The organism is Nocardia sp. NPDC050712 (assembly GCF_040654295.1).
GTDB lineage: Bacteria > Actinomycetota > Actinomycetes > Mycobacteriales > Mycobacteriaceae > Nocardia.
This window is the reverse complement of sequence record NZ_JBFAHT010000002.1, coordinates 1-57,671: the sequence shown is the minus strand read 5'-3', so window position 1 is coordinate 57,671 and position 57,671 is coordinate 1. Positions and strand designations below refer to the sequence as shown.

Below are 57,671 nucleotides of genomic sequence, written 5' to 3'. Positions count from 1 at the left end.
CTCCACCGCGAGCACGGTCATGTTCGGGTTCAGCTTGTTCGAGAAGACCACGAACGCGCCGCCGTGATACCGGGAGATCACGCAGAACACGATCGGCCCCTGGAAATTCACGACCGCACGGCCGATCTCGGCGCCGTACTCCAGCTGCAACTTGCGCAGGGACTCCGGGGAACCGTCGAAGCCCGACAGGTTCGCCAGCACCACCAGCGGGCGATTTCCGCTGGCCGCGTTGATGGCCCGGGCCGCCTTCTTCGACGACTGCGGGAACAGCGTGCCCGCGGTGTAGGTATCCGGGCCGTCGGTGGACGGGAAACCGCGCCGCGCGATACCGCGCGACTCGATCCCGAGCAGGCACACCGGGATGCCGCCGAGGTGCGCGTCCTGCACCACCGAGGTATCGGCATCGGCCATGCCCGCCCAGCGCTCCAGCACCGGATGGTCCTGGTCGGACACCGCGCGCATCACCGTGCGGATGTCGAAGGGCTTCTTGCGATCGGGATTGGCCGCCGCGGAGAAGATCTCGCCGACCGTGCCGAAATCGCTGCCGCCCACGATGTGCGGGAAGTCCGACACGTCGCGATCGACCGGGTCGACGCTGCGCGCACGACGCGGCGACCGCTCGTCCGGTGCGATGTAGGTGTGGTCGTAGTGCGCCATCAGCACATCGCGCGCGGCCAGCAGGTTCGGCGCCCAGTACTGCGCCTGCCCGTTCGGCCCCATCACCCGGTCGTAACCACCGATGCCGAAGTTGTCCTCCGCCGAGACGCCGCCGGAGAAGTCCAGCGCCTGCTTGCCGGTGAGCACCATCGCCGAATCCGGGGTCATCACCAGGATGCCCTTGGTGTGCATGAGCATCGTGGCCTCGGCGTTCCAGTACGGCTGCGCGCCGACGTTGATGCCCGCGACCACGATATTGATCTCGCCGCCGTCCTGGGTGAACTCGACGATCCGCTTGAGCGCGGCCGCCACCCAGTCCATGTTCTCGGTGCCCGAGGACATCGAGATCCGGGCCCCGGAGGACAGCGCGTACCACTCCAGCGGCACCCGCAGCCGTTCGGCCAGATCCAGCGCGGAGATGACCCGCTGGCATTCCGGTTCCGACAGCGCGCCCAGCGATTTCGTCGGATCGCCGAGCAGCACCACGCGGGTCACGCCCTCCGGGTAGCTGTCGGTCGGCGTCGAGACCACGCCCGCGACGATCGCCGCGGAGTTGCGGCCCCGGGGCCGATCGACCGGCACCAGCGTGCGGTTGTCGTCGAGGTCGTACTCGGCGAATTCGCCCAGCAGCGCGGTCAGCTCGTACGGGTAGACGGTGTTGCGGCCGGCGGCGCGCAGCACCTTCTGCCGGTATTCGTCGATCGGCACGACCGGGTCGTCGGAGGGCTCCTCGACGGTCACCGCGGAGCCGCCGTGCACATCGAAGGCGATGCGCAGCGCCACCTTGGTCAGCGCACCGGTCTCCTGATCACGCTCACGCGCGATCAGCACGATCTCCTCCAGCCCCGCGCCCGCCGTCGTCGGCAGCACGTGGCCGGCGATGATCGACTGCAACTCGGCGCGGGTGACATCGACCGGCGGCCAGATGTACATCACGATGCGGTTGGTGTTGAACCGCTTGTTCGACGGCCGCTGCGCCTGTGCCCGGCGGATGGAATCCAGGCAGGTCGCGATGGTGATCTCCGCGGTCGGCAGCGCACGCAGCCGGCCGTCCTGGTCACGCAGTGTGGCCAGGTCACGGACCTGGGCGAAGGCGATCAGGCGATCGTCGCCCGGGTTCTCCTTGGCGACGCAGCGGAACAGGTACACCTCCTCGTCGTCGGAGGAGGGCAGCCGGGTCAGATCGAAATTGCGCAGCCGCTCCATCTGCATCCGCTGCGCGATGTAGGGATGCAGGCCGCGGATCAACCGCTCCTCGGCCATACCGGTGGCCGACGGGCGGAAGGTGAAGTGGTGGTGCATGACCGCGCCGCCACTGCCCGCGACCGTCGCGGTGATCCGGTGGATCTGGTTCGGCCACGCCTGCGCGCCGATCGCCTGCTGCAGGGCGGTGGCCATCGCGTCGAAGTCCGCCGGCTGGTCTTCCCAGCTCAGGTAGATATCGGCATCGATAGAGGCCGCACCGGCCGCCAATTCGGTGAGCCCGCGCAGCGCGGCGTCGAGGGCGTCGAAGCGCACCGCGGCCGAGACCAGGCTGGCCCCGTCCCGCTCGGCGATCACGAAGGTGCAGCCGTCGATCTCGTGGGTGCGCACACCCGTCAGACCCTTGTTGCCGTAGTAGCGCCGGGTCAGCACCTCGAGCATGACGGTGTTGTCGGACTTGCCGCGCACCAGGCGCTGACCGAGCAGCCGCACCAGCGGCTCGGTGCTGCGCACCATCTCCGAGACGCGCTCGGCCCGATCCGGCGAATCCGGCTGTGCGTCCAGGTGCGTGAGATTCTTGCGGACGTTGGTGTAGACCCGGGCCCGGTTGCGCCGCAGCAGCGGCAGGCCGTACCAGGCGTAGACCACGCCGCGGGCCAGGTCGGCGATGACCGGGAACCGCACCTGGGTCGCGGCCATCAACCGTTCCAGCGCCAAGCCGACCGGCTCGCGCAGCACCTGATCCGGCACCGGCTCGGGCAGCCACTCGCGCAGCAGCGTCGTGACCACCGGGATGGTGTCCGACAGCCGCTGCTGGGCCAGGAATACCCGGAAGACCGCCGCTTCCAGCTCCGGCGAGCGCTCCAGATCGGTGACGCCGTAGTGCCCCAGGGCCTTGGTGAGCTTGTCCTGGAACGACTCCGGCACGCCGGCCCGCTCGACATCGAGACTCTGCAGGTAGGTGTGGAAATACTCGCGGGCGCTGTACACGTGGCCCTGGTTGTCCTCGGCGAGGGAGCGGTTGTGGCTCAGCTCGGCGAGATCGGCGAAGACCTCGATGAGTTCGAGTTCCTCGGCCAGCGGGCGGCGGCCCTCGCGCACGGCCGTCGCGCGCGCGGCCAGGTAATCGTCGAGCACCCGGCGTTCGTCGTGCGGATCGACGTCGAAGCCAAGCAGCAGGCTGCGCAGGTTCTCCTGGCCGCGGGTCGTGCGCTCGTGCGGCTGCACCTCGGCCGGGGCCTCGGGCAGATCCAGTTCGACGGCCTCGGTGACCGCTTCCTCGGCGGCCTCGTCCTCGTCGGCGATCGGCTCCAGGCGCAGCAGCGGCGCGCCCGTCTCGACCTGCGAGCCGACCGAGACGACCGACTCCTTGAGCCGGGCCTTGAACGGCGCGCGCAGCACCGTTTCCATCTTCATGCTCTCCAGCACCAGCACCGGCGCGCCGGCCTCGACCTCCGCGCCGACCGCCAGCGGCGTGGCCACCACCAGCGCGGGCGCCGGCGAACGGACGACACCGCCCTCGTCGAGGCTGACCCGGTGCGTGACACCGTCGACGTCGACCAGGTGGATCGCGCCATGCGTGCCGGTGGTCAGGCGATACCGGATGCCGTTGACCACGATGTGCCCGGTGTAGCGGTCGAAACGCTCCAGATCGACGTCGGCGGTGCGGATCTCGCCGCCCGCCTCGATGCCGATGCGGAAGCGGTGCGCGCCGATCCGGGCGACCCGCACGCGATAGCTCGCGCCGCGCAGCTTGAGATCGAGCGGACGCCCGCTCTCGTGCTGGATCTGCGGGCGGCCGCCGGCGGCGGTGAACAGCAGTCGCTGCTGCTCGATCCGCTCTTCCTCCTCGTAGGCGTCGATGGCGGCGGCGGCCAGCGCGACGGACGAATGCCGGTGTGAGATCAGCCGGCCCTCGCCGCGGACCCGGTCGATCCAGCCGGTGTCGGCGCTGCCGTCGAGCACCTCGGGCTGGATCAGCAGGTCGAGCACGAAACTCTTGTTGGTCGCACCGCCCTCGATGATCACCCGGGTCTCGGCCATGGCCCGGCGCAACCGGCCAAGGGCCTGCTCCCGATCCCGGCCGTAGGCGATGATCTTGGCGATCATCGAGTCGAAATCGGCGGGGATGGTGTCACCCTCGCTGACGCCGGTGTCGACGCGGATGCCCGGTCCGGCGGGCAGATCCAGGCGCTCGATGCGGCCGGGGGCGGGCGCGAAGTCGCGGTCCGGATCCTCGGCGTTGAGCCGGGCCTCGATCGCGTGACCGCGCTCGAGCGGGCGCTCGCCCTCGAGCCGACCGCCGGCGGCCACGTGCAGCTGCGCGCGCACCAGGTCGAAGTCGGTGGTGACCTCGGTGATCGGGTGTTCGACCTGCAGCCGGGTGTTGACCTCGAGGAACGCGAACAGCTTGTCGACCGGGTGGTACAGGAACTCGACGGTCGCCGCGCCGCGGTAGTCGACCGCGATGGCCAGCCGCTCGGCCGAGGCCTTGAGCTCGGCCACCTGCTCGGGACCGAGCACCGGCGAGGACGACTCCTCGATCACCTTCTGGTTGCGCCGCTGCACCGAGCAGTCGCGCACGCCCAGTGCCCAGGCGGTGCCCTGACCGTCCGCGATGACCTGCACCTCGACGTGGCGCGCACCGGTGACCAGGCGCTCCAGGAAGACCACGCCACTGCCGAACGCGCGCACCGCCTCCTGGCGGGTGCGCTCGTAGGCGTCGACGAGTTCGTCCTCGTTCGAGACCATGCGGATGCCGCGGCCGCCGCCACCGGCGGTCGCCTTCAGCATCAGCGGGTAACCGATATCGGCCGCCGCGGTGAGCGCGGCCTCCACCGTCTCCACCGCGCCGCGGCTCCACGGCGCGACCGGCACGCCGACCTCCTCGGCGATCAGCTTCGCGCCGATCTTGTCGCCGAGTTTGCGCATCGCGTCCGGGCTCGGACCGATGAAGGTGACGCCGATCTGCTCGCACAGCTCGGCGAAGGCGGGATCCTCCGCGACGAAACCCCAACCGACCCACGCGGCTTGCGCGCCGGTCGTGCGCAGGGCTTTCTCCAGGGCTTTCAGGTCCAGATAGGGACGTGCTGCCGCTGGCCCGAGGTCATACGCTAGGTCGGCCTCGCGAACGAATGTCGCGGTCCGATCGACATCGGTGTACAGAGCAACGGTCTCGATCGGTTGCCCCGTCTCCGCGGCCAGATCTCGGACTGCGTGGATGAGGCGCATGGCAGCCTCGCCCCGATTCACGATGGCGATGCGGTTGAACACTCACCGGCTCCTTTCTAAGCTTCGGCCACCCCGAGTACCTCCCGGCCTATTTCGCCGGCCATCACCTCGGTCGAGTAGGCCATGAGTTGACCTGCTTCGGCATCACGCAGATGACGTTGGATCGGGGATTGTTTCAAGTATCCCGAGGCCCCGCCTACGCGAACAGCTAATTGCGCGACCTCGACGGCAACCTTATTCGCAAGGTACTTGGCGCGCATCAGGGTGGGGAAGAAGACCGGTCTTTTATTGTCTGCTTCGGCCAGTCCGCGGTCGTAGATCGCATGCGCTGCGGCCAACCGGGATTCGACATCGGCGACCTCGAACTGGACCCATTGCTGGTGCGAGAGCGGCTTGTTCAAGATCACCCGGGAGCGCGCGTGCTCGACGAGCGCCGCCAGCGCCGCGTCCGCGATGCCGAGCGAAATCGCAGGTAGACCGGCTGGAATCACCTGATAGTCGGTGAATCCCGGTGCGCGGCCGCGGTACTCCGAGCGCAGCAGGGTGGTGTCGAAGGCGAGCAGCTGACTGCGGGTGGCGCGCAGGCCAAGGGTGTCCCAGATCGGGATGATCGTGATCGACGGATCCGGCAGCGGCACACCGAAGAACGCGGGCTCCCCGTCCACCCGCGCGTTGGTGATCAGATAATCCGCGATCTCGGCGCCGGAGACGAAACGCTTCGCACCGGTAAGTGTCCAGCCGCCTTCCGCCTCGAGCGCATCCTGTTGCGGATTGAGGAACCTATTACCACTCGCCGGCTCGGAAAGTGCATTCGCAAAACGCTTACCCGCAAGTAACTCTTCGGCGAAAAACGGACCAAGCGTTTCTCTTGTGAATTCGGCCAGTCCGACGGCCGCGCCGGCGTGCATCAGCCAGATCGTCGCGGTGGACGGATCGGCCTTGGCCAGGACGCGCAGCAGCCGCCCGAAACCCCGGTAGCTCAGGCCGGTTCCGCCGACCCACTCGGGCAGCACGGCCGCGTCGGCGCCGGCCTTGTGCAGCGCCTGTAAGTGCCCGGTGGCGATCTCGGCGCGCTCGTCGTAATCGGCCGCGACGGCGGCGAATCCGGCGGCCAGTTCGGTGACCCGGTCCAGCAGTCGCTGTTCGGCCTCGGGCAGGGGTTCGGCGTACTCGGTGGTGATCACGAAATGCTCTCGGATCGAAGGGAATCGACGGACAATCCGCCCGACCATACCGGCCGCCCACCGGTCTCGATCGCGGTTCAGCGCTTCCGAGACGCCGCCGGCGCGCGCGGTGGTGCCAGCACCACCCGAGATTCGGGCGTTAGCAGGCTGATTGCCACGCGCGGATTTCCGTAGGTTCGGTCTCGTGAAGGTGAAACTTGCGGTGCTGGTAGCGGCGGTGGTGGCAACGGTGTCCTGCGGTGCGGACGAGGCCGGCGGCCGGCCGGAGGTCGGGCGGGAACAGGTGGCGGCTGCGCTGAATGATGCTGTGCGGCTGGGATATCCGGGCGGCCAGGCGGTGATCGTGGACCGCGGGCACACCTGGCGGGTCAGCGCCGGCGTCGGCGATCTGGCCACCGGCGCGCCGTTCGCCGAGGACGCGCGACTGCGAATCGCGAGCAACACCAAGACATTCGTCGCGACAGTGCTGCTGCAGTTGGTGGCCGAAGGCAAAGTCGAGCTGGACGCACCGGTGGGGCGGTACCTGCCGGGAGTCGTGCGGGGGCCCGGCACCGACGAGAACCGGATCACCCTGCGAAATCTGTTGCAGCACACCAGCGGACTGCCCGAGTACGTGGCCGAGTTCGGTACCCCGCCGACGCCCTGGCAGGTCGACTTCCTCGCCGAACAAACCCGCTGGCAGATCGCGGACCTGCCCGCGATCCTGCGCACCGCGCTGGCCGCGCCCGCCGCCTTCGAGCCCGGCACGACATGGGCGTACACCAACACCAACTACGTCGTCGCGGGGATGGTGATCGAGCGGGTCACCGGTGCGCCGCTGGGCGCGGAGATCACCCGTCGCGTCATCGAACCACTTGGCCTGCGCGACACCTACTTCCCCGAGGCGGACGAGGTCGACCTGCGCGGCCCGCATGTCAGCGGCTACAGCGAGGTCCGCGGCGAGCGCGTCGACTACACCCGCCAGAACGTCTCGGCGGCGGGCGCGGCGGGCGCGATGGTCGCCACCGGGGCCGACCTGGCCCGGTTCTTCGACGCGCTGCTCGGCGGCGAACTGCTGCCGCCCGCGCAGCTGGCGGAGATGAAGAACGCGCGGCCGATCAGCGAAAACAACCCGCTGGCCTACGGTCTCGGTCTGATGCGGATCCAGATGCCGTGCGGCCTGGAGTTCTGGGGGCACAACGGCGGCATCCCCGGGACCCTCACCTACGCCGGTGTCGTCCCGGCCACCGGGCGGGCCGTCACGGTCGCCCTGAACCAGGATTTCACCGACCCGGAACGATCCCCGCTGCCCGGCCGGGTGCTCGCCGCCGCGATGTGCGCGGACGAGTAGGCGCGCCCCGGGGGAGAATGCGGGACGGACCGGACGGAGTCTCGCGGAGAGGAATGGCATTTGGGCGTCGCGCGCACCCCACGCCAAGCGTGGATCGAGCAGGGACTACAGACGTTGTCGACCAGCGGGGTGGACGCGGTCCGGGTCGAAGTGCTGGCCAAGGCGCTCGGCGTGACCAAGGGCGGCTTCTACGGGTACTTCGCCGATCGCAACGCGCTGCTGACGGCGATGCTCGACCAGTGGGAACGCGAATGCACCGAGGATGTGCTCGACCGCGTCGCCGGCATCGAAGATCCCCGCGCCACAGTGGTGCTGGCCGGACGGCTCACCCTCTCCGGCGACCGCCTGCTCGGCATCGATCTGGCCATCCGCGACTGGGCCCGGCGCGACGCCGCCGTGGGCGCGCGGCTGCGCCGGGTGGACGACGTGCGCATGGACCTGCTGCGCGACATGATCGGCACCTTCTGCACCGATCCCGACGAGGTCGAGGCGCGCAGCCTGCTCGCCTTCTGCCTGGCGATCGGCAACCAGTTCCTCGCCGCGGGACACCACGGGCGCACCCGCGAGGAAGTCCGCGCTCGCGCCTCGGCCATCATCCTGGAGCGGCCCGCCGACCAGGACGGATAGCGCGGCGCGACGACCGATCAGCGCAGGGTGTTGTTCACGTCGAGCAGGGCGGCGCGGCGGCGCTGTAGTTCGTCCAGTTGGGTGTCGATGCGCGCGAGCTGGTTGTCCAGGACCTGGACCGAGTGCGGGCAGGCTTGGATACCGGGTCCGTCGGCGGTGCACGGGAGCAGGGCGCGAATGGCCTCGGTGGGCAGGCCGGCGTCGAGGAGTTCGCGGATGCGGGCGACGCGGGTGACGGCGTCGGGCTGGTAGCAGCGGTAGTCGTTGGAGTCTCGCTCGGAGCTGAGCAGACCCTGCTGCTCGTAGTAGCGCAGCAGCCGGGGGTGCACTCCGGTGCGGTGCGACAGTTCTCCGATGCGCATCGGCGGGCGCTCCTTCCAGGGGTTGACCTTGACACTGATGTCATACGGCAACCTCGCGGCCATGACACGAATTCCCGCGCTCTCGGCCACCACCCACGGCACCGGTCCGGGCCTGCTGCTCGCGCACGGCGCCGGCGGCAGCATCGAGGGCAACTACGCACCGATCATCCCGGCCCTGGCCGCGGCGCACACCGTGGTCGCTCCCGACTACCCCGGTTCCGGCGAAACACCGCGCGCGACCGGCGAACTCACCGCCGACCTGCTCGCCGAGGGCATCGTCGAGGCAGCCGACCGGGCCGGCCTGGACACCTTCACGCTGATCGGCTATTCACTGGGCAGCCTGGTCGCGGTGCGGGTGGCCGCCCGCTGGCCGGAGCGGGTGCGCGGCCTGGTGCTGACGGCGGGCCTGGCCCGAGCCGACAACCGGGCCGAGGCCGCGCTGGACCTGTGGCAGCGCTACCTCGCCGCCGGTGATCTCGCGGGCTTCGCGCGCTTCGTCGCGCTGACGGGCTTCGGCGCGGACTTCTTCAACGGGGTGCCGCGCGAGCAGGTCGGCACGCTCCTCGACACGATTGCGGCGGGCGTGCCCGCCGGCACCTTCGAGCAGGCGGGCGCGGTCCGCACCGGCGACACCACCGCCGATCTGGCCGGGATCACGGTGCCCACCCTGGTCATCGCGACCACCCGGGACACGCTCGTCTCCCCCGCCAATTCCCGGTATCTGGCCGCGCGCATTCCCGGGGCGGAGTACGCCGAAATCGAGACCGGACACGTCCCGATGGCCGAGCGGCCGGAAGAATGGCAGAAGCTGATCACCGACTTCCTGGCCCGCCACGACCTCTAGCCCGACCGGGCGACCCGGAACCCCGTGTCCTCGATGCGCAGACTGGGGTGGCTGCGCCGGCGCACCGAGGCGCGGCAACTCCAGTGCTCGTCGAACCAGCCGCCGCCGCGCAGCACCCGGTAGGTGCCGTAGACCTCGGGATCGTAGTGATCCCAGCACCACTCCCAGACGTTGCCGAGCATGTCGTACAGGCCCCAGGCGTTGGGCAGCTTGCCGCCGACATCGTGCGGGCGCTCCCCGGAATTGTCTCGATACCAGGCGATTTCGTCGATGTCGCCGTAGCGGGGGCCGGTGCTGCCGGCCCGGCAGGCGTATTCCCATTCGGCTTCGGTCGGCAAGCGGTAGCCGTCGGCGGACCGGTCCCGGTCGACCTCGTCGCCGAGCAGGCGGTAGACCGGCCGGAACCCGGCTTCCAGCGAGCGCGCGTTACAGAACCGAACCGCGTCCAGCCAGGACACATTCGCCACCGGCAGACGTCCGCCCGCCACCGCGCCGGGCTCGTACAACCCCTGGGTGACCTGGCACGCGGACAGCTCGAACGCGGCCACCTCGACCGACCAGCTCCGCTGCGTCCGCCGATCCGAAAGCGTCACGGTGCCCGCGGCGAGCTGGACCATGTCGATGTCTGCGTGCACCGGGCCAGCCTAGGCGCCACCGTAAATTCGATTGAGCCGCCCGGCGGTGCGCCCCTACCCTCAGCCGATGACTACCCGACTGCTCAATGTCGTCGATGTCGAGGCGACCTGCTGGGACGGCAAGACGCCGCCCGGTGCTGTGAGCGAGATCATCGAAATCGGGCTCACCGTCGTCGATCTCGACGCGGGCGCACGACTTGCCAAGCACCGCATCCTGGTTCGGCCCGAGCGCTCCACCGTGAGCGAATTCTGCACGGAGCTCACCGGACTCACCCAGGCCGAGGTCGACACCGGTGTCTCCTTCGCCGAGGCCTGCCGCCTCCTGGCCACCGAACATCAGGCGAGCCTGCGCCCCTGGGCCAGCTGGGGCGATTACGACCGCAAACAGTTCCGCGCCCAATGCCAGGCGACCGGCACCGCCTACCCCTTCAACCATCGGCACACCAACGCCAAACTGCTCTTCTCCGAGGCCTACGAATTGAAACGCCGCCAAGGCATGTCCGGGGCGCTGGGCATCGCCGGTCTCCCGCTGGAGGGCAGGCATCACTGCGGAGCCGACGACGCCTGGAACATCGGCGCCCTCGTGCTGGATATCGCGGGCCGAAACGTCTGGCGCGCAACGACAACCGAGTGAGCGGCGATCAGGCGCGCGCCGGCGCCGTCTCGGCCGTTCTGATCGCGCGGACCAGCAGCGCCAGGGCGCTCACCCCGAGAACCGCCGCGACAGCGGGGAGCTGGAGCGCGCCAACGCCGGACAACGTCATGCCGCCGACGGCGCCGCCCAAGGCCACGCCGAGGTAGGTGCCGGAGGTGTTGAGGGCCAGGGCCTGCGGGGCGACCGGCCCGGCCAGCAGATAGAGGCGGGATTGGATCGCCGGGGAGTTCCAGAAGGCGACGCCGCCCTGGATGGTGCCGACCACCAGAATGACGAAAAACGGGATGGGGCGGGCGAATCCGAGCGCCCACAGGGCCAGCATGGTGGCGATGAAGAGCGCGATTCCGCACACCAGCGTGCGGTCCGCGCCCCAGCGGTCGGTGGCCGCGCCGCCGAGCCAGAGACAGACGATGCCCGCGACACCGGAGAGCGCGAAAGCCAGGGCGCGCTGGTCCACCGTCACCCGGCTGACCGCGGCGAGGAACGGCGCCTGGTAGGTGAGCATCATCATCGACCCGGTCATGAGCACACAGTTGGCCAGCAGGCCGAGCGAGACCGCCGGGTGCGCCAGGGCGCGCAACTGGTCCGCGATTCCCAGCGCTTCGGCGGCCCGGTCGTGCTCGCGCGGCAGGGTGATCAGCAGGAAGACCAAGGCGGCCGCGCCGGCCGCGGCCATCGCGAGAAAGGTTGCCTGCCAACCGTAGTGGCCGCCGATCCAGGTGCCGATCGGGACGCCGGCGGCGATCGAGCCCGTCACCCCGAGGGCGACGGTCGCCACATAGCGTCCGGTGCGCCCTTCGGGCGCGCGTTCGGCGGCGAAGGCGAAGAGCGCTGGGGTCGAGGCGGCCGCGGCGAGGGCCGCCAGCATGCGCCAGGCCACCAGGACGCCGAAGGAGGTGGTCGCCGCCGCCAGCAGGTTCGCGGCGATGAAGAGCGCGAGCGAGGCGGTGAACAGGCGCCGCCGCGACACCCGCGCCAGGGCGACTCCGGCGACGGGAGCGGCCAGGGCGACGGTCAGCGAGAAAACGGTCACCAGCTGACCGGCCTGGGCTTCGCCGACGCCGAGATCGCGGGCGATCTCCGGCAGTACGCCCGCGATCACATAGTCGTCGGTGTAGAAGACGAAAGCGGCTGCGAGCAAGGCCAATAGCCAAGCCGACACGACGAAACTCCTTCGCGCAGGACGGAATACCCGATGGTCTCGGGTGCGATGAGTGCGCTCGGTCAGGCCGAGAGCAGGGAATGCAGGTGTGCCCGAAGGGTGGTGCGGACTCGCTCGCGGTCGAGCGAACCGTGCGGCGTCACCGCGTCGATCGCCAGGCCGCCGATCACCGCGGCCAGCTGTTCGGCCCGCTCGACGGGATCCGGCACCGTGAGGACGCGCAGCGCCTCGGCGAGCACCGCCCGCATATCGGCCGCCATCTGTTCGGTGATCGGCCCGAAGATCGGCTGGACCCGCGCGGCGAGAATGAATTCCAGCAGCACGATCGACTCGACGCGGCGGTCCTCGTCCAGCGGCAGCAGTTCCTCCACCAGCGCCTGGAGCGCGTCGAGGGCGGGTTCGCCGGTCAGGCCGCGCAATGCCGCGGTCGGGTGCCGGGTGAGCCGCCGGCCCATGCGATCACCGACCTCGGTGGCGGCCGCCACCAGCAGGTCACGGTGATCGTCGAAGTAGTGCCGCACCGAGCCGATGTTCAATCCGGCTTCGACGGCGACCTTGCGCAGCGACAACCCGCTGAACCCTTCGGCCACCAGCAGGCGGAAAGCCGCGGCCACGACGTCACCGCGTCGTTGTTCCGCGTCGATCCGAGCTGGCATGAACCGAATGTATCACAGGCGTGATAAATAGCTAGGGGGCCGGTTCGATGAGCTGGAGGAGACCGAGGTGGCCGGCGATGAGGCGGGTGAGTACATCGGGGACGGCGGTCAGGACGTCGGTGGTCTGCTCGGGCCCGGAGCCGTAAGTGTGTGCGGCGACGGTGAATCCGATGCCATAGGAGGCCGAGGCGACCTCGTCCGGGGGCAGGTCCGACCAGCCCCACTTGGTGCCGAGCGCGCCGGGCAGCCAGGTGGTGCCCCAGTCCTGGACGGTGCCGTCGGCGGCGACCGTGCCCGGCGTGGCCATCCAGTCCAGGATCGGCGAATCCGGGTCCTGCTGACGCTTCTTGTTCAGGAAGTCGGCGACGTCGGCGGTGCTGGTCGTGCTGTACTGCCAGCCTTCTCTGGGATGTGTCGAGCGCAAACCGTATTCGGTGGCGACCGACTCGATCGCCTTCGGATATTTCGCGGCCATCACGTTCGCGGCGTTGTCGTCGGAGTAGCGGATCATGCGCTCGCCGAGCGCCCGGTCCTCAGCGGAGTGATCGCCGTGCCGCAGCGCGTAATCGACGATGTACAGCTTCGCCAGCGACAGCGCGCCCCGCTCCTGATGTTCGTTGTGGGTGCCCCAGGACACGTTCGGCACCGAGGTCCGCACCGAGATCGACGAGCGCGGTGGCACGGCGGCCGGGTCGAGCGGGTCCGCCCCCGCGGCGGGCAGGCCCACCAGTCCCGTCAGCGCCGCGGTCAACGCGGCTAGCCGCATCGGAAACCTCATTCGGTAACCTCCGTATCCGCTGGTCATCCCTACCGAACCAGCTTGCCGACCGGAACCCGGGACAGCCGGGAGGCGGCAGCCGACACGCGGGAGCGCGGAGTACACCCCCGCTGGTGTCGATACCCGGGCAAAACGGCGAGTCCGGGAGTGGGCCGGGCTACCCTGCGAGGGTCCGGTCCCCGATCTGAGGAGCCTGTGGTGGTCGACGTTCGCGGAAAATGGGGCGGTGCGTTCGGGCGGGTGTGGGGCGGCGGCTATGACGCCGTGGCCGAACGGGAAGCGCTGGCCCGGCCCGCCGGCCGGGCGCTGTGGGGCACGGATGTCGGGCTGTTCTACCGGAGTATGGAGTTTCTCGCCGAGTTGCCGGACGGGACCGCGGTGCTGGATGTGCCGTGCGGGGGCGGCGTCGCCTTGCGCGGCCTGCGAGCGGACCAGCGCGTGCGGTACGTGGCCTCCGACATCTCGGCGGCGATGCTGGAGCGGGCCCGCGCGCGAGCGACGCGGCAGGGGGTCATGGGAGTCGAGTACGTCGCGGCCGATATCGAGGCGATGCCGTTCGCGGACAACGAGTTCGACGTGTGTGTGAGCTACAACGGGCTGCACTGCCTGCCGCATCCCGCCGCGGCGCTGCGGGAGATCGCCCGCTGCCTGCGGCCCGGCGGCCGGCTGGTCGGCAGCTGCGTGGTGCGCCGGGCCGGGATGCGGTCGGAGGCATTCCAGGCGTTCGCCCGTCAGGTGGGGATGTTCGGGCAGAGCGGAAGCCGCGAGGACGTCGGGCGCTGGATTGCCGAGGCGGGCTTGGTCATCGAGCGCCTGGAATGCTCCGGGCCGATTCTGTACTTCGCCGCCGCGCGGCCCTAGCCCGCCTGGAACGCCGGGTCCAGGAAGCGGGGTTCCCGGTAGACACCGCTGTAGTCGGGATCGCCGGTTTCCTCCACCACCGCCATTCGCCCGACGAGCTCGAAGAACCGTTCCTCGACCGGGCGCAGCGCGGCGATCGTCGCCGCGAGCTCGCGATTCGCCTCGAATCGGGCGCCGTCCGGGCCGACGGTCAGCGTCGCCAGCCAGCCGCGCCAATCCGGCTCGCGCAGCGCACCGCTGGTCTCGGCCCAGAACAGGACGGTGGCCGGCGCGGTGCTGCACCGCCCGGCCGCGGCGAACATCAGCAATGCCGTGTACACGTTCGATTCGCAGAACCCGAAGTGCATCAGATATGCCTCCAGCGCACCGTCGCGGTACAGCACGATGTAGGTGAGATACGGGCTCTCACCGGCACAGTCGGCAAAGTACTCGCGTGGCGTGGCATCGGCTTCCGCCTGCGCCCAGTCCGCGGGTTTGCCATCCCAGTACCACCCGTCGAACATCGCCTCCGGATTGGCGATGACGCTCGGTTCCGGCACGGGCGTGTCGAGCCATTGCTCGAACTCGTTCCGGCTCATGGGAATTCGGGTGGCCAGCAGGAAGCTGTCCGACACAGCGGGCTCCTCGTCGCGCAGGCGCCGCCTGATCGCGGCACTCCCCGAAATCCTAGAATTGTCGGACCCATTGTCTACGGTCTATGAGCATGGCATTGAGTTGGAAGCTCGTAGTCGACAGCACGAACGCCCCCGTTCTCGCCGATTTCTGGGCCGCGGCCCTGGAGTACCGCGTGGAGGACCCGAGCGCCCTCATCGATCAGCTACTCGCCGCGGGTCACCTGCCGCCGCAAGCGGTGGTCGAGCACGACGGGCACAAGATCTTCCGCGGGCTGGCCGGCATCCGCCACCCCGAGGATCCGTTCGACGAGACCAGCGATGTCGGGCACGGGCGGCGGCTGCTGTTCCAGGATGTGCCCGAGCCCAAGGCCGGGAAGAATCGCCTGCACATCGACATCCACGCCGGTCCCGCCGGGCTGGACGCTTTGGTGGCCCGGCTGGAAAAGCTGGGCGCCACCCGGGTCCGCGAGGTCGATCAGGGCCCCGCCGGGCACTGGTGGGTCATGCGGGATCCCGAGGGCAACGAGTTCTGCGCCGCCTAGCGGCGCACCAGCGGCAGCGCCTCGAGCGCCGCGCCGAGGTCGCGCACGGCCGCGGGGTCGGTCAGCGACAGGCCGGTGAGTTCCTCGACGCGGCGCAGCCGGTAGCGCACGGAGTTCGCGTGCAGGTAGAGTCGCTCGCCGGTGGCGGCGGCGGATCCGCCTGCGCGGAACCAGGTTTCGAGTGTCTCCAGCAGCCTGGTTCGCTCCTCGTGCGGCAGGGCGAGCACCGCGCCGAGCCGCACCCGGACCAGCCGTTCGGCCTCGGCCGGGGCCGCCGCGACGAGCATGGCGAGCGGGTTGTCGTCGAAGCGCGCGACACCGGAGGCCCGGGCGCCGAGCCCCTTCAGCGCGAGCCGGGCGAAATGCAGCGCCTGCGGCGTCTCGGTCAGGGCGTCGTAGCTGGGGCTCACCCCGGCGCGGGCCCGGTGCTTGCGAATGATGCGGAAGGCCTGGGCTTCTCGGTGCTCCGGCAGCGAGAGCACACCGATCTGCTGATCGGGCAGCAAGCGCCAGGCCGAGATGATCTGCGCGCCGCGCAGCGCCGACTCGATGCCGGGCAGGGCGTCGCGCCCGGCCGCGGAGACGTCGGCGGCGACCACCACATAGCGTCCCGTGGCCGGCAGGCCCAGGATGCGCGTGGCCTCGCCGAGGGTGGCCGGGTCGGCGATCACACCGGTGAACAGCGCCTCCACCAGCACCGAACGCTCGTGCTCGCGCCGCAGCATCAGCTCCGAGCTCATCTCCCGGTAGGCGGTCGCCACCGCGACGGCGTAGGCCCCCGACAGCGCCCACACCTCCGCGGCCAGGTCGACCAGCACGGCGTCGGTGACCTCGGGGTGCCGCCGCGCCTCGGCGACCAGCTCCGACCACAGGAATTCGAACCCGATCCGGAAGGCGTGCAGGGTTTCGGCCAGCGGCACGCCCTGCTGGGCCCGTAGGCGGCCGGTTTCCTTCGGCGGTTCGGGATCCAGCGGCGCGTCGGAGGTGAAGTGCCGGACCATCAGGGTCAGGTTGCGTGTGCAGGAGGTGTGGATCGTCTCGAACGGTACCTGCGCCTCGTTGCGGTAGGTCTCGAGTTCGACGAGGAAGCGTTGCGCCAGGCGCAGACCCAGGTCGTCGATGCGCTCCAGCAGCACCTCGCTGATCGTCGTCGGCATCGCGGTTTGGGGCATTCACGCAGCTTACCGGCGGTGTGATTGTCGCTGGGAACAACGGTGCGCCGAGGCTGCTGTCCGCACGGCCATGGGATCGGCGTCACAACGGTGTGAGGATTTCGCCGTGCCCTCGCTGACCGTGAACCTGCTCCAATCCGCGCTGCACTACCCCGATCGGCCGGTGCTGCGCTTCGGCGCGAGCACGGTGACCTACGCCGACCTCGAAGAACGCACCGCCCGGGTCGCGGAGCTGCTGCGCTCGCGGGGTATCGCGGCCGGGGACCGGGTCGCGGTGATGCTGCCGAATGTGCCGGAATTCGTGATCCTGTACTACGGAATCCTGCGCGCCGGAGCCGTGGTGGTGCCGATGAATCCGCTGCTGAAATCCCGGGAAGTGGCCTACTACCTGGGAGATTCGGGCGCGGCGCTGTTGTTCGACTGGACAGACGGCCCCGGCGAGGGCGCCGCGGGCGCGGCCACGATCGGGACGCCCGTGCTCGATGCCCGCACGCTGACCGACCTGCTGGCGGACTGCCCGCCGTACCGGCAGGGCACCATCGTCGACGCCGGCGAACCGGCCGTGCTCCTCTACACCTCCGGCACCACCGGAACGCCCAAGGGCGCCACGCTGACCCACAGCGGCCTGGCGCACAATGCCGCGGTCTACTCCGCGAGCGTGCAGGACATGCGTTCCGACGACGTCGTCCTCGGTTGCCTGCCGCTGTTTCACACCTTCGGCCAGACCTGCGCCATGAACGCCGCGATCTGCCGCGGCGCCGCGTTGACCCTGCTCCCCCGCTTCGACCCCGAGGCGGTCTTCGCCGCGATCGCCCGGGACGTGGTCACCCTGTTCGCGGGCGTGCCCACCATGTATTCCGCACTGCTGCATCATCCCGGTGCCGCCACCGCGCAGGTGTCCTCGCTGCGGCGCTGCGTCTCGGGCGGGGCCGCGCTGCCGGTGGAGTTGCTGCACGCCTTCGAGAAGACCTTCGGCTGCGCCATTTTCGAGGGCTACGGGCTCTCGGAGACCAGCCCGGTCGTCACGTTCAACCACATCGGGCGCCCGCGCAAGCCCGGCTCGATCGGCACCCCGATCAAGGGCGTCGAGGTGCGACTCCTCGATCTGGTCGACGGGGTCGGGGAGATCGCCGTGCGCGGACCCAACGTGATGAAGGGCTATTGGCGCCGGCCCGAGGAGACCCGGGCGGCGATTCCGGACGGCTGGTTCCGCACCGGCGACCTCGCGCGCCGCGACGCGGACGGTTACTACTTCATCGTCGACCGGAAGAAGGACATGATCATTCGTGGTGGCTACAACGTCTACCCGCGGGAGATCGAGGAGGTGCTCTACGAACATCCCGATGTCATCCAGGCGGCGGTGGTCGGCGTCCCCGATCCCCATCTGGGCGAGGAGATCGCCGCGGCTCTCGTCCTGCGCGCGGGGTCGGCGACCAGTGCCGAGCAGGTGCGGTCCTTCGTCCGCGACCGGGTCGCCGCCTACAAATACCCGCGCCGGGTGTGGCTGCTGGACAGCCTGCCGACCGGGCCCACCGGCAAGATTCTCAAGCGCGCCATCACCCCACCGACAGGAGTCCCAGATGTTCACCTTCACCAGCAGTGACGGCACCGGCATCCACGTCCACGAGTGGCTGCCCGCCGCCGAGGTACGCGGCGTCGTCCAAATCGCGCACGGCATGGGCGAATACGCCGAGCGGTACGCCCATCTCGCCGAACGCCTCGCCGGCCTGGGCTACGCCGTCTACGCCAACGACCATCGCGGCCACGGCCACAGCATGGCCGGCGCCGCCGGTGATCTGGGCGAGAACGGGTGGAACCTGCTGGTCGAGGACATGGTGACGCTGACCGGCGAGCTGCGCTCGCGGCACCCCGGCGTGCCGGTCGTCCTGTTCGGCCACAGCCTCGGCTCGTTCGCCGTCCAGCAGTACCTGCTCGACCACTCCGACCTGGTCGACGCGGTGGTGCTGTGCGGAACGACCGCCGTGGACGGCCTCTTCGCCAACATCGCCGCCGCGGGCGGCGATCTGCTCGCGCTGTTCAACCGCGAGTTCGAGCCGACGCGCACCCCCGCCGACTGGCTCAGCCGCGACGAAGCCCAGGTCGACGCCTACCAGGAACACCCGTGGTGCGGCTTCGAACTCGACCCCGCCAACATGGGTCTGCTCGCCACCAACGCGAGCACCCGCCTGGCCGAACCGAAGAACATCCGCACCGACCTACCGCTGTACGTCATGGTCGGCGCGTCCGACCCCCTCAACGACGGCCTCCGCCTGAGCGACCTGCAGGTCCAGCGCTACCGCGACGCGGGCCTCACCGACATCACCTACCGCACCTACACCGGCGCCCGGCACGAGATCCTCAACGAAACCAACCGCGCGGAAGTCGAATCCGACCTGATCGCCTGGATCACCCGCTGAACGGCCGATCCCGGATCGATTACTCGCCGGTGGCGATCGAGGCGATCACGGCGTCGATGTAGGAGCGGAAAAGGCCTGACATGTCGGCGCTTTCGGGGTCGAGCAGCCATTGCAGTTGCAGGCCGTCCATCATCGCGAAGATCTGACGGGCCAGGGCGCGGGTGTCGGTGTCCGGGCGGATGGTGCCGTCGGTGATGCCGTGCGAAAGGGCCTGGGCCAGATCGGATTCCAGGACGCGATAGCGAGCGGTGGCCCAGGCGTTGGCGGGGTGGCCGGCGGTGACGGCCTCGCCGGTGACGACGGTGAAGAGCTGGACCAGGCCCGGGACGTGCGTGTTGTGCTCGACGAGGCGGGCCAGGCGGCGCAGGGCCTCGAGGCCGCGCGGCCGGTCGCTCCATTCCAGGCGCGCGGCGTCGATGCGGTCGCGGTATTCGAGCACGGCGGCCAGCAGCGCCGCCTTCGTCGGAAAGTGGTGCAGCAGACCGGGTTGCGAGAGGCCGCAGAGCGCGGCGATCTCGGCGATCGACGCGCCGTGGAAGCCGTTCTCGGCGAACGACTTCAAGGCCACGTCCAGGATGAGTTCGCGGCGCGCCTCGCCGCGGGGCCTGCTGCGCCGTTCCGCCATGGCTGCTCCTGTCCGATCGTCTGGGCCGAGACTAGTCCACCCATTTATCTCGAGTAGATAACATTACCGAGTGATCGCTCGGTTTGCACGGAATGCGCTGGCAGACTCGGCCCGGAACGCAGCGGTACCGGGAAGGACCCCCATGAGCGAGCACAGCACCGACATCGTCCCGAGCGGCTTGGATGGCGGATACGGCACCCTGGCCGCCTGGGAAGTGGTGCCGCCGCCGGGCGTGCCGCCGCGCGGGACCGCGGTGCTGGTACCCGGCTTCACCGGCTCCAAGGAAGACTTCGAGGCCCTGCTGCCGTTGCTCGCGGCGTCCGGCTACCGGGCCGTCGCCTACGACCAGCGGGGCCAGTGGCAGTCCGAGGGCCCCGACGAGATCGTGGGCTACGGCATGGACGATTTCACCGGCGACCTGCTGAAGGTCGTCGATCAGGTGGCCGGGGACGAGCCCGTCCACCTGGTCGGCCACTCGTTCGGCGGCTACGTCGGCCGGGTCGCGGTGGTCGCGCGGCCGGAGCGATTCCGCAGCTTCACCCTGCTGGCCTCGGGCCCGTCCTCGCTGGAGGACATCAACTTCCCGCCGCCCGGCCTGCTCGCGCAGGCCGTCGAGGCCGGCGGCCAGGAGTTCCTCTGGCAGCAGATGAGCACCGCCATGTTCGCCGCCGACACCGTGCCGGACCCGGAGCGGCTGAAGTTCCTGCACGACCGGATCCTGGCCACCGAGAAGGCCAACATTCTCGGCATCCTGCGGACGATGGAGACCCCGCCGCTCGCCGACCCCGCGCAACTGCGCGCCGCCGGGGTACCGCTGCTGGTGGCCTACGGCGACACCAACGATCTCTGGCCGCCGCGGGTGCACGAGCGGTTCGCCGAGCAGCTGGGCGCGCGCCGGGTGGTCTACCCGGGCGTGGGCCATCTGCCCAACGAGGACGTGCCCCAGCAGGTGTGCGACGACCTCGTGGCGTTCTGGTCCGCACCAGTAGCCTGAAATTTGCCAACCACCTCGAGATGGGACAGCGCCATGGACGACCGCATCGAAGAACTGCTCGCGAAACTCGATCTCCCCGGAAAACTGCGGCTGATCTCCGGGTCGGCGCTGTTCCGGATGGCGGGTGATCCGAGTCTCGGGCTCGCGGAGATGCCGGTCTCGGACGGCCCCTCCGGCGTGCGCGGCGAGCACTGGGACGAGCGCGATCCCTCGGTGAGCCTGCCCTCGGGCACCGCGGTCGCGGCGAGCTGGGATCCGGAACTGCTCAGCGAGATCGGCGCGCTCATCGCGCACGAGGCGCGGCGCAAGGGCGTCTACGCGGTGCTGGGCCCGACCATCAACCTGCACCGATCCCCGCTCGGCGGCAGGCATTTCGAATGCTTCTCCGAGGATCCCGTGCTGACCGCCGAGATGTCGGCCGCCTACGTGACCGCGGTGCAGGCGCACGGGGTCAGCGCGTGCCCGAAACACTACGTCGCCAACGATTCCGAGACCGACCGCTTCACCGTCGACGTGCGCGCCGACGACCGGACCCTGCGCGAGCTGTACCTGTACCCGTTCGAGCGCAGCGTGCGAGCAGGCGCGTGGATGATCATGGACGCCTACAACTCGGTCAACGGCGTCACCATGACCGAGAACGACCTGCTCGACGAACCACTCAAGGGCAGTTGGGGTTTCGACGGCGTCGTGGTGTCGGACTGGACCGCCGTGCGGTCCACCCCGGGCGCCGCCAAGGGCACCGATCTCGTGATGCCCGGCCCGCCGATGCTGTGGGGCGCGCCGCTGGAGGAGGCGGTGCACAAGGGCGAGGTGCCCGAATCCGCGATCGACGAGAAGGTCCGCCGGATTCTGCGTTTCGCGATGCGAGTCGGCGCACTGGACGGAACTCCCGCGCCCGCACCGGAATTCAGCGACGAGCAGGCCCAGGCCCTGGTGCGCCGCGCCGCCGCCGAGGGCATGGTGCTGGCGCACAACGACGGCGTGCTGCCGCTACGCCCGGACACCACGGTCGCCCTGCTCGGGCCGAACGCGGCACTGCCGCGCTTCATGGGCGGCGGCAGCGCCACCGTCATCCCGGCGCACACCACCACGCCCGTCGAGGGCCTGGCAGCCGTGCTGTCGGTGTCGCATACGCCCGGCGTCCGGCTGGAGGAGAAACTCATCCCGGCCCCGCTGGAGCTGATCACCGACCCCGAGACCGGCACCCCCGGGCTGAGCCTGCGCTATCTCGACGGCGACACCGTCATCGACACCCAGCACCGCACCGCGGGCAATCTCATGCTGTTCGGCGACCAGAAAGCCGCCGGTGCCGACGTCATCGAGATCCGGACCCGGTTGCGCGCGGACACCGCGGGCGAGTGGCAGCTCGGCGTCGGCACGCTCGGTCAGGCGCGGCTGGAGATCGACGGCGAGCAGGCGCTCGCCGAGGACATCACCTTCGAGGGCACGGACCCGGTCGGCGCGATCCTCTACCCGCCGCAGCGGTCGGTCACCCGCACACTGACGCAGGGGCAGGAGGTCGAGGTTCGCATCACCGTCGCCGCGCCGCCCGCGATTCCGGGGCTGGGCGTCATCCTCGGCCTCACCTTCGGCATCACCCGGCCGCAGCGTTCCGCGGACGAGGAATTCGCGGCCGCGGTCGAGCTGGCACGCACCGCGGACGTGGCGGTGATCGTGGTCGGCACCACCGAGCAGATCGAGTCCGAGGGCTTCGATCGCAAGGATCTGCGTCTGCCGGGCCGTCAGGACGAACTGGTCGCGGCCGTCGCCGCGGTGAATCCGCGCACCGTCGTCGTGGTCAATTCCGGTGCGCCCGTGGAACTGCCGTGGCGCGCGGACGTGGCCGCGGTGCTGCTGTCCTGGTTCCCCGGCCAGGAATTCGGCGCCGCCCTGGCCGACGTGCTCACCGGCGCGGCCGAACCCGGCGGCCGCCTGCCCACCACCTGGCCCGGGACCATCGCGGACGTGCCGGTCCTGAACACCACCCCCGACGCCGCGGGCACACTCCCCTACGCCGAGGGCATCCACATCGGCTACCGCGCGTGGCTGAAAGCGGGTGTGGCGCCGGCCTATCCGTTCGGCCACGGCCTGGGCTACACCACCTGGGAGCTGAGCGATCTCACCGTCTCCGGCCGGAGCGCGACCGTCACCGTCACCAACACCGGTGCGCGGGAGGGCAAGCAGGTGGTGCAGGCGTACCTGTCCCGGGCACAGAGCGCCGTGGATCGCCCGGTGCGCTGGCTCGCCGGATTCGCCGGTGTGACAGTCGAACCCGGCGCCTCCCGCACGGTCACCCTCGATCTCCCGGACCGGGCCTTCGAGCACTGGACCGACGCCGGCTGGGCCACCGAACCCGGTGCGTTCACCCTGCACGTCGGCACCTCGGTGACCGCGCTGCCCCTCACCACCGAGATCGGCTGAGCTACAGGGTGACCCGCTGCTCGACCGGCAGCCACATCTTGTCACTCGCTGCGACACCGAAGGTTTCGTAGAAGTCGGCGAGATTGCGCACCGTCTGGTTGCACCGGAATTCGGCCGGTGCGTGCGGGTCACTCGCCAGCTGGGCTTCCAGCGCCTTCGGGGTGGCCTTGGCCCGCCACAGGCGGCCCCAGGATTCGAAGACGGTGCGCAGGTTCGGCTCTCGCCCGGTGCGCTCGGCGGCCAGCCGGACCGCGGCCAGCGCGATTTGCAGGCCGTGCAGGTCGGCGAGGTTCTCACCGACGGTGAGCGCCCCGTTGACGTGCTGTCCGGCGGGCAGGCCCTCGGGCACGAGCGCGTTGTACTGCTCGACCAGCTGCGCGGTCTTGGCGTCGAACGCGGCGCGGTCCTGCGGGGTCCACCAGTCCCGCAGGTTCCCGTCACCGTCGTAGCGCGAACCCTGATCGTCGAAGCCGTGGCCGATCTCGTGGCCGATCACCGCGCCGCCGGCACCGTAGTTCACCGCCGGTTCGGCGTCCTTGTCGAAGAACGGCGGTTGCAGAATGGCGGCGGGGAAGACGATTTCGTTGGCGCTGGGGCTGTAGTAGGCGTTCACCGTCTGCGGCGGCAACTCCCACTCGGTCCGGTCGACCGGGTTGCCGAGGCGGTCGAACATCCGCCGGTTGCGGAAATCGATGGCGGCGCGCAGGGATTCGACGAGCTTGCCGCGGGTGATGGTCAAACCCGAGTAGTCCGGCCACTTGTCGGGGTAGCCGAGCTTGGGGGTGATCTTGTCGAGTTTCACGACGGCGGCGGCGCGGGTGGCCGGTGACATCCAGGCCGACTGCTCGAAGTCCGCCCGGTAGGCGGCCCGCAGGTCGGCCACCATGTCCTGCACGCGCTGCTTGGCCTCGGCTGGGAAATAGCTTGCCACGTAGATCTTTCCGAGCTGGTCCCCGGCGTAGTCGTTGACGGTGCCGAGTGCGGTCTTCCACCGCTCCGGCTGCTGCCGGGCGCCTTCCATCGCCGTGCCCCAGAAGTCGAAGGAGGCGGTGGCGATGTCGGTCTGCAGGTGTGCGGCGAAAGTGCGGACCAGGCCGAGGTTCAGGTAGTCACGCCAGGCGGCGAGATCGACGTCCTGCCACAGCTGTGCGGCGCCGGTGACGAACGACGGCTCGCGCACCACGACCTGATCGAACAGCTCGCGCGGCCGGTCGGTGCTGCCGGCCAGCCAGGGATCCCAGTCGAAACCCGGTGCGGTCCGCGCCATTTCGGCCCAGCTGGTCGGGTTGTAGGTGGCGTTCGGGTCGCGTTCGCGCACGTTGTCCCAGTACAGCGCGGCGATGCGGGTCTCCAGGTCCAGCACGCGGTGCGCGAGCGGGACGGGATCTGCGAAACCGGCGCCGGCCGCGATACGTTCGAGGAAGGTGCGGTAGGCGGCGAGCTTCTCCGCGGCCTCGGGCTTGCGGTAGTACTCCTCGTCCAAGCCGATCCCGGACTGGGAGATCGTGGCCACGGTGGCGGCGGAGTTCTTCGGGTCGGGGGCGACGGCCAGTCCGATCAGCCCGGCCATCGGCAGGCCGCCCATCACCCGGGCCAGGTCCGCTTTGGACTCGGCGCTGTCGACCCGCGCGAACAGATCAGCCAGCGGTGCCATGCCCTGCGCGTCGATGGCGCGGGTGTCCAGCACGGCGTCGTAGAGGTCGCGGACCTGCTGTGCCTCGGTACCCGGCTGCGGATCCCGGATATCGTCGATCAGGTCCCGCAGTTGTTTCTCGGTGCGATCGGAGACCTCGGCGAACGTCCCGAAGGAGACCTTGTCCGGCGGCAACCGGTACTCGGCGAGCCACTTGCCGTTGACGTACCGATACAGATCGTCCCGGGGCTCGATCCGCGAATCCGACCCCGTCATATCGGCCCCGGTCAGCCGGATCGCACCGGAACTCCGGTCACATCCGGCCAGCACGGGCAGCAGCCCCAGCGCGACCAGAAAACCGCGGCGGTCGAGATCGAACTTACGCCCGGACGTGCTCACAGAACTCCTTCGGCCGACGACAACGCACAGCGGGAACTGCCTCGAACGGCCGCCGACGTTACCGGCCCGCGCCGCCGAACCGGCGGACCGGGTGCGGCACGCCGCCCGTTTTCCCAGGTAGATCAGCAGTCGCGGGGATTCGGCGGGCAGACCGGCAGGAAGGGGGAATCGGGCAGGAAGCCGCGCAGGCCGGTGCGGGTGAACTGACCGGTGTCGTGGTCGGAGGCGTAGAGGTGGCCGAGGCCGATCGGGCCGGTGAGGGCGGTGACGATGAACCCGGCGCCGGCGTAGACGCGGCCGTCGGGCTGGGCGTCGATGTGGTACTTGCGGTCGACGAGGTCGAAGGTGCCCGAGGGTTCCCAGATGCCGGTGGCCGGGTAGTACTTGCCGTGCGTGGCGGATTTTCCGGTCGGCTCGAATTCGGTGCACAGGCCGACGGGTCCGCGATCGGATTTCAGGTAGGGCACCGGGCAGTGCAGGTCGCGGTCGCCGGGGATGCGGACGATGTCGACGATCGAGCGAGGTTGCGGGGTAAGGGTTTTCGGCCCCGCGAGCGCCCAGGCGGTAGCCAGGAACGCCGCGGTCAGTGCGAGAGTGCCGACCACGAGGCCGGCGGATCTGTCCGGGCCCGCCGCGCCCGCGGCCGCGGCGGCCAGGGCCGCGCAGGTCGGGTAGCGGGCGGCCGGGTCGGTGGCCGTCGCCCTGGTCACCACCTGGTGCAAGCGGGCGGGCAGCGGCCGGTTCGCGTCCACGCCGGGCAGCCGTCCGGTCAGCAGTTCGTGCAGGGTGACGCCGAGGGCGTACACGTCGGCGCGGCGGTCGGCCGCCTGTCCCGCGCGCTGCTCGGGCGCGGCGTAGGCGAGGGTGAGCGGGGACGGCCCCTGGGTCATCGTCGCGGACGGATCGGTGCTGCGGGCGATGCCGAAGTCACCCACCAGCACCCGATCGTCGCCGAGAAAGATATTGGCGGGCTTCACATCCCGATGCACGACGCCTTGCGCGTGCGCGTAGTCGAGCCCCGCGGCCACCGCGGTGACGATGCGCACCGCCGCCGCCGGATCGAGCCCGCGCGGGTGCCGCCGGATCAACCCCGCGGCGTCCCCATCCGGCATGTACCGCATGGACACCCACAGCACACCGTCCTCGTCACCCCGGTCGTAGACGTCCACGATGTTCGGATGGTCCAGCCGCGCAACGATATCGGCCTCCCGCTCGAACCGGGCCCGGAAGACCCGATCCGCACTGACCTTCGGATTGAGCACCTTCAGCGCCACGGTCCGCGGCAACCGCGGATGGCGCGCCCGATAGACCGTCCCCATCCCGCCCGAACCCAGCCGCGCACTGATCAGATATCCGGAAAACACCGTCCCCGCAACCAGTTCCGAAGCGGACATGACCAGACCTCCTGCGCCGCGGTCCCTCCATCATGGGCCCGAACGCAGGTGTGAGCACGCGGAAACGGTCCGGCGGCGCGCGGCCGGTCCTATTTACCGAGGGCGTCGGCGAGTTGCCCCTTGGTCATGGTGGAGCGGCCCTTGATGTTGCGCTGCTTGGCCTCGTTGTAGAGCTGGTCGCGGGTCAGGCCCTTGGGGCGGTTGGTCCCGGAACGCCGGCCGCCGCGCTGCTGCGGGGACATGTCGCGGATCGAGGAGCGGCTCGCCGTCTTGGACTCACCGGATTGGGCGCGGTTCTTGTTCACCGTGCGCGCGGCGATCTCCTCCGCGCGCTTCTCCCCGGTGCCGCGCTCCTCCTGCGACTCCTTGATGTGCTCGTACTGCCGCTCTCGCTTGTTGCTCCATGCTTTGGGCATAGGGTCACACCTCCTTGGGCGGTCGGGTACCCCGGCTCCGGCCGGGCTAACGCCTCACAGCAATCCCCGCAGGTGTAAATCGGCGACATACTTGCTGATCAGGGCCGGGCCGAGGTGCGGAATCTCGGCGCCGGCGGCCTGCACGGCGGCTTGGAAGCGTTTGGTCGGCAAGGCCGCGCCCGGCAGTGGCCGGGCCGGGCGCTGGAAGGCGCGCAGCAGCGGTAACAGGGAGTGCTGCCGCTGTTTTTCCGGGAGCGCGCGCAGGGCGCCTTCGAAGCGGGCCAGCCAGTCCTGGTAGTCCTCGAGGCGCTGGATGTCGTGGCCCGCCTCGATCAGCCAGTCGACGAAGGTGTCCAGGGAGACGTTGTCGTCGTGCGGGTTGAGCACGTCATAGGTCTGGAAGCCGGTGGGGCGCGCGAGGGCGGTGATCGCGGCGGCGGTGAAGTCGGCCGGGAGCCCGTCGTAGTGGGCGCGGCGGCGGGCGCCGCCGGGCCCGGTCGCGTAGAAGGAGTGCGGGGCCAGACCGGTGGCGAGCACGCTGAACAGCAGGCGGGTGAACATGTCGGGCAGATTGACCTGGCCCGGGTAGCGGCTGTGCGCCAGGATCATGTCGGAGCGGAACACCGCGACCGGCAGCCCGCACCGATCGTGCGCCGCCCGCAGCAGCACCTCACCGGCCCACTTGCTGGTGCCGTAGCCGCCCGCGTAGGAGCTGTCCAGGCGGCGGACCGGGCTGATCAGGCGGATGTCGGCGTCCTCGTCGAAGTCGGCCGGATCGATCTGGGCGGCCACGGCGACCGTGGACAGGAAGCCGACCGGCTTGACGCGAGTACTCAGGGCCAGCCGGATGACCTCGGCGGTGCCGACCACGTTGGGGCCGAACAGTTGCCGGTACGGGAGCACGTGATTGACCAGCGCGGCCGAGTGCACGACGAGGTCGACGGTCTCGGCCAGGCGGTCCCAGGTCCCCTGGTCCAGGCCGAGATTCGGTTCACCCACATCACCGGGGACGACCTCGAGGTGCGCGGCGGCGAGTTCCTCGAATTCATCGCGCAATCCGGGATCGCCGGAGTCGAAGGCCGCGGCCAGGCGTTGCCGCGCCGCCGCCGCGTCGGACCCGCGAATCAAGCAGATCAGCGTGCCCCCGGTCGATTTCAGCCGGTGCAGCCATTCCAGGCACAGGAAGCGGCCGAGATAACCGTTCGCGCCGGTGAGCAGCACGGTGCGCACCTCGGTCGCGTGCGGTAGGTCCGCGGCGGCGGTCAAGGTGCCGGCGTCCAGGAAGCGGTCGAGGACCAGGTCGGCGGCCCGGACCTCCGGGTCGGCGCCGTGCACCGCGGCGAAGGTCGGCTGCTGGCCCGAATGCCGTTGTGCCTCGATGTATTCGGCGATCTGACGCAGGTCGGCCGTCGGGCCGGTGAGCACGCCCACCGGCACCTCGACCGCGAAGATCTCCTGGAGCAGATTCGACAGCGACAACGCCGAGAGGGAATCCCCGCCTAGCTCCGTGAAGTGCGCGTCCGGGCGGACGTCGGTGTCGGCGCAGCCGAGCAGCGCGCGCACCGCGCGGCCCAGGGTTTCGAGCACCGGCCGGTCGGTGGCGTGCCGCAACTCGATCAGTTCGCTGGTCTGGGCGGCCGCGAGATCGGCGTAGAGCTGTTCCAGGCGCTGGCCGTATCGCTCTTTCAGCTTGGGCCGCAACAGTTTCCCGATGCCGGACAGCAAACCGTTGTCGGCGCTGAACGGCTCGGTCTCCAGCAGGAAATCGCGCGGGAGCTCGTAGGAGTTCAGCTCGGCGTCCTTGGCGAGGCGCTGCAAGGCTTGCGCCAGTGCGGCTTTCGGATTCGGAGCACGCAGGGCGTCCGCGGTCGGCACGATCACCGCCAGCAGGTAGGCGCGTTCGCTGCTGCCGTAGACGAAGATCTGGCGGACCAGCGGGCTGGTGGCGAAGACCGCCTCCAGCTTCGCGACCGTCACGAACTCACCCTGCGAGAGCTTCAGGACGTTGTTGCGCCGGTCCACGCACACCAGTTCGTCGGGTCCGAATTCGGCCACGATGTCACCGGTCCGGTAGAAACCGTCCGGATCGAAGACTTCGGCGGTGATGTCGGGCCGTTTGAAATAGCCCGGAATCATCGCGGTCGTCTTGAGCAGCAGCTCACCGCGCGGATGCGGCCGATCGGTCCGGAAGTACCCGAGTTCGGGCACGTCGACGAGCTTGTAGTCGAGCACCGGTGGGCGGCGCACCCGGTTGTCGATCACCAGGCCGCCGCCGGCCTCGGTGGACCCGTAGCCGTCGTGCAGCTCCAGGTCGATCACCGATTCGATGAAGGTGCGCATCTCCGGCGCCAGCGGTGCGCTGCCGCAGATCGCGGTCATCACCCGCCCGCCCAGGAACTGTTCACGCAGTTCGGTTTTCACCTGCGCCTCGATGGCGGCGCGGTCGGCGCCCGGGGCCGCGCGCCGGTCCACCTCGCCGAGGAAGCGCTGAAACACCATGTCGCACACGCGCGGAACGAAGAACAACTCGGTCGGGCGCACCAGGGCGATGTCCTCGAACAGGGTCGACATATCGCTGTGCGCCGCGAAATAGGCGGTGCCGCCGCGGGCGAGCAGCCCGTGCAGGGTCATCCGCCCGGCCACGTGACTCATCGGCATGAAGTTGAGGTTGATCGCGGCGACCGGCGGCTGGGCCAGCCAGATCTTGCGCACCAGCGGCTCGGTGTACATGGCGCCCTTGGGCGTTCCGGTGCTGCCGGAGGTGTAGATCAGCAGGCTCAGGGTGTCGTCGTCGGCCTCGCACACCGGCGCGGTGGGTAGCTCACGGCCGCGCGCGACGACCGTGTCGAGCGCTTCGACCCGCACCCCGGCCAGCCGGGATCGAGCGGATTCGACCGCGGCGCACTGCTTCTCGTCGCCGGGATGGACATCGAAGACCGTGAACTGTTCCGGCAGCGCGGCCGCCCGCACGCAGTCCACCGCGTGGTCGAGCAGATCCGCGGCCACCGCGACCACGCGCGGGGCGGTCTCGGCGAGAATCGAAGCCAGCTGCGCGACCGGCGCGGTGGCCTGCAACGGCACCGCGACGGCCCCGAGCTGGACGCACGCCAGATCCAGGATCGTGTAATCGATGCTGGTGAACCCCAGCACGGCGACGAAATCTCCAGCGCGAACGCCGGATTCGTGCCAGGCCGCCGTGACCGCGGCGACCCGCGCCCCCAGCTCGCCGTAGGTGATGGTGTCGAACTCCGGCAGCAACCGCCGGGTCCCGTCGGCGTCCCACGCGACCGCCCGCTCCCCCAGCGCGGGCCGCTCGGCATAGGCCGCGGTCAGCGCGCCGATCAGCCGCGGCAGCCGCAGCTCCCGCAACGTCGCGCCGATCGCCCGGTCCGGCCGCGCCGCCTCGATCTCCGGATACGCGGCATACAGCTCCGCGACCCGCCGCGCCCGCCGCTCCTGCGCCGTCTCGACCATCACTCACCCTCCTCGGCTGACACCGTCGTCACCCGACCCCCATTCTGATGGCAACTGCCGCCAGATGGCCAGCCACCCCCGTGACCGACCGTCAAGCCCCTGAAATCAGCGGGAACGGCCGGCGCCGAAAACGGTCTACTGTCGAAGAAACCCGCCGATGAGAGCTCATCGACGGGCAGGTGAGAACTCCGGTATGGGCGGCAACCCCCGACCGCCCGCCCATACCGGATTTCGCTACTTCTTGTTGCGGTCCCGCTTCTCCCGGATGCGCACCGAGACCCGCACCGGCGACCCGTCGAAGCCGAACTCCTCGCGCAGCCGCCGCTCCAGGAACCGGCGGTAGCCCGCCTCCAGGAATCCGGTGGTGAACAGCACGAACGTCGGCGGACGCGTCGAGGCCTGGGTGGCGAACATGACGCGGGGCAGGCGGCCGCCGCGCATCGGCGGCGGCGTGGCCGCGATGACTTCCTTGAGCCAGTTGTTCAACCGGCCCGTCGGAATCCGCTTGTCCCAGGACTCCAGCGCGGTCTCCATCGCCGGAACCAGCTTCTGCACAGCGCGGCCGGTCTGCGCGGAGATATTGACCCGCCCCGCCCACGGCACCCGCACCAGGTCCCGGTCGATCTCCTTCTCCAGCTGCAACCGGCGATCCTCGTCGACCAGATCCCACTTGTTGAAGGCCAGCACGAGCGCGCGACCGGAGTCGGCGACCATGCTGATGACGCGCAGATCCTGCTCGGTCATCGGCTGGGAGGCATCGATCAGCATGATCGCGACCTCGGAGGCCTCCAGCGCCGACTTGGTGCGCAGCGAGGCATAGAACTCCATGCCGCTGGCATGGGAGACCTTGCGGCGCAGACCGGCGGTGTCGACGAACTTCCAGATCTTGCCGCCCAATTCGACCAGCGAGTCCACCGGGTCGACGGTGGTGCCCGCGACATCGTGCACCACCGAACGCTCGGAGCCGGCCAGCTTGTTCAGCAGGCTGGACTTGCCGACATTCGGCTTACCGACCAGGGACACGCGGCGCGGGCCCTGGCCGCCGGTGCCTTCGCGCGGCGTCTCCGGCAGCACGGCCAGCACGTCGTCGAGCAGGTCGCCGGTGCCGCGCCCGTGCGTCGCCGACACCATGCGCGGCTCACCCAGACCCAGCGACCACAGCGTGGCGGCCTCGGCCTCCACGCGCTGATCGTCGACCTTGTTGGCGACCAGGATCACCGGAATCTTGGAGCGCCGCAGCTTCTTCACCGCCGCCTCGTCGGTGGCCGTGGCCCCGACGGTGGCGTCGACGACGAGCAGGATGGCGTCCGCGGTTTCCATGGCCAGCTCGGCCGAACGCGCCACCGACTGCTGCAAGCCCTTGGCGTCGGGCTCCCAGCCGCCGGTGTCCTGCACGTAGAAGCGCCGGCCGGACCAGGACGCCTCATAGGAGATGCGGTCGCGGGTCACGCCCGGGATGTCCTCGACAACCGCTTCGCGGCGGCCCAGGATGCGGTTCACCAGCGTGGACTTGCCGACATTCGGCCGCCCGACGATGGCGAGGGTCGGCATGGCGACATACTCTTCGCCCTCGCCTTCACCGTCGACATCGAGCAGTTCCCACTCGGTCTCGTCGTTCCAAACACCGTCGCCGGCCAGTACGTCTTCCGTCACCGGGACCCTCCTGTTGTCGAAAGCTGCTGAGCGACAACCTGATACAACTCGTCGATGACCTGGTTCTTGGTCAGCTCGCTGGTATCGACCTGCACCGCGTCCGCGGCCGGGCGCAGCGGCGAGATCTTGCGCGTCGAATCGAGGTTGTCGCGGCGCTGCACGTCGGCGAGCACCGCTTCGTAATCGTCGCCGCGGCCCTCGGCGATGTTCTGCTGGTTGCGCCGCTGGGCCCGCGCCTCGGCGGAGGCGGTCAGGTAGATCTTGGCGTCGGCGCCGGTCAGCACAACCGTGCCGATGTCACGGCCCTCCACCACGATCCGGCCGGCGGCGGCGGTGATCTCGCGCTGCAACGCGACGAGCAGTTCGCGCACCTCCGGCACGGCGGACACGGCCGAGACCGCCTTGGTCACCGCGTCACCGCGGATCTCCGAGGACACATCGACGCCGTCGAGCTCGATCACCTCACGGCTCGGATCGGTGCCGATCCGCAGCGGCAGTTCCTTGACCGCGACGGCGATGGCCGCCGGATCCGCCAGGTCGACGCCCGCGCGCAGCACGCGCAGCGTCGCGACCCGGTACATGGCGCCGGTGTCGAGATAGCTCGCGCCCAAACGGGTCGCCAGCTGCCGCGACACACTGGACTTGCCGGTGCCCGAGGGCCCGTCCATGGCCACGACCAGCGGGCCGCTGCCGATCAGCTGCTCGGAAAGCTCCACGGAAGTCTCCACACTGCTCACAACGACACCGCCTCATACAATTTGCCGACTTCGTTGCGGCCGAGCACCTTCAGGGTGCCGGGCCGCTGATCGCCCAGAACGATCGGGCCGATATTCGTGCGCACCAGGCGGATCACCGGGTGCCCGACCTCCGCGAGCAGGCGGCGCACGATGTGCTTGCGCCCCTCGTGCAGCTCCAGCTTGACCAGCGAGCGGCCCTCGCCCAGCTCCAGCACCTGGAACTTGTCCACCCGGGCCGGGCCGTCCTCGAGCTCGACGCCGTCGCGCAAGCGCTTGCCGATGGCCTTGTGCACCTCACCGTTGACCGTCGCCAGGTAGGTCTTGGAGACCTCGAAGGACGGGTGCATGAGCCGATGCGCGAGATCGCCGTCATTGGTGAGCAGCAGCAGGCCCTCGGTGTCGGCGTCCAGCCGTCCGACGTGGAACAGCCGCTGCCCGGCCGCGATGCGCTCGGCGACGATATCGCCGACACAGGGCCGGCCCAGATCGTCCGACATCGTGGACTGCCAGCCCTTGGGCTTGTTCAGCGCGATGTGCACGAGCTCGGAGCGCACCATGACGCGGGTGCCGTCGACGCGGATGACCGCCTTCTCCGGATCGATGCGCAGGCCCTGCTCCTGAACGATGACGCCGTCGACCTCGATGCGGCCCTGCTCGATCATCTCCTCGGCGGCGCGGCGCGAGGCCACACCGGCCTTGGCCAGCACCTTCTGCAAACGCTCGCCCTCACCGGCGGCCAGCTTGGTGTGCGCGCCGCCGTGCACCTCGGTGGCCGGTTCGACGTACTGCCGCTTGGCCGGCTTGGCGTTGCTCAGCAGCGGGGTGGACGGCGTCGGCCGCTGCGGCTTGGTGGTCTTCTTCTTGGCTACCGGCGCGGACCCGAACTTGCGGGGCGCGCCCTGTCCGGGAGCGCCACGGCCGGGTGCGCCGCCGCCGCGTGCCGCGGGAGCCGCACCGCGTCCGCCGCGTTCGCCCTGGCTCGAACCCCAGGAAGATCCGCGCTGGGCGGATCCACGATCGGGGGTACCGCTGGGGGTGGTGTAGTCGCCGCGGGACGAGGCCCGCGAGCCGGTGCCACGCTGCTGGGCGCCGCCTTGGGAGCCGCCGCGACGGTCTGCGCCGCGGTCTTCGCTCCAAGCGCCGCGGTCGGCGGGGGCGCCACGCTGGGCCGCGCGGGCGCCGCGCGAACCTGTGCTGCGGGCCGAAGCTCCGCGTGCGGGCGGTTGATCACTTCGTTTTCTACGATCCGGTGTGCCATCTCGGCGAGCGGGCGTATTCAATGTTTTTCCTAGTCCTCGGCGCCGAGATCCAAATCTGCCTCGGCGGTCTTTTTCAGCCTGGTGTACCGGGGATCGGTATCCAGACTGTCGTTGATCTCATCGATCAGGTCGACGCCCGGAAGCAAGGGCGCCAGGGGCGGCAGGTCCGACAGTGACGCGAGCCCGATCCGCTCCAGGAACAACTCGGTCGTGCGGTACTGCGTGCCGTTCGTGTCCGGATCGGCCCCGGCCTCGGCGATCAAGCCGCGGGCCAGCAGCGTGCGCATCACTCCGTCGACGTTCACGCCACGAACCGCACTCACCCGGGTCCGGGTCACCGGCTGGCGGTAGGCAATCACCGCCAATGTTTCCAACGCCGCGCGGGTCAATTTAGTTCGCGCGCCGTCGAGCAGCACCTGCTCCACATAGGGTGCGTACTCGCTGCGAGTATAGAAGCGCCACCCTTCGCCGGCGAAACGCAGATCGATACCACTGCGCCGGGCGCTGAGCTCGGCCGACATCGCCCGCAGCGTGTCGTCGACCCGCTCGGTGTCGCTGTCCAGGGCCGCGGCCAGCTGTTCTGCGGGCGCCGGCGCGTCCACGACCAGCAACATCGCCTCGAGCGCGGAGCGGAATCGGTCCTCGTCGAGGACCTCGGAGGTGTCGAGCGTCTCTTCCGGAGGCCGCTGCGCCAGCGACTCGTCGGCGGGCTCGGCGTCGAGCCCGAGCAGGGCCACGCCGTCCTCGGCGAGCAGGTCGGCGTCACGCTGGATGAGCTCGGCGGTCGTCGGCACGGCGGGCTCGGTCGCGCGGGCGTTGCGGGCCGCGAGCCGGGCCAGCTCGGCCAGGCGCGCGGCCTCCATCATCCGGGCCGCCGCGGTCTGGCCGGTCGGTGCGGTCTCGCCGATGGCCTGCTCGTCCGCGGTCGGCTCCTGCTCGCCGCTGGGCTCGCTCACCCGTAGTCCTCCTCGATGGTCACAGTCGGTTCCGGCGCGTCCGGGTCCAGCTCGCCGAGCCAGCTCACCGCCAGCGGGCCGAGCGCGTCGGGTTGATCGAACTCGATCGTCTTGCCCCGGTAGAGCTCGAGCAAGGCCAGGAACCGGGCCACGATCTGCACCGGTTCCGTGCAGTCGGCGACCAGCTCGCCGAAGGTCGTCCAGCCGCCCGGACCGCGCTCCTTGAGGCGGTCCAGCACCCAGGCCGCCTCGTCGGCGACCGAGATGGCGTGCGAGTGCAGATGGTCGAGCCCGACCCTGGGCACCGGGCGGGGCCGGAAGGCGACGGCGGCGATCTCGGCGAACCCGGCCGCGTCTATTCCCAGCGTAACCTCGGGCAGCAGCCCGGCGAACCGCTCCTCGAGACTCACCGAGCGCGGATAGCGCCGCAGCGCGACCGCTTCCAGCTCACCGAGCAACTCGGCCACCTGCTTGAACGCGCGGTATTGCAGCAGCCGCGCGAACAGCAGGTCGCGCGCCTGCAGCAGCTCCAGATCCTCGGCGTCGGTCATCTCGCCCGCGGGCAGCAACCGGGCCGCCTTCAGATCCAGCAGGGTGGCCGCCACGACCAGGAATTCGGTGGTCTGATCGAGGATCTTGTCCGCCCGCAGCCCGCTTTCGGCGACGATGCCGGCCGTCAAGGCCTTGGTGTAGGCGATGAACTCATCGGTGACCTTGTGCAGCGCCACCTCGGTGACATCGAGTTTGCGCGAGCTGATCAGTGTCAGCAGCAGATCGAAGGGGCCCTCGAAATTGCTGAGGGTCAGGTGAAATCCGGTCTTCTCGGGCGTTTCGGGCACGACGGCGGCACCCGCGCCGTCCTGGGTGGCTACCGAGGCCGGAGCGGGGTCGAGCGCCGCGTTCACCGGCCGGACCGGTGGATGACTTCCCTCGCCATCGCCCGATACGCTTCGGCGCCACCGGATTTCGGCGCCCAGGTCGTGATCGGTTCACCGGCCACGCTGGCGTCCGGGAACCGGACGGTGCGCGAGATCGCGGTGTCGTAGACCAAGTCGCCGAACACCTCGACGACGCGGGACATCACCTGCCGCGAATGTAGTAGCCGCGCGTCGAACATCGTGACCACGATGCCGTACAGGCTCAACCTCGGGTTCAGGCGGTCGCGCACCTTCTCCACGGTGTCGTTGAGCAGGGCGAGTCCTCTCAGCGAGAAGTACTCGCACTCCATCGGGATGATCACACCGTCGGAGCAGGCCAGCGCGTTGACCGTGAGCAGGCCCAGCGAGGGCTGGCAGTCGATCAGGATGTAGTCGTAGCGATCGCGGATGGGTTCCAGTGCGCGGCCCAGGGTCTGCTCCCGGCCGACCTCGTTGACCAGCTGGATCTCGGCCGCGGACAGATCGATATTGCTGGGCAGCAGATCGAGGTTCTCGACCCTGGTCTCCATCAGCACGTCGTCGATGGTGGCCCGCGTGCCGATCAGCAGGTTGTGCACGGTCTGATCCAGATCGTGGTGGGCGACACCGAGACCCGCGGATAACGCACCCTGCGGATCCAGGTCGACCAGCAGCACGCGGCGACCGTATTCGGCCAGCGCCGCACCGAGATTGATGGTCGAGGTGGTCTTGCCGACGCCGCCCTTCTGATTGCACATGGCCACGATCAGCGCGTTACCGTGCTCGGCGAGCGGTTGCGGATCCGGCACGAAACGCAATGGCCTGCCCGTGGGGCCGAGTTCAGCACTCTCCGGAGCGGGTGCTGCCCCATTGCCCCACAGCGTTTCCGCCGCGGCGTCCGAAGTCGGTCCCGCCGCTCCTGCTGTAGTCACGTCCCGCTGCTCCTTATGCGTTTGCCCAGTGCCGTAGCGACTGCTTGCAGGTCGCTCGAAACGGTCGACCTCGCCGAGCGTAGCGAGACCGATCGGGCCCGACCTCGCTTTCGTACGGTCCAGCTCATTTAGACGCTACCGCTTGACAGCGCGAGACTTGCGCTCGGACACGCGAGCCGACGTAGGTACTCGCACAGACGATACCCGGTGATCGTGATCCGGAACCCCGCCTGCGCAAGGTAATCAGCGCGCGCGTGGATGCGCGGTGGCCCAGACTTCGCGCAGCGTGCTGACCGTGACGAGGGTGTAGATCTGGGTGGTGGTCACCGAGGCGTGGCCCAGAAGTTCCTGGACCACACGCACATCCGCGCCGCCGTCGAGCAGATGGGTGGCGAAGGAGTGGCGCAGGGTGTGCGGCGAGACGGCGGCGCCGATGCCCGCGCGTTCGGCCGCGGTTTGCAGTACCTGCCAGGCACTCTGCCGGGAGAGCCGGCCGCCGCGGGCGTTCAGGAACAGCGCGCCCGCGTTGCCTTTGCCGGACGCGGCCAACATCGGGCGGCCGCGCACCAGGTAGGCGTCGACCGCGGCCAGGGCGGGCCGGCCGATCGGGACCATGCGCTGTTTACCGCCCTTGCCGTGCAGGACAACCGCGCGCTCGGCGGTATCGATGTCGTCGACATCGAGCCCGACGACCTCGGAAATCCGTGCGCCCGTGGAATACAGCAGCTCCAGCAGCGCCCGATCCCGCAGGCCGCGCGGGCCGCCGTCGTTGCCCGCGTCACCGCCCGCGGCCTCCAGCAGCCGCAGCACCTTGTCGTAGGCCAGCGCTTTCGGCAGCCGCCGCCCGGGCGCGGGCGGTTTCACCGCATGCGCCACATCGGTGGTGGTCATGCCCTCGGCCGCGGCGAAGCGATGCAGCCCGCGCACCGCGATCAGCGCGCGGGCCACCGAACTGGCGGCCAGCGGCGGATGATTCTCCGCGCCGGCGCGCAGCGCCATGGTGAATTCGGCCACGTCGGACTCCGCGACCCGGTCGAGGCCGGTCACCTCACGCTCGGTGAGGAAGTCGCGGTAGCGGTCCAGATCGCGGCGGTAGGCGCCCAGGGTGTTGCGCGCCGCGCCGCGTTCGACCGCGAGATGGTCGAGATAGGCAGCGATCTCGCGTGCGAGCACCCCGAGATCCTGTCAGCCCTCGGACTGCTGTGCCGCTTTACGCCGCAGGAATTCGGTGGGTTGACCCGGCCACGGTGCGTCCGCCGGGCGCAGTTCGAGGTTTCCCGCGCGCGCCGCGGACAGGGCGAGTACCCCGGCCACGGCGGTCGCGTTGACGATCTCCCCGGCCAGCGCGGCCTGCACGGCCTGGTCCACCTTCATGACGGTGACGCCGATATCGGCCTCCTCGTTCTCCGGTTCCGGGCGGTCGACCGCGTACAGGCCGCTCGCCAGGTAGACCCGCAGCGCCTCGTCGGTGAAGCCCGGCGAGAGCGCGACGTCGACCAGCACCGACCATTCGCGCGCGCCCAGCGCGGTCTCCTCGGCCAGTTCCCGCTTGGCCGCGGCCAGCGGGTCCTCGCCGGGCACGTCGAGCAGCCCGGCCGGCAGCTCGAGCAGCCGCCGGCCGATCGGATGCCGGTACTGGTTGATCAGCACGACATTGTCGTCGTCGTCCAGGGCACAGACGGCGACGGCGGCGTGGTGCTCGATCACCTCGCGCTCGGCGACGCGGCCGCCGGGCATGGCGACCTGATCCAGCCGCAACGCGAGGATGGCCCCGCTGTACACGGTCTTACTGGACACCGTCTCGAAATCGTGGCTACCCGGCACCGCGCCCCCTCTGTCGCTCATCGACTACTTGTCCGCACCCGCGAGTTCGTCCGCGCCCTCGAGGTCCACCGGAAGCTGCTCGGCCGCCTTGTATTTCAGCGCCGCCGCGATCAGCGCCGCGAACAGCGGATGCGGGCGGGTCGGACGGCTCTTGAGCTCCGGGTGTGCCTGGGTGGCGACGAAGAACGGGTGTACATCGGCAGGGTATTCCACGAACTCCACCAGGTGCCCGTCGGGCGAGGTGCCGCTGAACACCAGCCCGCTCTTGGCGATCTTGGCGCGGTAGGCGTTGTTCACTTCGAACCGGTGCCGGTGCCGCTCGGAGACCTGCTCGGCGCCGTAGGCCTGCGCCACCACCGAACCCTTGGACAGGGTCGCGGGGTAGGCGCCCAGGCGCATGGTGCCACCCAGATCGGCCGCGCCGGCCACGGCGTCCTTCTGATCGGCCATGGTCGAGATGACGGGATGCTTGGTGTCGGGCTCGAATTCGGCCGAGTTGGCCTCGTCGAGCCCGACCGCGCGGGCCGCCTCGATGACCACGCACTGCAGACCCAGGCACAGACCCAGCAGCGGGATGCCCCGGGTGCGGGCGTAGCGGATCGCGCCGACCTTGCCCTCGATGCCGCGGATACCGAAGCCACCGGGGATCAGCACCGCGTCCACCTCGCGCAGCGCGGCGGCCGCGCCGGCCTCGGTCTCGCACTCGTCGGAGGGCACCCAGCGGATCTTGACCTTGGCGCGGTGCGCGAAACCACCCGCGCGCAGCGCCTCGGTGACCGACAGGTAGGCGTCGGGCAGGTCGACGTACTTGCCGACCAGCGCGACCTCGACCGACTCCCGCGAGTTGTGCACCCGCTCGAGCAGGTCGCCCCACACGGTCCAGTCCACGTCGCGGAACGGCAGGCCCAGGCGGCGCACCACGTAGGCGTCCAGGCCCTCGCGGTGCAGCACCTTCGGAATGTCGTAGATCGACGGCGCGTCCGGGGTGGAGATGCAGGCGTCGACGTCGACGTCGCACATCAGCGCGATCTTGGACTTGAGCGCCTGCGGGACCTCGCGGTCACAGCGCAGGATCAGCGCGTCGGGCTGGATACCGATGCTGCGCAGCATCGCCACCGAGTGCTGGGTCGGCTTGGTCTTGAGCTCGCCGGAGGGGGCGAGGTAGGGCACCAGCGAGACGTGCAGGAAGAAGACGTTGTCGCGGCCCACGTCGTGGCGGATCTGGCGAGCCGCCTCGATGAACGGCTGGGACTCGATATCGCCGACGGTGCCGCCGATTTCGGTGATCACCACATCGGGGGTGTGGCCCTGCAGATCGGGGCCCTGCATCGCCAGGATGCGGGCCTTGATGGCGTCGGTGATGTGCGGGATGACCTGCACCGTGTCACCGAGGTACTCGCCGCGGCGTTCCTTGGCGATCACCGACGAATAGATCTGGCCCGTGGTGACATTGGCGTCGCGGGACAGATCGCGGTCCAGGAACCGCTCGTAGTGGCCGACGTCGAGATCGGTCTCGGCGCCGTCCTCGGTCACGAACACCTCTCCGTGCTGGAACGGATTCATGGTGCCGGGATCGACGTTCAGGTAAGGGTCGAGTTTCTGCATGGTGACGCGCAAACCGCGCGCCGTCAGCAACTGACCGAGGCTGGATGCGGTAAGGCCTTTGCCCAATGAGGAGGCGACACCACCGCTGACGAAGATGTGTTTCGTGGCAGTTCGCGCCTGAATCCGTGTTTGACCCACGGGTCTTCACGGTAACACTGTTTGCCCCCGGTGATCCAACGCCACGCCCGTTTGCCCACAAGTCGCCGGAACGTCATCCGGCGGCTGACCTCCCGACGGCTCGGTACGTTCCTGAAGCCGATGAGCCGAACATCACGTTCGGCCGCGCCCGCCCGATAATTAACTGGGCAGGGCGGCGAAGGTCAGGGAGGTGGCCTTTTCGCCGGTGCCGTAGCGGCCGGAGCCGCCGTTGAGCTGTTCGGACAGGCCCAGGACGGTGGTGACGCGGCCGATTTCGCGGTCCAGGTGGTCGATGGTGGTGACAGTGGTGGCCAGCACGGCGTCCGAGCGCAGTTCCGCGATCGGGCCGGGGCCCTCGGCGGCGCCGGCGCGGCCGGCCAGCACGGTGCCCGAGCTGCGGGCGCGCAGGGCGCCGGCGAAGCGGGCGATGTTGGCGCCCTGGTTGTTCTCGGCGGCGCGGGCGCCGTTGCCGGTGATCAGGAGCGCGAGCTGAGCCGGGCGGTTGGGGGTGTCGCCGTAGGCCAGGAAACCGCCGCCGCGCAGGGTTTCCAGCACCAGGGCCAGTTCCTCGGGCGTGCTGCGGGGCTGCGGGTTGGCCGGGTCCTGCAGCAGCACCAGGCCGAGCAGGTCACCGGCCAGGCTGGCCTGATCGACCGCGCCGGTGCGCAGCTGCGCGCCGGCCGGGATGACATTGGTGAGCGAGGTGCGCATGCGATCGCCCTCGCTGGCGTCGAGGAAGGCATCGGTCAGCGCGATCCGCCCGGTGACCGCGGCGCCCGCGGTATCCAGACCGCGCGACACGGCCTCGACGTCGGCGGGGTCGGCGTCGGGTGTGGTGAACACCACGACCGTGCGATCGGCGAGCGCGCCCTTGAGAATTCGGTCCGAGGATCCCGCGATGAACCGGTCGGCCGCGTTCAGCTCGTCGGTCCGGCGGCGATTCTGCTCGGCCAGCTGGTCCACCTGCTGGCGCAGTTCGGTCTTGTCCGAGCGCAGGCCGGTGAGCATGTCGGCCGCCAGCGTCTGCGAACCGAGCACCACGCCGATGGCGAGGGCCAGGAAGATGCCGACGATCGAAATCAGGTGCTGGCGAACCGAGATCATGATCCTCCGTTGCTGGTCGAGCGTGTGGCGATCAGGGGGTCAGAGCAGGCTGGAGACGGTGTCCCGGGCCCAGGTCAGCCCGTGATCCCAGGTGAGGTTCACCCAGTCCAGCAGCTCCCCGGCCGAATTCGAGGCCAGCAGCACCACGATGATCGCGATCAGCGCGGCCAGCACCACCACCGAGACGGCGACCCCGGACATCCGGCTGCGATACAGCGTGGCAACGGCTTTGGCGTCCATCAGTTTGGAGCCGAGCTTGAGCCGGGTCAGGAAGGTGGCCGGGCAGCTGTCGCGGCGGCCGGCGTCGAAGAAGTCGTCCAGCGAGGCCGGCGCGCCCGCGGTCACGATCAGTGCCGCGTCATGATGCCCGGCCAGCAGCAGCGCCAGATCGGCGGGTGCGCCCGAGGACGGAAATGTGGTGGCGCCGATACCGAGATCCTGGATGCGCTCCAGGCCTTTGGCGTGGCCGTCGGTGTCGGCGGGCAGAATCACCTCGGCGCCGGATTTCAGGGTGGAGGTGCTGATCTCTTCCGGATCCCCCACGATCAGATCCGGCTGATAGCCCTGCTTGACCAGGGTGTCCGCGCCCGCGCCCACACCGATCAGAACCGGGGCGTACTCCTTGATGAAGGGTCTGAGCGCCCGCAGGTCGGCCGCGTGCTCGGGACCGTCGGCGACCACCAGCACGTGGCGGTCCTTCATCGACAGTTGCAGCTGCGGAATGCCGACTCCGTCGATGAGCAGCGGGCTTTCGGTGCGAATGAACTCGATGGCGTTGCCCGCGAACGCTTCCAGATGATCGGCCAGCCCGGTGCGCGCCTCGACCATCCGCTCCACGATGACCGAGTCGGTCAGCTGGACGCCCTCGAGCAGGACCTCGGGTTCCTTCTTGGTCAGCTTGTCCGCGTAGAGGACACCGTCGGCCAGCCGGGCCTTCATGCCGTCCTTGAGCCGGGTGAAGACATCCGGGCAGGCGGTGTCCAGCAGCAGGATCCCGTTGGCCACCAGCGTTTCCGGGCCCAGGTTGGGGTAGCGGCCGGAGATGGACGGCGCGGTGTTGATCACCGCGAGCACGCCGGCGGCGACGAGCCGGTCCGCGGTCAGGCGGTCCAGGTCGAGTTCGTCGAGCACGACGATATCGCCCGGACCGACCCGCCGCAGCAGACGCCGGGTGTTGCGATCCACCCGGACGACCCCGGTCGAACCGGGCAGCGCTTCGGTGTTCCTCGACAACAGAGCCAACATCTTCATAGGCCCAGAATGCTCACAAGACCTTGCGGTTTGGTGGAGGCGCGCCGTCCATCGGCCCAGGTCGCGGCTTAATTGCCCAGGTGAATCGGAAACGCCGCCAGGTCGTTCTGCGTCATCACCGGCAGGTTTACCAGCTCGCCGTCGGGCACTGCCAGACGCAGATCCGGGAAGCGGGCGAACAGTGCGGGCAGCGCGATCGCGGCCTCCAGCCGGGCCAGCGCGGCGCCCGGGCAGATGTGCGGTCCGTACCCGAAGGACATGTTGCGCGCGGCGGTCGGCCGGGTGAGGTCGAACTCGTCGGCATCCGCGCCGTGCAGGTCGGTGTCGCGGCCGATGGCGCGATAGGACATCACCACGCCGTCGCCCTTCTCGATCACCACATCGCCCACGGTGATGTCCTCGGTGGCGAAGCGCATCAGCAGATGGTTGACCGGGCCGTCGTAGCGCAGCGTCTCCTCCACGGCCGCGCTCCACTCCCGGTCACCGGTGGCCAGATCGGCCAGCTGCTCGGGGTTGGCGATCAGGGCGCGCACCGCGTTCACCAGCAGGCTCACCGTGGTCTCGTGGCCCGCGGCGACCAGCGCCTTGAGGTTGCCGATCACCTCGGCCTGGGTGAGCGGTTCGCCACCGTCGGTGGCCTGGATCAGGGCCGAGGTCAGGTCGTCGCCCGGCTCGGCGGTCTTCTGCTGGACCATCTTCGTGAAGTAGACGTCCATGTCCCCGATGACCCGCAGGCGCTCGTCCTGCGGGGTCATCACCGAGAAGAACTTCTTGTACCAGCCCAGCAGCAGCGCCTCGTCGGCCGGATCGACGCCCATCAGCTTGCCGATGACCCGCATCGGCAGCGGGTAGGCGAACACCGTCTTCAGGTCGACGACGCCTTCCGCACCGGCCTTGGCCAGGTCGTCGAGCAGTTCGGCGGTGATGCTCTCGATGTAGGGGCGCAGGTCCTCGAGCCGCTTGCGGCTCAGCGCCTGGGTGGTCTTCAGGCGTAGTCGGCGATGTTCGGGACCGTCCACGCTGAACATCGAACGATCCACCAGGATCATCCCGATCAGCGGCCACTGGTCGGTGATCACGCCGTTGGTCCACAGCGACCAGCCGTGGATGTCCTTGATCAGCCGGGTGTCGGTGAGCAGCTGCCGGGCCAGCGCGTGCTCGGTCACCGTCCAGACGGGCGCGCCGAGCAGATCGATCTTGGCCAGGCGACCGGCGGCCCGCAGCCGCGTGGTCTCCCCCGTGAGATCACCGACCATCGGATCGATGGCGATGGTCTCCATGTGTGGACATTCCCGCATTACAGCGTCCCTCCGACGGCGCGAACTGGGGTGAAAACAACTGGTAGCGAAGTCATTCCGCGCAGGAACGCGGAGGGACGGCGCACCAGGGTCTGGGCGGGGACGGCGAGATCGACGTCGGGCAGCCGGTCCAGCAGGACTTCCACACCGGTCCGGGCGATGATCTCGGCGATCTGCTGCGCCGGGAACGGGCAGCGGTATTCGCCGTAGCTGAACGAGAAGTGCGCGCTGTTGCCGGCGTGCGCCGGTTCGGTGTTCACCGAGACGTGCTGGCGCACATGCGGATCGGCGTTGGCCGCGCCGAGGCCGAGCAGCACCAGGTCGCCGGCGCGGATGATCTTGTCGGCGAGCCGGGTGTCGCGCGCGGCCCAGCGGCCGGCCAGGATCTGGGTCGGGGTGTCCTCCCAGAGCACCTCGTTCATCGCCTGCCCCACGCTGCGCCGGCCGCCGCCGAGCGCGGCGGCGAAGCGATCGTCGGTGAGCATGAGCCGCACCGAGTTCCCGATCCAGTCCGCGGTCGGCAGGTATCCGGCGGCGGTGACCGCCATGATGTCGAGCACATACTCCTGATCGGAGAACGGCTCCGGATGCGCCAGCATCTGCGACACCAGATCGTAGCCGGGGACCGCGCGCTTGGTGGCCATCAGTTTCCCGCACAGCTCGGCGAACCGCAGATGCGCCTGCTGGGCGTCGGCGCCGCCGTCGGTGAAGGTCTTCATGGTCCAGGCCAGTTCCGGGCCTTCCTCGTCCGGGAAACCCATGATCCGGGCGAGCACCAGCACCGGCAGCGGCTCGGCGTAGTCGGCAACGATCTCGGCGCGCCCGCGCCCGCAGAAGCCGTCGATCAGCTGATCGGCGACTTCCTCACAGACCCGGCGCAATTCGAACGGGTCGACCGTCTCGAGCGCGGGCTCCACCATCGACACGTGGCGGCGATGCTCGGCGCCGGCGGTGAAGTAGATCGAGGGCATCGGGTGCCCGACCATCGGCAGCAGCGGCCAGTCCTCGGGAATGTTGGGCCACTGATTCCACAGGCCGACATCGCGCGGGAACAGATCCGGATCGCTGGTCACCTGGTGCAGTTCGCGGTAGCCGACGATCAGCCAGGCCGGGAAACCGCCGGGCAGCTCGACCGCGACGACCGGGCCGTGCTCGCGGCGCATCTCGCGATAGAGCTGGTGCGGATCGGTGTGGAATCGCGGCCCGCTGAGCGGAACCGCACCGCCACCGTGTTGCACGGGGCAGCCGCCGGTGGGCGCGTGGTCGCCGGTGAACGCGATATCTCCGGAATGGCTCGTCGTCATCGGACGTGTTCCTCCCTAGCTGCGTAGAGATGCTCGACCAGGGTGATGAGCACTCCCTTGCTCGACTCGCGCGACCGGGCGTCGCAATCCACCAGCGGCACATGCGGATCCAGGTCCAGCGCGTCGCGGACGTCCTCCAGCCGGTGCACGCCGCCGAAGTTGTTGCACGCCACGATGAACGGCGTCCCGGTGGACTCCAAGCGGTCGATCGCGTACCAGGAGTCCGCGATTCGGCGCTGATCCACCAGCACGATCGCGCCGAGCGCACCGGCGAAGAGCCGATCCCACAGGAACCAGAACCGCTCCTGCCCCGGCGCGCCGAACAGATACAGCACGTGCTCGTCGTCGATGGAGATCCGGCCGAAGTCGAAAGCGACGGTGGTGGTGGACTTCCCGCGCACCGCGGTGACGTCGTCGATGCCGACGCCGCTCTGCGTCATCGTCGCCTCGGTGTCGAGCGGGCGGATCTCGCTGACCGCGCGCACCAGGGTGGTCTTGCCGACCCCGAACCCGCCGACGATGACGATCTTCAGGCCTTGGCTGGTACTGGCGGGCAATGGCGCGTCCGCCCGGGCGGGGCGGGTGTCAGAGCTTGCGAAGTCCAACGAGCACCTTCTCGAGAGTGGAGGTGTCCGGCAGCGCGGTCCACGGCGCGCCGGGCGAACTCGGGGCGTTGTGCGGATGCCGCACGGTGATCTTGCCCATGGCCAGCAGGTCCGAGAGCAGCACGGTGGCGATGCCGACCGGCAGGCGCAGCTCCGCCGCGATCTCGACGACCGCGGTCGGCGCGGCACACATCCGCAGGATCGCCACGTGCTCGGACTGCATGCCCGGGGTGGGATCGGATTCGGTGACCACGAGGGTGACCAGATCGAAGCTGTCGGAGTCCGGGCGGCTGCGGCCGCCGGTCAGGGTGTAGAGCCGGTCCGGGTCGTCATCACGCCCCGGTCGGCCGGCCCTGGTCATGGCTGTATCCATTGGGCATGATCGGGGCCCTGCATGGTTACGCGCTGCTGCCGCCTCCGGGCCTGACCTCTCACGCCCGGGCCGATCCGACCCGCGGCTGCGCCGCGAGGTAATGACCCAGCTGCTCGACCAGCTCGCGCATGTTGTGCCCGATCAGGCCCGCGTCGGCGTCGTCGCTGGCCACGACCGCGATATGGGCGCCCATGCCGGCCTCGACGACGAACAGGATGCCACCGTAGAACTCGGTCATGGACTGGCGAACCCCGCCGCGTCCGTTACCGAATTCGACGGAGGCCCCGTGCGCGAGGCTCTGGATGCCCGCCGAGATGGCGGCCAGCTGATCGGCGCTGTCGGTGCCGAGTTCGGGGGTGTGGCAGATCTTGAGGCCGTCGCCGGAGAGCAGCAACGCGTGGCGGGTTCCGGGGGTGCGGGACAGCAGTTGCTCCAAGAGCCAACCCAGCTGCGAGGGCACGGTGGTGGTCATCGATCGTTCTCCACGGCGACTGAAGGGGCAGGGGGTAGAGCATCAGCGCCGTTGCTGCGAGGGGCCACGGCGCGCTGGAACGCGCCGAAGGCCGAGGGCCGCGACACCGGCGGCGGTGGGGTGGGTTCCAGCCGCGCGTCGGTCAGCCCTTCGGGATGCACCGCGGCCAGGGTGGAGCCGCGGCGGCGCTTGGGCAGCCCGGAATCGACGATCCCGGAGGTGGTTTCGGTGCCCACCGGCAGCGGCTCCGGTGCGGTGGACACGGGAGCCGGCTGCGCCGCAACGGGTTCCAGCAGTTCGGCGAGGCGATTGCGCCCGGTGACCGGCGCCACCGCGGTGATCGGCGCGGTACTGCGTTCCAGCCGGGTGGTCAGATCGCGCGGGACCACCACGACCACGGCGGTGCCGCCGATCGCGGAGGGCCGGTAGGAGACGGTAAGTCCGTGCTTGCGGGCCAGGTGCCCGACCACGGCCAGGCCGAGCCGGGTGCCGGTGAGCGAGGACAGGTCCGCGCCGCGGCGATTGTCGCCGCCCTGCCCGGAGACCGCCTGCTCGGCCCGCCGCAGCGCCGATTCACTCATGACCAGGCCGGAGTCCTCGATGGTGAGCACCACGCCCGCGGGCACCTCGGCGGCGTAGACGTGCACCTCGGTGGTGGGCGGGGAGAAGTTGCAGGCGTTGTCGAGCAGTTCGGCCAGGGTGTGCATCAAGCCCTCGGCGGCATGCCCGGCGACCGCGATCTCGGCGACCGCGCGCAGCCGCACCCGCTGATAACCCGCGACGCGGCCCATCGCGCCACGCAGAATCGATTCCATCGCAATGGGTTTGGCCCACCGGCGGCCGGTGCGCGCCCCACTGAGTACGGCGATGCTATCGGCCAGGCGACCGGCCTGGGCCGTGCGGTGGTCCAGCTCGAGCAGGTCGGCCAGCACCTTCGGGTCGGCGTGGCGGTGCTCCATCTCGCGCAGCTCGGCCAGCATGGAGGTGGTCATGGCCTGCATCCGGCCGGCGGCGCCGGCGAACGCGGCCATCGCGGCGGCCCGGCGGTTCTCGCTGTTCTTGATCTCCCAGGCCTGCTTGGTGGTGGCCTCGTTCGCGGCGGCGATGATCGCGGCGGCATCGGTATTCGAGGTCGTCACGGTCCGGCGGGCGCGCTGGGTTTCGGCGCGGAAATGCACGGCCGCGGTCACACTGGCGCACACCAGCAGCGCGGCGAATACCGCCCCGATCAGCAACGGAATGCGAAAATCCGCGGGCGCGGCCCACACCGCGGCAGCGATGACCGCCGCGCTCACACCGAGGCAGACGAGCAGAGTCCGATAGGGCAATCGCGGACCCGATACAGCGGGTTTGTATAGCTCGCCGTCAGGATTCATGAGGGTGACAAATTCCGATCTTCCGCCAAAAATGCAGGCCGCCAGGCAGTTTCAAATCGGGCACGAGCATAACCGGACAGGCGGGCGGGCGAAAGTCGAGCGGGCCCGAGGTGCCCGAGGTCACGGGCCGCCGAATCGATACCTATATGCTTCCGTCACAGACAGTTCGAACAGGAGATTGCGCCATGGTTACCAGCACGGTCCAGACGGTCATCGCCGCCCCGCGCGAGGTCGTCTACAAGTTCTTCACCGAACGCGACGGCATCGGCCCCTACCTGCCGGTTGTGAACTTCACGCTCAAGAAGCCGGGCACGGGCGCCGCCTCCGGCATCGGCGCGCAGTACCTGATCGGGGTCGGCAAGCTCGGCATCACCGAGGAGACCACGCAGCTGGTGCCCAACGAGCGGATGGAATACAAGATCGTCGCCGGGGCCCCGGTGAAGCGGCACGTCGGCACGATCACCTTCGCCGACGCCGACAACAACAGCACCGTCGTGAATTACACAATGGAGTCCGAGCCGAGCCTGCCGGTGCCCGGAAAGGTACTCGAACTGGGTCTGCGCACGCTCATCAATCAATTCCTCGGCGGCGCGAAGAAAGCCCTGCGCTAAACGTTCGCGCGTTCGGATTTCGCGGTGTCCAGCAGTTCCTCGGCATGGGCGCGGCCGGTCTCGGTGTCATCGAGACCGGCCAGCATGCGGGCCAGCTCGATCACCCGCTCATCCTTGCCCAGCGCCCGAACTCCACTGTTCACCTTGCCTTTTCCATCGTCGGACTTGTCGACGACCAGGTGTGTGTCGGCGAACGCCGCGACCTGGGGCAGATGGGTCACCACGATGACCTGATGGGTCCGGGCCAGCCGCGCCAGGCGGCGCCCGATCTCCACCGCCGCGCGACCACCCACACCGGCGTCGACCTCGTCGAACACCATGGTGGCGCCGTGATCGGAGCCGGCGAGCACCACTTCCAGCGCCAGCATCACCCGGGAGAGTTCACCGCCGGAGGCGCTCTTGCTCAGCGGCAGCGACTGCGCGCCGGAATGCGCGGACAACCGGAACTCCACCTCGTCCACCCCGGCCGGCCCGGCGTGCAGGTCTCTGCCGTCCACGGTGAGCGGCGCGGAATCCTGCGGGCTCGCGAGCACCGGCCGCACCGCCACCTCCAGGCGCGCCTTGCCCATGGCCAGCCCGCCCAGTTCGGCGCTCACCGCCGAGGCCAGTTTGCCCGCGGACTTGGTGCGCGCGGTACTCAGCTTCTTGGCGGCCGCGCGCACCCGTTCCGCGGCGATGTCGACCTCGGCGGACAACTTCGCCAGCGCCTCCTCCGAGACGTCCAGGGAGCCGAGGCGGGTCCGGGCGTCCTCGGCCCAGGCGATCACGCCGTCGACATCGGAGGCGTACTTGCGGGTCAGGCCCTTCAACTCGGCCTGGCGGGTGAGCAGCGAATCCAGGGCGCCCGGATCCGAGGGCAGATCCGAGAGGTAGCTGCTCAGTTCGGTGGTCACATCGACCACCACGGAGATGGCCTCGTCCAGCCGGGGCCCGAGCATGGTCAGCTTCGGATCGTCGGAGGATTCGACGCGGGCCCGGGCCAGGCCGAGCGCGGCCAGCGCACCCGAGTGATCCTCCGGCGCGTCGGCCGGACCGGCCAGCGCGTCGTGTGCCGTCGCGGCCGACTCGCGCAGCGAGTCCAGATCGCTGAGCCGGCGCACCTCGTCCAGGATGCGCTTGTCCTCACCGGGTTCCGGAGCGACGGCGTCGATCTCGTTGAGCGCGTACTGCAACCGATCGGCCTCGAGCGCGAGCTCGCGGCTGCGCGCCGTGCGCTCCAGCAGCTCCGAGCGCGCGTCCAGCCAAGAACGCCGGGCCACACCGTATTTGCGCAGCAGCGGGCCGGTGGTATCGCCGGCGAACTGATCGAGCGCGGCGAGCTGCTGCTCGGGGCGCTGCAACCGGAGCTGATCGTTCTGGCCGTGCACGGTCAGCAAGGGGGCGGTGAAATCGGCGAGCACCGAGGCGGGCACGCTGCGCCCGCCCAGATGCGCGCGGGACCGCCCGTCGCTGCCGACGGTGCGGATGGCGATCACGCTGCCGTCGTCATCGGCCTGTGCCGCGGCCGCTTCCAGCACCTCGGCGACCTCGGCGCGGGCGGCGTCGTTGACGTCCTCGACGGTGAAGCGCCCCTCCACCACCGCACGCGCGGCGCCGAGACGAACCCGGCCCGCGTCCGCGCGGGCACCGCTGAGCAGGTGCAGGCTGGTGACGACCATGGTCTTACCGGCGCCGGTCTCACCGGTGAGCACGGTCAGGCCCTCGTGGAATTGCGCTGTGGCAGTGGATATGACGCCCAAGCCGTCAATCCTGATCTCGGTCAGCAAGGTGGCCTCCTTCGTCGGCTACGCACGCCGGCGGCCACGCCAGCCGGTGACGGGCAACTGGAACTTGCGCACCATCCGGTCCGCGAACGGTGCGGAATCCAACCGCACCCAGCGCACCGGCTCGGCGCCGCGGACCGCTTCCACCCGGCCCCCGCGCGGCAGGGCCATCGTGCGCCTGCCATCCAGGAAAACTATCGCATCGTGGCCCGTGGCCACCGACTCGACCGCGATCCGCGACTCCGGGCTGGTCACCAGCGGGCGCGCGAACAGCGCGTGCGCGTTGCTCGGAATCACCAGCAGCGCCTCGAGTTCCGGCCACACCACCGGGCCGCCGGCGGAGAAGGCGTAGGCCGTCGACCCCGTCGGGGTGGAGATGAGCACACCGTCGCAGCCGAACGAGGACACCGGGCGGCCGTCGACCTCGAGCACCACCTCCAACACGCCCATGCGCTGGGCGTTCTCGATGCTGGCTTCGTTGAGCGCCCACCCGGTTTCGACGATCTCGTCGTTCACCCGGACGGTCAGGTCGATGGTCATGCGGTGTTCGATCCGGTAGTCGCCGGCCACCACCTGCGCCAGCGCCTCGTCCAGGTTCTCGGCCTCGGCCTCGGTGAGAAAACCGATGCGGCCCAGGTTGATTCCCAGCACCGGCACCGCCGCGGAACGCGCCAGTTCGGCGGCGCGCAGGAAGGTGCCGTCACCGCCGAGCACGAGCACCATCTCGCAGCCGACCGCGGCGTCCGGGCAGTGGTCGACGACCTTGGCCGGATAGCCACCCGGCTCGGCCAGCGCCAGCACGTTACGCGCCGGATCCTCGCATTCGAACCGGGTGCTGTCGGCCTCGTCGGCCAGCACCCGCAACCCGATACCGGCATCGGCGAAGATCTTCGCGACCCGATGCGCGGTCTCGATGATCTCGGCCCGCCCCGGGTGCGAGATCAGCAGAATTTCCCGGCCTGTCGGCTCCGCGCTCACTGTGGACCCTCCTCGACCGCACGCTCGACCAAGGCGGCTACCTCGGCGGCGTCATAACTGACCTGTTCATCCTTGCGCAGCCACAGGAAATACTCGACATTGCCCGACGGACCGGGCAGCGGGCTGGCCACCGCGCCGAGCGTGCGCAGCCCGAGCCCGGCGGCGGCCGCGGCGACGTCGCGCACGGTTTCGGCGCGCAACCCCGGATCCCGCACCACTCCGCCCGACCCCAGGCGCTCCTTGCCGACCTCGAACTGCGGCTTCACCATCGGCAGCAGATCCGCGCCCGGCGCCGCGCACGCGGCCAGCGCGGGCAGCACCAGCGCCAGCGAGATGAACGACAGATCGCCGACCACCAATTCGACTGTGCCGCCGATGGATTCCGGGGTGATACCGCGGACATTGGTGCGGTCGAAGACCCGCACCCGATCGTCGTTCTGCAACCGCCAGATCAGCTGGCCGTAACCGACGTCCACGGCCACCACCTCCTCGGCATCCCGCGACAGCAGCACGTCGGTGAAACCGCCCGTGGACGCGCCCGCGTCCAGGCAGCGCTTACCGGCGACCGTCAGGGGCTCGAACGCGTCCAGCGCGCCGATCAGCTTGTGCGCACCCCGCGACGCCCACGACACCTCGCCGGCATCCTCGCGCACCAGCAGCGGCGCCGCCGGATCGACCTGGGTCGCCGGTTTCGTCGCCACCGCACCGTTGATCAGGACGCGGCCCGCGCCGATCAGCTCGACCGCGTGCTCCCGCGATCGCGCCAACCCGCGGCGAACCAGTTCGGCGTCCACCCGCGCGCGTCTGGCCACCTCAGATCTTGTCCACCGTGGCGAGTGCCTGCACCAGCACCTCGTGCGCCTGCTCCAGGATGTGGGCGCGGCGGGCGATGTCGACACCGGACTCGGCACTGGTCGCCGCCGAGTCGTAGACATCGGAGCGCACCTCGAGTTCGGCGAGCAGGCTGTCGATCTCGGCCCGGATCTGCACCGGGTCGGCGGTTTCCGGACGACCCTGCGCGCCGGCCAGATGCTGACCCGGCAGCGGCACGGACGGGCGATGGATGGGCGTACTCATGGTGCCGACAACGCTACCCGAACCCGCATTCGAACACGAAGCGCATCGCTGCGGACGCCGTCGCCCGCGGCGGCGCTCGGTGCCACCCTCGCCGCCGCGGAGCGGGCCGGTACCGGCGGCATTATCGGGGCAGGTCCCAAGCCGTGCGGGCCGAGGAGACGGTGATCGCGCGCCCTGGATTCGCCTGCAGCAGCTCGGTCAGGGTGGAGCCCAGATCATCGGCGACCGGCGGGTGGTTGAGCGCCTCGAGCGAGTCCGCGACAAAGGTCGGAATCAGTTCGGGGGCAGCGGTATCGAGCTCGGCGAGCGTGCTCACACCGGTCAGGACCAGCAGCGAATCCAGGCCGACGGTGTTCGCGCCTTCGATGTCGGTGTCCAGGCGGTCCCCGACCACGAGAGCACTGCGGGTCTCCGCACGGCGCAGCGCGTCCTCCATGAGCGGGGCGAACGGCTTGCCCGCCACGATCGGATCGCGGCCCGAGGCCGTGCGCAGCGCGGCCACCATCGACCCGTTGCCGGGGGCCAGACCGCGCTCGTTCGGCAGCGTCTTGTCGGTATTCGCCGCGATCCACAGCGCCTCGGCGCTCAGCGCGTACGCCGCCTCGGCCAGATCCGGCCAGCCCGTGGTCGGCGAATGCCCCTGCACCACCGCGGCGGGGGCGCTGCCGTTGAACCGGCGGATCGGCTGCAAGCCGACCGCGTCGACCTCGGCGGCCAGATCGTCGGAACCGACCACGAGCACCGTCGACCCAGGCGCGAGCCGCTCGGCGAGCAGGCGGGCCGCCGCCTGCGCGCTGGTCACCACGTCGTCGGTGGTGGCGGGGAAGCCGAGCTCGGCCAGGTGCCCGGCCACTTTCTCCGGGGCGCGGCTGGCGTTGTTGGTGACGTAGACCAGGCGCTGCTCGCCCGGCCCCGCGGCCAGCGCGGCCGGGGCGCCCTCGATCACCACCGGGCCGCGGTACAGCGTGCCGTCCAGATCCAGCAGGAGAGCTTCATAGCGATCTCGTAGTCGCGTCACGGCACAAAACCCTACGCGAGCCCGGCCGCCGACGGGCACGGCACGGGCCGGATTGCCTTTCAGTCCTTGTACTTCGGGGCGGGCGGCCCCGGCGAAGCGCCGAGCAGATTCAGGTGCTTCTGATACAGCGCCTGCCAGGTGCCGTCGGCGCGGAGCCGGTCCAGACTGGCGTTGACGAAGCGGACCAGGTCGGGTTTGCCGTCCGGCAGGCCGATCGCGTAGAAATCGTTGGCCATGGCCGGGCCGACCACCGCGAGGTTGTTGTCCTGCAAGGCCAGGCCGTGCAGGATCGGGGCGTCGGTGCTGATCGCGTCCGCGGCGCCCTGCTGCAGGGCGACCAGGCAGTCGGTCCAGGTCTGCATGCCGATCACCGTCGGCGGCTTGGGCAAGCGGAACAGCGGCTCGAGCGAGGTGGTGCCGGTGACGCTGCACGCGCGCTTGCCGCCCAGATCGTCGGCCGACCGGATCCCCGAGGACGCCACCGTCAGGACCTTCTGCTCGGAGACGTAGTAGACCGACGAGAAATCGATCTCCTTGTCCCGCTCGCAGGTCGTGGAGAAGGTGTTCACCACCAGATCCACCCGGCCGTTGCGCAACGCGGGAATCCGCTCCGCCGAACTCAACGGCACCAGATCGATCTTCGCCGGATCACCGAACAGGTCGCGCGCGATCTCCTTGGCGATATCGATATCGAAGCCCTCGAGCGCGCCCGTGCGCGGATTCCGGAACCCGAACAGATAGCCGTCCTGCGCCACCCCGACCTTCACCCGGCCGTTCGCGACGATCTGCGCCATCGCGCTCCCCGCCGGCATCGCACCGCGCGGCGGCAGCCCGCCGGGACGCAAACTCGATGTCGCATCACAGGAATCATCGCCACGCTGAACCGGGGCGCTGGTGATCTCCTCCGCCCGCGGCGGCATCGGCCGCACCGGAGCGATCGTCACCCCCGCGGTCGGCGGCGCACCGGAATCACACCCCGCCACCAGCGCCGACACCGCCACCAGCAGCGCCACACCGATCGATCGCATCCTGACCATGAGACCACCCCTCCCCAGCGATTCTACGACCGATTCATCCCAGCTTGGCTACGAATTCACCGGCGCGCAACTGGAATTCGCGGGCTCGGAACGAAAACCTCACTCCCCCAGCGGGATCTCACGCCACCCCTTGGCGCGCCAGCGAGTTGCCCACCTTGTGCCGCGTCCTCGGACATACTTCTGCGGCCTGGCCGGGTTCGCATCCGCGACGGTGTTCCCGGTGCATCGCTCGCGGCCTTGATCACGGCCGTACTCGCGGACGGAGTTCCCGGTGCATCGCTCGCCGCCTTGATCACGGCCGTACTCGCGGACGGAGTTCCCGGCGCATCGCTCGCCGCCTTGATCACGGCCGTACTCGCGGACGGAGTTCCCGGCGCATCGCTCGCCGCCCTGATCACGGCCGTACTCGCGCAGCGCAGTCACATCGCTGAAGCTCGTCCGGGCCACGTAGACACGCAGCGGTGGCAGTTCGGCGCGACTGGAGCCCACTACGTGTCCGATCGGGGCCGGACGCACGAAACCCCTGTGCCGGGGGGGGTAGTGGCACAGGGGTTTCGGGTGGGGATCAGAGGTCGCCGGTGAGTTCCTCGGCGCGTTCTTCGGCGTCGGTCTCGGCCTCGAGGTCGGCGGACGCGGCGTTGAGGAACCAGGTGAGGCCCTCGTCGGTGCGGCCGGCGGCGACCAGGGCGTCGGCGTAGGCGTAGAAGAGGCGGGCGTAGGAGGAGCCGGTCTTGGCCGGGTCCAGGTCGGCGGTCTGCAAGGTGACCACGGCCTGGTCGAACTCGCCGAGGTCCATGCGGGCGCCCGCCACCACGATGCGGAGTTCGATGGCCTCCTCACCGCTGAGCTCACGGGCCTCGTCGCTGCGGCCGAGCTCGATGGCACGCTCCGGGCGGCCGAGACCGCGTTCGCAGTCCGCCATGACCGCCAGCAGGCCGGCGCCGCCGGACATGCGGCGGGCGGTACGCAGCTCGGACAGGGCCTCAGCCCATTCACCGGCGTGGTAGGCGGTGACGCCCGCGGTTTCGCGAACCACCGCGACGCGGCCGGCCCGCTGGCGAGCGGCGCGCGCGTGCGCCAAGGCCAGGGCCGGGTCGTCGTCGATCAGCCGGGCGGCCATCACCAGGTGGCGGGCCACGGTATCGGCGTTGTTCTTATCCAGGGTCAGCAAGTCGCGACGGACCGAGGAGTCCAGATCGGAGGCCTGGAGGTCGTCCGGCAGATCCGGCTCCTCGGGGCGCGCCGCACGGCGGTCCATGTCGCGGCCGGCACCAAAGCTGTCCCGGCTGCCCTCGCCGCCGCGACGGCGGTCCGGGGAGGAGTCGTTGCGGTCGCCGCCGCGCTTGAAGCCGCCTTGGGCCGTGGAACTGCGGTCGGAAGAGTCGCTACTGCGCTTGAAACCACCGCGCTCGCTGGAATCGCCGTCCCGCTTGAAACCACCACGATCGTTGGAGTCGCCATCGCGCTTGAAGCCGCCACGATCGTTGGAGTCGCCATCGCGCTTGAAACCACCACGATCGTTGGAGTCGCCATCGCGCTTGAAACCACCGCGGTCGCTGGAATCGCTGCGCTTGAAGCCACCGCGATCGGACGAACCGCCGCGATCGTCGCCACCGCGGTTGTAGCCGCCGCGGTCGTTGGAATCGGTGTTGCGCTTGAAACCGCCACGGTCATCGCTGCCACGGCTGGAGCTGCTGCGATCCGAGGAACCGCCGCTGCGGTTGAACCCGCCGCGATCGGAAGAGCCGCTGTCGCGCTTGAAACCGCCACGATCGCCGGAGTCGTTGCCGCGCTTGAAGCCACCGCGGTCATCGCTGCCACGGCTGGAGCCACGATCGTCGCTGCTGCGGTTGGAACCACGATCGTCGCTGCTGCGGTTGTAGCCGCCACGGTCGCCGGAGTCGCTGCGCTTGAAGCCACCGCGCTCGGACGAACTACCGCGATCGTCTCCACCACGGTTGTAGCCACCGCGGTCGTTGGAATCGGTGTTGCGCTTGAAACCGCCACGGTCATCGCTGCCACGGCTGGAGCCGCCGCGATCAGACGAACCGCCGCTGCGGTTGAACCCGCCCCGGTCGTCATTGCCGCGGGTGTAGCCACCGCGGTCGCCGGAGCCACCGCTGCGGTTGAATCCGCCGCGGTCCGAGGAACCACTGTCGCGCTTGAAGCCGCCACGGTCGGAAGAACCGCCGCGGTCGGAAGAGGAGTTGCGGTCCGAAGAGCCGCCGCGGTTGTACCCGCCCCGGTCACCGGAGTCATTGTTGCGCTTGAAACCGCCGCGATCATCGCCACCACGGCTGGAGCTGCTGCGATCCGAGGAACCGCCGCTCCGATTGAACCCGCCGCGATCGGAAGAGCCGCTGTCGCGCTTGAAACCGCCACGGTCATCACTGCTGCCGCGGGTGTAACCACCGCGATCACTGGAATTGTTGCTGCGGTTGTATCCGCCGCGATCATCGCCACCACGGCTGGAACCGCCTCGGTCGGCGGAATCATTGTTGCGCTTGAAGCCGCCGCGGTCGTCGCTGCCGCGGTTCGAACTGCTGCGGTCGGAGGAGCCGCCGCTGCGGTTGAATCCGCCCCGGTCGGAGGAACCACTGTCGCGGTTGAAGCCGCCGCGAGCGCTGGAGTCGGTGTTGCGCTTGAAGCCGCCGCGATCATCGCCACCGCGGTTGTAGCCGCCCCGGTCGCCGGCGTCGTTGCTGCGTCTGGCGCCGCCGCGATCCCCGGAACCGCCGCGCGGGCCGCCGGCGGAGTCACCGCGGGCGGAGCTGCTGGGACGGTCGCCGCTCGAGCCACCGTGGGAGGGCCGATCGGATCCCTCGCCGCGTCGGAAGGACTTCCGACCGTCGTTCTGCTCCGACACGGTGATCCCTTTCTAAGTTCGTACTCGGGAAAGCTGAGATTCAGGGCCCCTTGCATTCAAGCACGTGCCGACCCGGGGGCCGAGATCCGGCAGTGTAATGGGACCAAAAGGTGCCCAAACGACGATAGGGGACCCAGAGTCTGGGTCCCCTATCGTGAAGGATGTTCCGGCGGTGTCCTACTCTCCCACACCCTGTCGAGTGCAGTACCATCGGCGCAGGTGGCCTTAGCTTCCGGGTTCGGAATGGGACCG

At 69.8% G+C, this 57,671-nt stretch carries 48 protein-coding genes, 1 rRNA gene and 1 pseudogene (1 of these 50 running past the window's edge); 11 read left to right on the top strand and 39 right to left on the bottom strand.

Translation table 11 applies throughout. From position 1 onward, the window contains the following. Together AB0H76_RS10665 and AB0H76_RS10660 are read right to left on the bottom strand one after the other, a co-directional pair. On the bottom strand, positions 1–5,133 hold the 5' portion of the coding sequence (locus AB0H76_RS10665; RefSeq protein ID WP_357320707.1) for a carboxyl transferase domain-containing protein. Its footprint begins 333 nt before the window's first position; only the first 5,133 of its 5,466 coding nucleotides appear in the window; its start codon is at positions 5,131–5,133; the stop codon falls past the left edge of the window. Positions 5,134–5,147: 14 nt separating this feature from the next. Next, positions 5,148–6,275, bottom strand: a complete 1,128-nt coding sequence (locus AB0H76_RS10660; protein WP_357320703.1) for an acyl-CoA dehydrogenase family protein — start codon at positions 6,273–6,275, stop codon at positions 5,148–5,150. A 184-nt stretch (positions 6,276–6,459) separates the two neighbouring features. Here AB0H76_RS10660 and AB0H76_RS10655 point away from each other — a divergent pair, with 184 nt between their 5' ends. Beyond that, the gene (locus AB0H76_RS10655) at positions 6,460–7,605 is read left to right on the top strand and encodes a serine hydrolase domain-containing protein (RefSeq protein WP_357320700.1); all 1,146 of its coding nucleotides are present in this window, start codon (positions 6,460–6,462) and stop codon (positions 7,603–7,605) included. A 60-nt stretch (positions 7,606–7,665) separates the two neighbouring features. Next, entirely contained in the window at positions 7,666–8,232 is a 567-nt protein-coding gene (locus AB0H76_RS10650; RefSeq protein WP_357320697.1) for a TetR/AcrR family transcriptional regulator, read from the top strand. Positions 8,233–8,249: 17 nt separating this feature from the next. Here AB0H76_RS10650 and AB0H76_RS10645 read toward each other — a convergent pair whose 3' ends face one another. After that, positions 8,250–8,594, bottom strand: a complete 345-nt coding sequence (locus tag AB0H76_RS10645; RefSeq protein WP_357320694.1) for a MerR family transcriptional regulator — start codon at positions 8,592–8,594, stop codon at positions 8,250–8,252. A 61-nt stretch (positions 8,595–8,655) separates the two neighbouring features. Here AB0H76_RS10645 and AB0H76_RS10640 point away from each other — a divergent pair, with 61 nt between their 5' ends. After that, positions 8,656–9,438, top strand: a complete 783-nt coding sequence (locus AB0H76_RS10640) for an alpha/beta hydrolase (protein ID WP_357320691.1) — start codon at positions 8,656–8,658, stop codon at positions 9,436–9,438. Here the strand turns inward: AB0H76_RS10640 and AB0H76_RS10635 are convergent. Next, entirely contained in the window at positions 9,435–10,055 is a 621-nt protein-coding gene (locus tag AB0H76_RS10635) for a formylglycine-generating enzyme family protein (protein ID WP_357326069.1), read from the bottom strand. The two genes, AB0H76_RS10640 and AB0H76_RS10635, sit on opposite strands and share 4 nt — an antisense overlap. An 85-nt stretch (positions 10,056–10,140) precedes the next feature. Here AB0H76_RS10635 and AB0H76_RS10630 point away from each other — a divergent pair, with 85 nt between their 5' ends. Continuing rightward, positions 10,141–10,707 (top strand): 3'-5' exonuclease, encoded by a 567-nt coding sequence (locus AB0H76_RS10630; protein WP_357320688.1) that lies wholly within the window; start codon positions 10,141–10,143, stop codon positions 10,705–10,707. A 7-nt stretch (positions 10,708–10,714) separates the two neighbouring features. On the opposite strand, the gene AB0H76_RS10625 is transcribed toward AB0H76_RS10630, so the two are convergent. The 3 genes from AB0H76_RS10625 to AB0H76_RS10615 form a co-directional block, all read right to left on the bottom strand. Further along, positions 10,715–11,890 carry an MFS transporter gene (locus AB0H76_RS10625; RefSeq protein ID WP_357320685.1) on the bottom strand — a complete coding sequence of 392 codons (1,176 nt, stop codon included), beginning with the start codon at positions 11,888–11,890 and terminating at the stop codon, positions 10,715–10,717. Positions 11,891–11,952: 62 nt separating this feature from the next. Continuing rightward, entirely contained in the window at positions 11,953–12,546 is a 594-nt protein-coding gene (locus AB0H76_RS10620; RefSeq protein WP_357320682.1) for a TetR family transcriptional regulator C-terminal domain-containing protein, read from the bottom strand. Positions 12,547–12,577: 31 nt separating this feature from the next. Beyond that, complete coding sequence (locus AB0H76_RS10615; protein ID WP_357320679.1) at positions 12,578–13,324, bottom strand: hypothetical protein; 747 nt, start codon at positions 13,322–13,324, stop codon at positions 12,578–12,580. A gap of 198 nt (positions 13,325–13,522) precedes the next feature. On the opposite strand from AB0H76_RS10615, the gene AB0H76_RS10610 reads away from it, so the two are divergent. Then, positions 13,523–14,185 (top strand): class I SAM-dependent methyltransferase, encoded by a 663-nt coding sequence (locus AB0H76_RS10610; protein ID WP_357320676.1) that lies wholly within the window; start codon positions 13,523–13,525, stop codon positions 14,183–14,185. Here the strand turns inward: AB0H76_RS10610 and AB0H76_RS10605 are convergent. Beyond that, a complete protein-coding gene (locus AB0H76_RS10605) occupies positions 14,182–14,799 on the bottom strand; it encodes a hypothetical protein (RefSeq protein ID WP_357320673.1) in 618 nt (205 codons plus the stop codon). The two genes, AB0H76_RS10610 and AB0H76_RS10605, sit on opposite strands and share 4 nt — an antisense overlap. Before the next feature lie 89 nt (positions 14,800–14,888). Between AB0H76_RS10605 and AB0H76_RS10600 the strand changes: the two genes are divergently transcribed. Continuing rightward, on the top strand, positions 14,889–15,341 hold the full coding sequence (locus AB0H76_RS10600; protein WP_357320670.1) for a VOC family protein: 453 nt from the start codon (positions 14,889–14,891) through the stop codon (positions 15,339–15,341). Here AB0H76_RS10600 and AB0H76_RS10595 read toward each other — a convergent pair. Continuing rightward, entirely contained in the window at positions 15,338–16,513 is a 1,176-nt protein-coding gene (locus AB0H76_RS10595) for a helix-turn-helix domain-containing protein (protein ID WP_357320667.1), read from the bottom strand. The genes AB0H76_RS10600 and AB0H76_RS10595 overlap by 4 nt on opposite strands. Before the next feature lie 106 nt (positions 16,514–16,619). Between AB0H76_RS10595 and AB0H76_RS10590 the strand changes: the two genes are divergently transcribed. Together AB0H76_RS10590 and AB0H76_RS10585 are read left to right on the top strand one after the other, a co-directional pair. Beyond that, positions 16,620–18,116, top strand: coding sequence for a long-chain fatty acid--CoA ligase (locus AB0H76_RS10590; protein WP_357320664.1), 1,497 nt, complete (start codon positions 16,620–16,622; stop codon positions 18,114–18,116). Next, positions 18,094–18,930: a lysophospholipase gene (locus AB0H76_RS10585; protein ID WP_357320661.1), complete on the top strand. Its 837-nt coding sequence runs from the start codon at positions 18,094–18,096 to the stop codon at positions 18,928–18,930. Before AB0H76_RS10590 ends, AB0H76_RS10585 begins: the two co-directional genes overlap by 23 nt. Positions 18,931–18,949: 19 nt before the next feature. On the opposite strand, the gene AB0H76_RS10580 is transcribed toward AB0H76_RS10585, so the two are convergent. Beyond that, on the bottom strand, positions 18,950–19,555 hold the full coding sequence (locus tag AB0H76_RS10580) for a TetR/AcrR family transcriptional regulator (RefSeq protein WP_357320658.1): 606 nt from the start codon (positions 19,553–19,555) through the stop codon (positions 18,950–18,952). A 142-nt stretch (positions 19,556–19,697) separates the two neighbouring features. Between AB0H76_RS10580 and AB0H76_RS10575 the strand changes: the two genes are divergently transcribed. Then, positions 19,698–20,549 carry an alpha/beta hydrolase gene (locus AB0H76_RS10575; protein ID WP_357320656.1) on the top strand — a complete coding sequence of 284 codons (852 nt, stop codon included), beginning with the start codon at positions 19,698–19,700 and terminating at the stop codon, positions 20,547–20,549. A gap of 33 nt (positions 20,550–20,582) precedes the next feature. Next, positions 20,583–22,970 (top strand): glycoside hydrolase family 3 C-terminal domain-containing protein, encoded by a 2,388-nt coding sequence (locus tag AB0H76_RS10570; RefSeq protein ID WP_357320654.1) that lies wholly within the window; start codon positions 20,583–20,585, stop codon positions 22,968–22,970. 1 nt (position 22,971) lies between these two features. Here the strand turns inward: AB0H76_RS10570 and AB0H76_RS10565 are convergent, their stop codons facing one another. The 21 genes from AB0H76_RS10565 to AB0H76_RS10465 all read right to left on the bottom strand — a co-directional run bounded on the left by AB0H76_RS10565 (position 22,972) and on the right by AB0H76_RS10465 (position 48,021). Further along, positions 22,972–25,002: a M13 family metallopeptidase gene (locus tag AB0H76_RS10565; RefSeq protein ID WP_357320651.1), complete on the bottom strand. Its 2,031-nt coding sequence runs from the start codon at positions 25,000–25,002 to the stop codon at positions 22,972–22,974. A gap of 122 nt (positions 25,003–25,124) precedes the next feature. Then, positions 25,125–26,396 (bottom strand): serine/threonine-protein kinase, encoded by a 1,272-nt coding sequence (locus AB0H76_RS10560; protein ID WP_357320649.1) that lies wholly within the window; start codon positions 26,394–26,396, stop codon positions 25,125–25,127. Between the two features lie 89 nt (positions 26,397–26,485). After that, the gene (locus AB0H76_RS10555; RefSeq protein WP_357320646.1) at positions 26,486–26,812 is read right to left on the bottom strand and encodes a plasmid stabilization protein; all 327 of its coding nucleotides are present in this window, start codon (positions 26,810–26,812) and stop codon (positions 26,486–26,488) included. Between the two features lie 54 nt (positions 26,813–26,866). Next, positions 26,867–30,286, bottom strand: a complete 3,420-nt coding sequence (gene car / locus AB0H76_RS10550; protein WP_357326066.1) for a carboxylic acid reductase — start codon at positions 30,284–30,286, stop codon at positions 26,867–26,869. A 234-nt stretch (positions 30,287–30,520) separates the two neighbouring features. Beyond that, positions 30,521–31,939, bottom strand: coding sequence for a ribosome biogenesis GTPase Der (gene der / locus AB0H76_RS10545; protein WP_357320643.1), 1,419 nt, complete (start codon positions 31,937–31,939; stop codon positions 30,521–30,523). Continuing rightward, positions 31,936–32,607 (bottom strand): (d)CMP kinase, encoded by a 672-nt coding sequence (cmk, locus tag AB0H76_RS10540; RefSeq protein ID WP_357326063.1) that lies wholly within the window; start codon positions 32,605–32,607, stop codon positions 31,936–31,938. The genes der and cmk overlap by 4 nt, the downstream gene beginning before the upstream one ends. Positions 32,608–32,672: 65 nt before the next feature. Continuing rightward, the gene (locus AB0H76_RS10535; RefSeq protein WP_357320640.1) at positions 32,673–33,956 is read right to left on the bottom strand and encodes a pseudouridine synthase; all 1,284 of its coding nucleotides are present in this window, start codon (positions 33,954–33,956) and stop codon (positions 32,673–32,675) included. Between the two features lie 8 nt (positions 33,957–33,964). Then, entirely contained in the window at positions 33,965–34,630 is a 666-nt protein-coding gene (scpB, locus tag AB0H76_RS10530) for an SMC-Scp complex subunit ScpB (RefSeq protein ID WP_357326060.1), read from the bottom strand. 257 nt (positions 34,631–34,887) lie between these two features. Then, complete coding sequence (locus tag AB0H76_RS10525) at positions 34,888–35,730, bottom strand: segregation/condensation protein A (protein WP_357326057.1); 843 nt, start codon at positions 35,728–35,730, stop codon at positions 34,888–34,890. Positions 35,731–35,792: 62 nt separating this feature from the next. Then, complete coding sequence (locus tag AB0H76_RS10520; RefSeq protein WP_357326054.1) at positions 35,793–36,668, bottom strand: ParA family protein; 876 nt, start codon at positions 36,666–36,668, stop codon at positions 35,793–35,795. A gap of 294 nt (positions 36,669–36,962) precedes the next feature. Next, the gene (gene xerD / locus AB0H76_RS10515) at positions 36,963–37,892 is read right to left on the bottom strand and encodes a site-specific tyrosine recombinase XerD (RefSeq protein ID WP_357320637.1); all 930 of its coding nucleotides are present in this window, start codon (positions 37,890–37,892) and stop codon (positions 36,963–36,965) included. Positions 37,893–37,904: 12 nt separating this feature from the next. Continuing rightward, positions 37,905–38,564: an NUDIX hydrolase gene (locus AB0H76_RS10510; protein WP_357320634.1), complete on the bottom strand. Its 660-nt coding sequence runs from the start codon at positions 38,562–38,564 to the stop codon at positions 37,905–37,907. Positions 38,565–38,567: 3 nt separating this feature from the next. Then, positions 38,568–40,286, bottom strand: coding sequence for a CTP synthase (locus tag AB0H76_RS10505; protein WP_357320631.1), 1,719 nt, complete (start codon positions 40,284–40,286; stop codon positions 38,568–38,570). Positions 40,287–40,445: 159 nt separating this feature from the next. Next, a complete protein-coding gene (locus AB0H76_RS10500; RefSeq protein ID WP_357320629.1) occupies positions 40,446–41,390 on the bottom strand; it encodes a copper transporter in 945 nt (314 codons plus the stop codon). 39 nt (positions 41,391–41,429) lie between these two features. After that, entirely contained in the window at positions 41,430–42,641 is a 1,212-nt protein-coding gene (gene steA, locus AB0H76_RS10495) for a putative cytokinetic ring protein SteA (protein ID WP_357320626.1), read from the bottom strand. 68 nt (positions 42,642–42,709) lie between these two features. After that, a complete protein-coding gene (locus AB0H76_RS10490) occupies positions 42,710–43,921 on the bottom strand; it encodes a cytochrome P450 (RefSeq protein WP_357320623.1) in 1,212 nt (403 codons plus the stop codon). 17 nt (positions 43,922–43,938) lie between these two features. Further along, on the bottom strand, positions 43,939–45,243 hold the full coding sequence (locus AB0H76_RS10485) for a cytochrome P450 (RefSeq protein ID WP_357320620.1): 1,305 nt from the start codon (positions 45,241–45,243) through the stop codon (positions 43,939–43,941). Further along, the gene (locus tag AB0H76_RS10480; RefSeq protein ID WP_357326051.1) at positions 45,240–45,800 is read right to left on the bottom strand and encodes an ATP/GTP-binding protein; all 561 of its coding nucleotides are present in this window, start codon (positions 45,798–45,800) and stop codon (positions 45,240–45,242) included. Before AB0H76_RS10480 ends, AB0H76_RS10485 begins: the two co-directional genes overlap by 4 nt. Before the next feature lie 28 nt (positions 45,801–45,828). Further along, positions 45,829–46,209 carry a DUF742 domain-containing protein gene (locus tag AB0H76_RS10475; RefSeq protein WP_357320617.1) on the bottom strand — a complete coding sequence of 127 codons (381 nt, stop codon included), beginning with the start codon at positions 46,207–46,209 and terminating at the stop codon, positions 45,829–45,831. A gap of 70 nt (positions 46,210–46,279) precedes the next feature. Continuing rightward, complete coding sequence (locus tag AB0H76_RS10470; RefSeq protein ID WP_357320614.1) at positions 46,280–46,693, bottom strand: roadblock/LC7 domain-containing protein; 414 nt, start codon at positions 46,691–46,693, stop codon at positions 46,280–46,282. Further along, on the bottom strand, positions 46,690–48,021 hold the full coding sequence (locus tag AB0H76_RS10465) for an ATP-binding protein (protein ID WP_357320612.1): 1,332 nt from the start codon (positions 48,019–48,021) through the stop codon (positions 46,690–46,692). Before AB0H76_RS10465 ends, AB0H76_RS10470 begins: the two co-directional genes overlap by 4 nt. Positions 48,022–48,254: 233 nt before the next feature. Between AB0H76_RS10465 and AB0H76_RS10460 the strand changes: the two genes are divergently transcribed. Next, a complete protein-coding gene (locus tag AB0H76_RS10460; RefSeq protein ID WP_357320609.1) occupies positions 48,255–48,680 on the top strand; it encodes an SRPBCC family protein in 426 nt (141 codons plus the stop codon). On the opposite strand, the gene recN is transcribed toward AB0H76_RS10460, so the two are convergent. The 8 genes and pseudogenes from recN to rrf form a co-directional block, all read right to left on the bottom strand. Further along, positions 48,677–50,446 (bottom strand): DNA repair protein RecN, encoded by a 1,770-nt coding sequence (gene recN, locus AB0H76_RS10455; protein ID WP_357320606.1) that lies wholly within the window; start codon positions 50,444–50,446, stop codon positions 48,677–48,679. The two genes, AB0H76_RS10460 and recN, sit on opposite strands and share 4 nt — an antisense overlap. A gap of 18 nt (positions 50,447–50,464) precedes the next feature. Beyond that, positions 50,465–51,421 (bottom strand): NAD kinase, encoded by a 957-nt coding sequence (locus AB0H76_RS10450; RefSeq protein ID WP_357320603.1) that lies wholly within the window; start codon positions 51,419–51,421, stop codon positions 50,465–50,467. After that, positions 51,418–52,233 carry a TlyA family RNA methyltransferase gene (locus AB0H76_RS10445; RefSeq protein WP_357320600.1) on the bottom strand — a complete coding sequence of 272 codons (816 nt, stop codon included), beginning with the start codon at positions 52,231–52,233 and terminating at the stop codon, positions 51,418–51,420. The genes AB0H76_RS10450 and AB0H76_RS10445 overlap by 4 nt, the downstream gene beginning before the upstream one ends. 1 nt (position 52,234) lies before the next feature. Then, on the bottom strand, positions 52,235–52,498 hold the full coding sequence (locus AB0H76_RS10440) for a hypothetical protein (RefSeq protein ID WP_357320597.1): 264 nt from the start codon (positions 52,496–52,498) through the stop codon (positions 52,235–52,237). Positions 52,499–52,619: 121 nt separating this feature from the next. Next, on the bottom strand, positions 52,620–53,516 hold the full coding sequence (locus AB0H76_RS10435) for an HAD-IIA family hydrolase (protein ID WP_357320594.1): 897 nt from the start codon (positions 53,514–53,516) through the stop codon (positions 52,620–52,622). Positions 53,517–53,575: 59 nt separating this feature from the next. After that, positions 53,576–54,544, bottom strand: a complete 969-nt coding sequence (locus tag AB0H76_RS10430) for a glutamate ABC transporter substrate-binding protein (RefSeq protein ID WP_357320591.1) — start codon at positions 54,542–54,544, stop codon at positions 53,576–53,578. A 574-nt stretch (positions 54,545–55,118) separates the two neighbouring features. Beyond that, positions 55,119–56,144: pseudogene (locus tag AB0H76_RS10425) on the bottom strand (hypothetical protein); the annotation flags it as partial. 1,439 nt (positions 56,145–57,583) lie between these two features. Continuing rightward, positions 57,584–57,671, bottom strand: a 5S ribosomal RNA gene (gene rrf / locus AB0H76_RS10420); the annotation flags it as partial.

Bases quoted from the DNA above. Each gene is read 5' to 3' on its own strand.
- AB0H76_RS10460 (WP_357320609.1), top strand. From the start codon at position 48,255: ATGGTTACCAGCACGGTCCAGACGGTCATCGCCGCCCCGCGCGAGGTC.
- AB0H76_RS10560 (WP_357320649.1), bottom strand. From the start codon at position 26,396: ATGTCCGCTTCGGAACTGGTTGCGGGGACGGTGTTTTCCGGATATCTG.
- AB0H76_RS10500 (WP_357320629.1), bottom strand. From the start codon at position 41,390: ATGATCTCGGTTCGCCAGCACCTGATTTCGATCGTCGGCATCTTCCTG.
- AB0H76_RS10645 (WP_357320694.1), bottom strand. From the start codon at position 8,594: ATGCGCATCGGAGAACTGTCGCACCGCACCGGAGTGCACCCCCGGCTG.
- AB0H76_RS10600 (WP_357320670.1), top strand. From the start codon at position 14,889: ATGGCATTGAGTTGGAAGCTCGTAGTCGACAGCACGAACGCCCCCGTT.
- car (WP_357326066.1), bottom strand. From the start codon at position 30,286: ATGGTCGAGACGGCGCAGGAGCGGCGGGCGCGGCGGGTCGCGGAGCTG.
- AB0H76_RS10475 (WP_357320617.1), bottom strand. From the start codon at position 46,209: ATGACCAGGGCCGGCCGACCGGGGCGTGATGACGACCCGGACCGGCTC.
- steA (WP_357320626.1), bottom strand. From the start codon at position 42,641: ATGAAGATGTTGGCTCTGTTGTCGAGGAACACCGAAGCGCTGCCCGGT.
- AB0H76_RS10620 (WP_357320682.1), bottom strand. From the start codon at position 12,546: ATGCCAGCTCGGATCGACGCGGAACAACGACGCGGTGACGTCGTGGCC.
- AB0H76_RS10570 (WP_357320654.1), top strand. From the start codon at position 20,583: ATGGACGACCGCATCGAAGAACTGCTCGCGAAACTCGATCTCCCCGGA.
- AB0H76_RS10490 (WP_357320623.1), bottom strand. From the start codon at position 43,921: ATGGAGACCATCGCCATCGATCCGATGGTCGGTGATCTCACGGGGGAG.
- AB0H76_RS10510 (WP_357320634.1), bottom strand. From the start codon at position 38,564: ATGAGCGACAGAGGGGGCGCGGTGCCGGGTAGCCACGATTTCGAGACG.
- AB0H76_RS10430 (WP_357320591.1), bottom strand. From the start codon at position 54,544: ATGCGATCGATCGGTGTGGCGCTGCTGGTGGCGGTGTCGGCGCTGGTG.
- AB0H76_RS10485 (WP_357320620.1), bottom strand. From the start codon at position 45,243: ATGACGACGAGCCATTCCGGAGATATCGCGTTCACCGGCGACCACGCG.
- AB0H76_RS10580 (WP_357320658.1), bottom strand. From the start codon at position 19,555: ATGGCGGAACGGCGCAGCAGGCCCCGCGGCGAGGCGCGCCGCGAACTC.
- AB0H76_RS10615 (WP_357320679.1), bottom strand. From the start codon at position 13,324: ATGAGGTTTCCGATGCGGCTAGCCGCGTTGACCGCGGCGCTGACGGGA.
- AB0H76_RS10555 (WP_357320646.1), bottom strand. From the start codon at position 26,812: ATGCCCAAAGCATGGAGCAACAAGCGAGAGCGGCAGTACGAGCACATC.
- AB0H76_RS10630 (WP_357320688.1), top strand. From the start codon at position 10,141: ATGACTACCCGACTGCTCAATGTCGTCGATGTCGAGGCGACCTGCTGG.
- AB0H76_RS10585 (WP_357320661.1), top strand. From the start codon at position 18,094: ATGTTCACCTTCACCAGCAGTGACGGCACCGGCATCCACGTCCACGAG.
- AB0H76_RS10635 (WP_357326069.1), bottom strand. From the start codon at position 10,055: ATGGTCCAGCTCGCCGCGGGCACCGTGACGCTTTCGGATCGGCGGACG.
- AB0H76_RS10640 (WP_357320691.1), top strand. From the start codon at position 8,656: ATGACACGAATTCCCGCGCTCTCGGCCACCACCCACGGCACCGGTCCG.
- AB0H76_RS10440 (WP_357320597.1), bottom strand. From the start codon at position 52,498: ATGAGTACGCCCATCCATCGCCCGTCCGTGCCGCTGCCGGGTCAGCAT.
- AB0H76_RS10470 (WP_357320614.1), bottom strand. From the start codon at position 46,693: ATGACCACCACCGTGCCCTCGCAGCTGGGTTGGCTCTTGGAGCAACTG.
- AB0H76_RS10595 (WP_357320667.1), bottom strand. From the start codon at position 16,513: ATGCCCCAAACCGCGATGCCGACGACGATCAGCGAGGTGCTGCTGGAG.
- cmk (WP_357326063.1), bottom strand. From the start codon at position 32,607: ATGGACGGGCCCTCGGGCACCGGCAAGTCCAGTGTGTCGCGGCAGCTG.
- AB0H76_RS10575 (WP_357320656.1), top strand. From the start codon at position 19,698: ATGAGCGAGCACAGCACCGACATCGTCCCGAGCGGCTTGGATGGCGGA.